Source organism: Pseudomonas sp. GW821-FHT09E04, from assembly GCF_059416185.1.
In genome coordinates this window covers 230,686-287,908 of sequence record NZ_JBWKOR010000003.1, presented here as the reverse complement: position 1 = coordinate 287,908, position 57,223 = coordinate 230,686, and the positions used below count along the sequence as shown (strand labels likewise).

The window sequence follows — 57,223 nt, the reverse complement described above, 5'->3', positions numbered from 1 at the left end:
CACAAGGTCGAGGTGCTGGAGGGCGGCTACTACGACCGTTTTCGTATGAACCCCAATCTCGACGAAGTGGCCCGGGACAAGGCTGCCGGCAATATCGACTTCTTCCGGCGCATTCCCAAGCAGCAGGTCGCTTCGAGAGTCGGCCCGACCTGGGCGCCGAACTTCTATTACCGTTCCGGCAGCGTGCAGTTGCTGTTCCTGGCGCCGCTGGACCGTCTGCGCGCTACCTTGCCTGCGCCGCTTGAACCGCTGCGGGCATTTCCCGGTTATGGGCTGGTGGCGCTGACATTTTTCTCCTACTCGGTTTGCGACAACGATCCGTACGACGAAGTCTCCGTGGCGATTGTCGTGCGCCGCCCCGGCGCCCGTGGCTCCCACGCGCTGGAACTGATGGACGCCATGCGCCGGCGTAGCTTCACTGCCCATGTGCTGGCGCTGCCGGTGAACACCGAAATCGCCCGGGTGCGCGGCGTGCACGGCTATCAATTGCCCAAGTGGCGCGCCGACATCAACGTGAACATCGGCACCAGCGTCAGCGCCCGTATTGACGGGCCCAAGGGCCTGCCGGACCTGATCCTGAAAGCGCCGCTGCCGACCCTGAAAAACGTTACGCCGCAATCGCGCATGAGCACCGCCACCATGATTCATCAGGTCGATGGCCTGTGGCATCAGAGCGTGGTGCAGAGCAACACACTATCCTTTGCCCAACGCCTGTTTCCGCGCGATGTGCAGCTGGATCGCAACGGCGGCCCCCTGAGCCAGTTGCTCGATGGCCTCGGAGCTACGCGGATCCTGCGCCTGGACGTGATCAAGGACGCCCAGATCGTGCTCAACCTGCCCGTGCCGCTGACGGCGTTCGGTCAGGCCGGTGTCACCCCAAGAGAAGCTGCCAAATGACTCGTCGAATCCTGCACGTCGTGACCAATGTCGCCCACTATGCCGACCCGACCGAACCCACCGGGTTATGGCTCGGGGAGTTGACCCATGCCTGGCAGGTGTTCGCGGAAAAAGGCTTCGAGCAGCGACTGGTCAGCCCCAGGGGCGGGCGGAGTCCACTGGAGCCTCGGGCATTGAAGTGGCCGATGCTCGACCGCTCGGCCAAGGCCTGGCTGAACGATCCGGCGAGCATGGCGCTGCTGGCGAACACCGCCAGCCCGGAGCAGATCGACAGCGCGGATTTCGATGCAATCTACTTCACCGGCGGGCACGCGGTGATGTGGGACTTTCCCGACGACCCCGGCCTGCAACGGCTGACCCGGGAGATCTTCGAGCGCGGCGGGATCGTTTCGTCGGTCTGTCATGGTTATTGCGGGTTGCTCAATACGCGGTTGTCGGACGGCAGCCTGCTGGTGGCGGGGCGCAAGGTCACCGGTTACTCGTGGATGGAAGAAGTGCTGGCCGGTGTCGCGAAAAAAGTACCGTACGACTCGGAGCAACAGATGAAGGATCGCGGGGCGCGCTACGAAAAGGCGTTTCTGCCATTCACCTCGAATGTGGTGACCGACGGCAAACTGGTGACCGGACAGAACCCGCAATCGGCCAAAGCCACGGCGCAACAAGTAGCCGCGATGCTGTAGATCCATGACCGGTGGTCGCGGCGGCTGGTCGTCGGGGCAAAATGCGCTTAGCTGAAAGGGATAAGCCGAGGCGTGCACGGCATCGAATGCTGTCGCAACGCCCCTTCAGAACACCGTGAGTCTGAGGAAATCCCCGATGCTGACCTTGAACATCAATGGCAAGGATCAGGAGCTCGATGTCCCCGCGGACATGCCGTTGCTCTGGGTTCTGCGCGACGTCGCGCACCTGACAGGCACCAAGTTCGGTTGCGGCATGGCCCAGTGCGGGGCCTGCACCGTGCATGTCGATGGCGCTCCGCTGCGATCCTGCATCACGCCGGCCACCGCCGTGGCCCATGGGCAGAAGATCCTCACCATCGAGGGTCTTTCGACTGATGGTTCGCACCCGGTGCAACAGGCCTGGGCCGAGCTGGATGTGGTGCAATGCGGCTACTGTCAGTCCGGGCAGATCATGTCCGCCGCCGCGTTGCTGGCGAAAATCCCCAAACCCACCGACAGCGACATCGATCAGGCGCTCTCCGGCAACATCTGCCGCTGCGGCACGTATCCAAGAATCCGCGCAGCGGTCAAACGTGCCGCCGACATTGGCTGAGCGAGGGGAGGTGAGTGATGAACAGTCCTGTATCCCGTCGCGGATTTCTCAAGGGCAGTGCCGTGCTTGGCGGTGGTCTCGTCGTGGCTTTCGTGGTGCCCGGTGGCAACCGGTTTGCCACAGCGGCGGAAAATGAAGGCAAGGCATTTGCGCCGAACGCGTTCCTGCGGATTGCGCCGGACAACAGCGTCACCGTGCTGCTCGGCCATTCGGAAATGGGCCAGGGCATCTGGACCGGCCTGACCATGCTGATCGCCGAAGAGTTGGACGCCGACTGGTCGAAGATCCGCGTCGAGCACTCGCCGGCCTCGGCTGCCGATTACGGCATGCCGGCGTTTGGCGGGATGCAGATCACTGGCGGTTCGACCTCGACCTGGATGGAATTCGACCGTTACCGACTCGCAGGCGCTACGGCGCGGCAGATGCTGATCGAGGCGGCGGCCAAGCGTTTCAACGTGGCACCGTCGACGATCCGCACCGAGTCCGGCGTGGTGATTGCCGGTGACAAGCGCGCCACCTACGGCGAGCTGGCGGACGCCGCCGGGCAACTGCCGGTGCCGGATCCGAAGTCGATTACCTTCAAGGAAGCCAAGGACTGGAAAGTCATCGGTAAACCCACCAAACGCCTCGACACCCCGGAGAAAATCACCGGCCGCGCCAAGTTCGGCATGGACGTGCAGTTCGACGGATTGATGACTGCCATGGTTGCCCGGCCTCCGGTGTTCGGCGCCAGCGTCAAATCCTTCGAAGGCGCGCAGGCGCTGGCCGTTCCCGGCGTGCACAAAGTGGTGCAGGTGCCGACCGGCGTGGCGGTGATCGCGGATCATTACTGGGCGGCGAAACTGGGGCGCGATGCGCTGAAGGTTGATTGGGATCTGGGGCCGCACGCGGATCTCAGCAGCGAAAAACTGCTGGAGAGTTTCCGCAAACTGGCCGCCACACCGGGCATTTCCGCCAGCCAGGCCGGTGATGCCAAGGGCAGCTTTGGCAAAGCAGCGAAGAAAATCGATGTCGAGTACAGCGTGCCTTATCTGGCTCATGCGCCGATGGAACCGCTGAACTGTACGGTGAAGATCAGCGCCGACAAGTGCGAGATCTGGACCGGCACCCAGTTTCAGACGCTGGACCAAATGGTCGCCGGCAAGATCACCGGGCTGAAACCGGAGCAGGTGGAAATTCATACCGAATTCCTTGGCGGTGGTTTCGGTCGGCGGGCCAATCCGACTTCGGATTTTGTCGCCGAAGCGGTGCAGGTGGCGAAGGCCGCCGCGATGCCGGTGAAAACCGTGTGGTCGCGGGAGGACGATATCCGGGGCGGTTATTACCGTTCGGCGTTTTTGCATCGGGCCAGGATTGGGCTGGGAGCCGATGGCATGCCGCTGGCGTGGCAGCATGTGCTGGTCGGGCAGTCGATCATGGCCGGCACCATGCTGGAAAAAACCATGGTCAAGAACGGCGTCGATCAGACGTCGGTCGAGGGTGTGTCTGACAGTCCATACATTACAGGCCTCGCCAATCATCAGGTCGATCTGCATTCGCCAACCACCGGGATCAACGTGTTGTGGCTGCGCTCCGTGGGTCATAGCCACACGGCGTTTGTCATGGAATCGCTGATCGATGAAATGGCCGCGGCGGCGGGCAAGGACCCGGTGGAGTACCGGCGAACCTTGCTCAAGGATCACGCCCGGCATCTCGGCGTGTTGAATCTGGCGGTGGAAAAGGCCAACTGGAAAGCGCCGCTGCCCGACGGCCATGCGCTGGGCGTGGCGGTGCACGAGTCGTTCGGCAGCTACGTCGCGCAAGTTGCCGAGGTGTCCCAGGACAACCTGAAGATCCGCGTGCACCGGGTGGTGTGTGCGGTGGATTGCGGGATTGCGGTCAACCCGCAGAGCATCGCGGCGCAGATGGAATCGTGCATCACCTTCGGCCTGGGCATGGCGTTGCACAGCAAGCTGACGCTCAAGGACGGACACGTCGTGCAGTCGAACTATCACGACTATCAAGTGCTGCGCCTGAACGAGATGCCGGTGGTCGAAGTGCACATCGTGCCGAGCACGGACAAGCCCGGCGGCATCGGCGAGGCCGGTGTGCCGCCGACTGCACCAGCGGTGGCCAACGCGGTGTTCGCCCTGACCGGGCAGCGCCTGCGGGAACTGCCGCTGCAACTGTCGGGGGTGTGAGATGAAACGACATCTGTTGTTGGGCGCTGTGATGCTGGTCGGGCTGGGTGGCTATGCCTCGGACCTGTTCGCCGACGATCAGGAGGCCTTGAAAGCCTTCGGCACGGTGCAGAAAGTCTTCCAGAGCCCGCGCTGCCAGAACTGCCACATTCCTGGCGATTCGCCGTTGCAGTTCGACGCCGGCACGCCCCACGCGATGAACGTGGTGCGCGGCATGGACGGCAAGGGCGCCGCTGGTTTGCCGTGTGCCACCTGCCACGCCGAAGCCAATCCGCCGGCCAGTTATGGCCCCCACGCGCCACCGGGTGCCCCGCACTGGAGCCTGCCGCCGGCCTCGCACAAGATGGCCTGGATCGGCCTGCCGCCGGATCGCTTGTGCGCGATGATCAAGGACCGCAGCAGCAACGGCGACCGGGACTTCGCCGCGCTGATCAAGCACGTCAGCGAGGACAAACTGGTGCTCTGGGGCTGGAATCCCGGGCCGGGGCGGCAACCGGTGCCGGTGCCCCACGACATCTTCGTCAGTCAGTTCAAGCTCTGGGCGGACGCGGGTGGGCCGTGTCCGGTGGCCGGCGGATGAGCATTTGAGTCATCGCCAATCAGGGCTACGCTGAAGGTCACTGATAACAAGGGAGTGTGTGATGCTGGTGCCAGGCAAACCCGTCAATGAAGCGGCTCGAGTGCAAGCGCTGTATGGATTGAACCTGCTCGATTCCGCCCCCGAAGAACGCTTCGACCGTCTGACTCGACTGGCCAGGCGATTGTTCAACGTACCGATCGCGCTGGTGACGCTGGTGGACAAGGATCGGCAGTGGTTCAAGTCCTGCGTGGGCCTGGACGCGACCGAAACCCCACGGGACGTTTCGTTCTGCGGCCATGCGATTCTCAAGGATGAATTGCTGCTGGTGCCGGATGCCCGTCAGGACGTGCGTTTTCACGACAATCCTTTGGTGATCGGCGACCCGAATATCCGCTTCTACGCCGGTTATCCGCTGACCGTGCCCAACGGCAACAAGATGGGCACCTTGTGCCTGATCGACACCCGACCCCGCGAACTCGATGACGAAGAACGCGCCTTGCTGCGCGATCTGGCCGGCATGGCGGAGCAGGAGCTGATGGCCGTGCAGATGGCGAGCATGGACGAGCTGACGCTGTTGTCCAACCGACGCGGGTTCATGATGCTGGCCCAGCATGCGCTGGATGCCTGTGCACGGATGGGCAAGCCGGCGACGCTGCTGTTTTTCGACCTCAACGACTTCAAGCAGATCAACGACCTCTATGGCCATGCCGAGGGCGACAGTGCGCTCAAGACCTTCGCCGATGTGTTGCGCATTGCCTTTCGCGAAAGCGACGTGGTCGGGCGGTTGGGCGGCGATGAGTTCGTGGCGTTGCTGACCGGTTCCAGCCACATCGAAACCACGGCGATCATGGCGCGCCTCAAGGAAATCCTCGAAGAGCGCAATGCCACGTTGCATAGGGGTTATGCGATTCGCTTCAGTGTCGGGCAGATCGAGTACGACCCACGACGGCATGACACCGTGGATAAGCTGCTGGCGGATGCGGATGGGGCGATGTATGCCCACAAGCAAGCCCTGAAGCGAATCTGACGCTTATTTGGCAAACAACTGCCCGATGTCCTTGAACGCCTTGAACTCCAGGGCGTTCCCGCAGGGGTCGAACAAAAACATCGTGGCCTGTTCGCCCACCAATCCCTGAAAGCGAATCCCCTGCTCGATCACAGCCGCGTGTTATTTCAAGTAGAAGAGGCTATTAGTTGCCTGCTATTAGAATTACTTTTTTATGGCAAACGCTGCACTCAGTAGCTATTCCGTGAATCCTGTCTTGCGTTGTTATTATTTCTGTAGGTATGAACCCTTCCTCGTCAATGGTGGGTTCTTTTGTTATTCGCGCAAACAAATCAAAAACTTTGGAGGCTATTGATAAGATTTGATCCTCCGTCAAGATGGCGTGGAGTTCGTCGGTCTCAATGTGTTCCAGTGTTCTTTCTAGTTCTATGGCGAGCAAGCTTTTAGTGATGGGTTTCATGGTGTTTACTCACAGTAGCTTTAGCCATTCGGAAATGACTGTGCTTGAGTTTAGTAAATCTTCATATTTTTTCAGTAACGCCGGAGCTCTGGGTTCTCCTGATACGACTTTTGCCCTCAGTGTGTTAACCGCACTTTCAAGTGAAGCCATGAATTTTTTGATGGGCATATGAAGCCCCAATGTTTTAACCATGGCGTTGTTTATTATTCCTTTTTGGGTGCCGAATGTGGCAATGCCATCAATCCAGTTTCTGAAATATTCAACGTTTGTGAAACCCGCTGCATTGGTGTTCATGGGGTTGTTCAACGTCACTAGCGCTGAGCGCATTCTCGCAAAATCTACTTGATATTGTTTCCAGAACTCGACTGTGAGCCTGTTAGCCTCTAGCGTTTTCGCATGTTTGTATTGTTGGTATGCGATGACACAGGCGACAACGGCGATACCCCATGCAGCTATGCCAATTAGTGCGGCCAGCAATGAAATTGTGTCGGTTGTCGACATGCCAAATAGTGAAAAAACAGACGGATGATCACGTGTGGGCGAATCACAGTTTGCTATGACTTTGTTTTTGTAAAATAACTGCCCTATTGTAACGGTCGTAGGGTCGCTGTCTTTTAGTGTCTCACTGTCAGGTTTTATATGAAAATGTTGATTGGAGGAAGTTGGTTTTTTGAAGGCGTTGACAGGGCAGGTTTCAGCGACGGCTGTCGTAGAGGATTGCGCGAGCAGGAGAGCGATCAATAAAGTTGCGCGTAAATAAGTGGTCATTTTTAGGCGTGCTCATTCAGTGATAGGCGCAGACCTTGGAAGCTATCTCGAAATAATAGTCGATGATTTGCGCGATGCGTGATGCGAAATACGGAATAACCTTTATGAAGAAGTGGTATTTGATCTGAAGGATAAACATTTATCGTATCTGCCAGTTTTTTGAATTGTGCAGATCGACATTCATGAGGGCTGACTCTCGTTATCGCTGGAGAAAAGTGCAGCGTTGCCTGGAATCGCAGGCATGAAAAAGCCCGCCAATTGGCGGGCTTTTTATCGGCAGCGCGAAGATTACTCTTCGATGTTGCCCATGGCGGTGGTGTTGAAGCCGCCGTCCACGTACATGATTTCACCGCTGATGCCCGACGCCAGGTCGGAGCACAGGAAGGCGCCGGCGTTGCCGACTTCTTCGATGGTGACGTTGCGACGCAGCGGGGTTTGCGCTTCGTTGGCGGCCAGCATCTTGCGGAAGTTCTTGATGCCCGAAGCTGCCAGGGTGCGGATCGGGCCGGCCGATACGCAGTTGACGCGGGTGCCGTCCGGGCCCAGGGAGCCGGCCAGGTAACGGACGCCGGCTTCCAGCGAAGCCTTGGCCATGCCCATCACGTTGTAGTTAGGCATGGTGCGCTCGGCGCCCAGGTACGACAGGGTCAGCAGGCTGCCGTTGCGGCCTTTCATCATTTCGCGACCAGCCTTGGCCAGGGCCACGAAGCTGTAGGCGCTGATGTCGTGAGCGATGCGGAAACCTTCGCGGGTGGTGGCTTCGGTGAAGTCGCCATCCAGTTGGTCGCCCGGTGCGAAGCCGACGGAGTGCACGATGCAGTCCAGGCCGTCCCACTTCTTGCTCAGTTCTTCGAAGACCTTGGCGATTTCTTCATCGCTGGCCACGTCGCACGGGAAGCACAGCTCAGGGCTCGAGCCCCAGCCCTGTGCGAATTCTTCGACACGACCTTTCAGTTTGTCGTTCTGATAAGTGAAGGCAAGCTCAGCGCCCTCGCGATGCATGGCGGCAGCGATGCCGGATGCGATGGACAGCTTGCTGGCGACACCGACGATCAGTACGCGCTTACCGGCGAGAAAACCCATGTGTTGCTCCTCTTTCAGGTTATTGCGCAGTGGCTGGTGCCAGAAAAGCGGCTTCCAGCAACTGCTGTGTATACGGATGTTGGGGGGCGGCAAAGATTGCTTGCGCGTCTCCCTGTTCGACCACTTGGCCATGCTTGACCACCATCAGCTGGTGGCTCAGCGCTTTCACAACAGCCAGATCATGGCTGATGAACAAATATGTCAGGTTGTACTTGGCTTGCAGTGAACGCAACAGCTCCACCACTTGCCGCTGCACCGTCCGGTCGAGCGCCGAAGTCGGCTCGTCCAGCAGGATCAGCGCCGGTTTGAGCACCAGGGCCCGGGCAATGGCGATACGCTGCCGCTGCCCACCGGAAAATTCATGGGGGTAGCGGTGCCGGGTTTCCGGATCCAGACCTACCTCCTTCAATGCCGCAATAATCGCCGCTTCCTGCTCGGCGGCGGTACCCATCTTGTGGATCCGCAAGCCTTCGCCAACGATGTCGCTCACGCACATCCGCGGGCTCAGGCTGCCAAACGGGTCCTGAAACACCACCTGCATCTCCCGACGCAACGGGCGAACCTCGTTCTGCGTCAGGCAGTCTAGCTGCTTGCCTTCAAAACGGATCGCGCCTTTGCTGCCGATGAGCCGCAAAATCGCCAGGCCCAGAGTGGATTTGCCGGAACCGCTTTCTCCCACGATCCCCAGGGTCTGACCCTGAGGCAGGCTGAAATTGATGCCGTCCACTGCCTTGACGTGATCCACCGTGCGCTTGAGCAGGCCTTTCTTGATCGGGAACCAGACTTTCAAGTCCTCGACCTGCAACAGCGGCGCCCCGATTTTATTGCTCGCCGGGCCTCCGCTGGGCTCCGCCGCCAGCAGCTCCCGAGTGTACGGATGCTGCGGAGAACGGAACAGTTCTTCGCACGATGCCTGTTCGACGATGCAACCGCGCTGCATGACACATACGCGATGCGCAATTCTTCGCACCAGGTTCAAATCGTGACTGATCAGTAGCAGCGCCATGCCCAATCGAGCTTGCAATTCCTTGAGCAGGTCGAGGATTTTCAGCTGAACGGTCACGTCCAGCGCGGTGGTCGGCTCGTCGGCGATCAGCAGTTCCGGCTCGTTGGCCAGGGCCATGGCGATCATCACCCGCTGGCGCTGACCGCCGGACAATTCGTGGGGCAGGGCCTTGAGGCGCTTGTGCGGCTCGGGGATGCCGACCATCTCCAGCAACTCCAGCGTACGCTTGGTCGCGACTTTGCCGGTCAGGCCCTTGTGGATACCGAGCACTTCGTTGATCTGCTTTTCGATCGAGTGCAGCGGGTTGAGCGAGGTCATTGGCTCCTGGAAAATCATCGCGATCCGGTTGCCGCGGATGTGGCGGATGGTCTTTTCGCTCAGTTCCAGCAGGTTTTGCCCGGAATAGGTGATGCTGCCGGCCGGATGCCGCGCCAGCGGGTAGGGCAGCAGGCGCAGGATCGAGTGCGCCGTCACCGACTTGCCCGAGCCGGACTCGCCGACCAAGGCCAGGGTTTCGCCACGCTTGATGTCGAAGCTGACGCCTTCGACCACCCGGTGCGAGCGTTCGCCCGTGCCGAATTCGACGGCGAGGTCGCGCACTTCGATCAGATTGTCCTGATTCATTTCACTTCCTCGGGTCGAAGGCATCGCGAGCGGACTCGCCGATAAACACCAGCAGGCTCAACATCAGCGCCAGCACCGCAAACGCGCTCATGCCCAGCCACGGCGCCTGCAGGTTGGATTTGCCCTGGGCTACCAGCTCACCCAGCGACGGACTGCCGGCCGGCAAGCCGAAACCGAGGAAGTCCAGCGCGGTGAGGGTGCCGATGGCGCCGGTCAGGATGAACGGCATGAAGGTCATGGTCGAGACCATGGCGTTGGGCAGGATGTGGCGGAACATGATCGCGCCGTTCTGCATCCCCAGCGCCCGGGCCGCACGCACGTATTCGAGGTTGCGCCCGCGCAGGAACTCGGCGCGCACAACGTCCACCAGGCTCATCCACGAGAACAGCAGCATGATCCCCAGCAGCCACCAGAAATTCGGCTGGACGAAACTGGCGAGGATGATCAGCAGGTACAGCACCGGCAAGCCCGACCAGATCTCCAGGAAGCGCTGGCCGGCCAGATCGACCCAGCCGCCATAGAAACCCTGCAAGGCCCCGGCGATCACACCGATGATCGAACTGAGCACGGTCAGTGTCAGGGCGAACAGCACCGAAATCCGGAAACCGTAGATCACCCGCGCCAACACGTCGCGGCCTTGATCGTCGGTGCCCAGCAGGTTGTCCGCTGACGGCGGGGCAGGGGCCGGGACTTTCAGGTCGTAGTTGATGCTCTGGTAGCTGAACGGAATCGGTGCCCACAGCACCCACGCGTCCTTGGCCTTGAGCAGTTCGCGGATGTACGGGCTCTTGTAGTTGGCCTCCAGCGGGAATTCGCCGCCGAAGGTGGTTTCCGGGTAACGCTTGACCGCCGGGAAGTACCAGTTGTTGTCGTAGTGCACCACCAGCGGCTTGTCGTTGGCGATCAGTTCGGCGCCGAGGCTCAGGCCGAACAGGATCAAAAACAGCCACAGCGACCACCAGCCACGCTTGTTGGCCTTGAACAGTTCGAAGCGCCGGCGATTGAGAGGGGACAGGTTCATCTCAATGCTCCCGGCTGGCGAAGTCGATGCGCGGATCGACCAGGGTGTAGGTGAGGTCGCCGATCAGTTTCACCACCAGCCCCAGCAGGGTGAAGATGAACAGGGTGCCGAACACCACCGGGTAATCGCGGTTGATCGCCGCTTCGAAACTCATCAGGCCGAGGCCGTCGAGGGAGAAGATCACCTCCACCAGCAGGGAGCCTGTGAAGAAGATGCCGATGAAGGCAGACGGGAATCCGGCAATCACCAGCAGCATCGCATTGCGGAATACATGACCGTAGAGCACGCGATGGCGGGTCAGGCCCTTGGCTTTGGCGGTGACCACGTATTGTTTGTTGATCTCGTCGAGGAAGCTGTTCTTGGTCAGCAGGGTCATGGTTGCGAAGTTGCCGATTACCAGCGCGGTCACCGGCAGCGCCAGGTGCCAGAAGTAATCGAGGACCTTGCCGCCCAGGCTCAACTCGTCGAAGTTGTTCGAGGTCAGGCCTCTTAGCGGGAACCAGTCCAGATAGCTGCCGCCGGCAAACACCACGATCAACAGGATCGCAAACAGAAACGCCGGAATCGCATAACCGACGATGATCGCCGAACTGGTCCAGACGTCGAAATGGCTGCCGTGTCGCGTGGCCTTGGCGATCCCCAGCGGGATCGACACCAGGTACATGATCAGCGTGCTCCACAGCCCGAGGGAGATCGATACCGGCATCTTCTCCTTGATCAGATCGATGACCTTGGCGTCGCGGAAGAAGCTGTCGCCGAAATCCAGGGACGCATAGTTCTTGACCATGATCCACAGACGTTCCGGCGCCGACTTGTCGAAACCGTACATGTGCTCGATTTCCTTGATCAGCGCTGGGTCCAGGCCTTGCGCGCCGCGATAGGCGGAGCCGGCCACCGACACTTCGGCGCCGCCGCCAGCGATGCGGCTGGTGGCGCCTTCGAAGCCTTCGAGCTTGGCGATCATCTGCTCCACCGGCCCGCCGGGCGCGGCCTGGATGATCACGAAGTTGATCAGCAGAATGCCGAACAGGGTCGGGATGATCAGCAACAGTCGCCGAAAAATATACGCCAGCATCTGATTACTCCGTGCCCACAGGGTCGGCTTGCAGTTGGGTTTGCACTTCTACCGCAGGTTTCGTGTCGGGTTTGACCCACCAGGTGTTAATGCCGATGTCGTACTTGGGGGAGACTTTCGGGTGGCCGATGTGGTTCCAGTACGCCACGCGCCAGCTCTTTATGTGCCAGTTGGGGATCACGTAGTAACCCCATTGCAGCACGCGGTCGAGAGCGCGGGCGTGGGCCACCAGGCTTTTGCGCGAATCGGCGTTGATCAGGTTCTCCACCAGATGATCGACCACCGGGTCCTTCAGGCCCATCGAGTTGCGACTGCTCGGCTTGTCGGCGGCGGCGCTCATCCAGAATTCGCGTTGCTCGTTGCCGGGTGAGTTGGACTGCGGAAAGCTGCCGACAATCATGTCGAAGTCCCGCGAACGCACACGGTTGACGTACTGCGAGACGTCGACACGGCGAATCACCAGATCGATGCCCAGGTCAGCGAGGTTGCGCTTGAACGGCAGCAGCACCCGCTCGAATTCGGTCTGGGCCAACAGGAATTCGATGACCACCGGTTTGCCGGTGGCGTCGACCATTTTGTCGTCGACGATCTTCCAGCCGGCCTCTTGCAGCAACTGATAGGCCTCGCGTTGCTGCAGGCGAATCATGCCGCTGGCGTCGGTCTTCGGGTTCTCGAAGGCTTCGCTGAACACCTGCGCCGGGAGCTGGCGGCGGAACGGGTCGAGGATCGCCAGTTGATCGGCGTCCGGCAGGCCGGTGGCGGCCATTTCCGAGTTCTCGAAGTAGCTGCGGGTGCGCACGTAGGCGCTGTTGAACAGTTGCTTGTTGGTCCATTCGAAGTCGAGCAACAGACCCAGCGCCTGACGCACGCGAACGTCCTGGAACACCGGGCGACGCAGGTTGAAGACGAAGCCTTGCATGCCGGTCGGGTTGCCGTTGGGGATCAGTTCCTTGACCAGTCGGCCCTCGGTGACGGCCGGGATGTTGTAGGCGTTGGCCCAGTTTTTCGCGGTCATTTCCAGCCAGTAGTCGAACTGCCCGGCCTTCAGCGCTTCCAGCGCGACGGTGTTGTCGCGGTAATAGTCGGTGGTCAGCACGTCGAAGTTGTAGAACCCGCGATTGACCGGCAGGTCCTTGCCCCAGTAATCCTTGACCCGCTCGTAACGTACCGAGCGCCCGGCCTTCACTTCGGCGACCTTGTACGGGCCGCTGCCCAGCGGGATTTCCAGGTTGCCCTTGTTGAAGTCGCGACTGGCCCACCAGTGTTTCGGCAGCACCGGCAACTGGCCAAGGATCAGCGGCAGCTCCCGATTGTTGTTGTGCTTGAACTTGAACAGCACCGTGAGCGGGTCTTCGGCGACGGCTTCTTCGACGTCGCTGTAGTAGCCGCGAAACATCGGCGAGCCTTCCTTGGTCAGGGTCTCGAAGCTGAACACCACGTCTTCGGCGCGCACCGGGTGACCGTCATGGAAGCGCGCTTCGGGGCGCAGGTAGAAACGCACCCAGCTGTTGTCCGGGGCCTTTTCGATCTTGCTGGCGATCAGGCCGTATTCGGTGAACGGCTCGTCGAGGCTGTGCTTGGTCAGGGTGTCGTAGATCTGCCCGACATCGTCCGCCGGCACGCCTTTGCTGATGAACGGGTTGAGGCTGTCGAAGCCGCCAAAACCGGCCTGACGGAAGATCCCGCCCTTGGGCGCGTCGGCGTTCACGTAATCGAAGTGCTTGAAGTCGGCGGGGTATTTCGGCGGCTCGTTGTACAGCGTCACGGCGTGTTGCGGGGCGGCACAGGCCAGCCCGGCGAACAACAGGCCGCAAGCCTGCACGAGCAGGGTGCGAACGGCGTTCATTGACCTTTCTCCGAAGATTTCAGCCACCACGCGCTCAGGCCCAGGGTGTAGGGCGGCGTGCTGACGAAGGCGAACCGGTTGCGGTACGCCAGACGGTGATAATTGAGGTACCAGTTGGGAATGCTGTAGTGCTGCCAGAGCAGCACGCGGTCCAGCGCCTTGCCGGCGGCGACCTGTTCGTCGCGGGTGCGGGCGGCGAGCAATTGCTCGAGCAGATGATCGACCACCGGGTTGGCGATGCCCGCGTAATTCTTGCTGCCCTTGACCCCGACCTGGCTGGAATGGAAGTACTGCCACTGTTCCAGACCCGGGCTGAGGGTCTGGTTGAGGGTCATCAGGATCATGTCGAAATCGAACTGATCCAGGCGTTGTTTGTACTGGGCGCGGTCCACCGTGCGCAGGCGCGCGTCGATGCCGATGCTGTTGAGGTTTTCAATGTACGGCTGGAGGATCCGCTCCAGGTTCGGATTGACCAGCAGCAGTTCGAAACTCAGCGGTTGGCCGGCAGCGTTCTGCAAGCGCTGGCCGTTGAGCTTCCAGCCAGCCTCGGCCAGCAATGCGAGGGCCTTGCGCATGGTTTCACGGGGAATGCCGCGCCCGTCGGTCTGCGGCAGCGTGAACGGCTCGGTGAACAGCCGGGCCGGCAATTGATCCTTGTACGGTTTGAGCATCAGCCATTCGTGACCAACCGGCAGACCGCTGGCGCTGAATTCGCTGTTGGGGTAGTAACTGGTGGTGCGCTTGTAGGCGTCGCTGAACAGCGCGCGGTTGGTCCATTCGAAGTCGAACATCAGGCCCAGGGCTTCGCGGGTCTTGACGTCCGAGAAGGTGGCTCGCCGGGTGTTCATGAACAGACCCTGGCTCTGGGTCGGGATCTGGTGCGGGATCTGCGCCTTGATCACATCGCCCCGTCGGATCGCCGGGAAGTTGTAGCCGTTGGCCCAGTTCTTCGCCTGATGCTCGATGTAGATGTCGAACTCACCGGCCTTGAAGGCTTCGAAGGCCACGTCGCTGTCGCGGTAGAACTCGACTTCCATGCGATCGAAGTTGTACTTGCCGCGATTGACCGGCAAGTCCTTGCCCCAGTAATCCTTGACCCGTTCGAACACCAGTTGCCGCCCCGGCGTCACCGAGGTGATGCGGTACGGCCCGCTGCCCAGCGGCGGTTCGAACGTGGTGGCCTTGAAGTCGCGGCCCTTCCAGTAATGCTGGGGCAGCACCGGCAACTCGCCCAGACGCAGGATCAGCAGCGGGTTGCCCGAGCGTTTCATCACGAAACGAATGCGCTGCGGGTTGAGGATGTCGACCCGCAACACTTCCTGAAGGGCGGTGCGATACAGCGGATGACCTTCCTTGAGCAATAGGCGATAGGAGAACGCCACGTCGTAGGCGGTGATCGGCGTGCCGTCGTGGAAACGCGCTTCCGGGCGCAGGTTGAACACCACCCAGCTGCGGTCTTCGCTGTACTCCACCGACTGGGCGATCAGCCCATAACTGGAGGCCGGCTCATCGCCGGACGGCGAATACTGGCCGGTGCCGACCATCAGCGGCTCGTTCAGCTCGTTGATGCCGTATTGCAGGAAATTCGGGGTGGTAACCGGGCTGGTGCCCTTGAAGGTGTAGGGATTCAGCGTATCGAAGGTGCCAAACGCCATCACCCGCAAGGTGCCGCCCTTGGGCGCTTGCGGGTTGACCCAGTCGAAGTGGGTAAATCTGGCCGGGTACTTGAGCGTGCCGAACTGCGCATAACCGTGACTTTCGGTGATCGTCGCGCTGACGGGGGAGCTCAAGGCCAGGCTGATCAGGAGCAGGAGGAGGGGACGCTTCAAGTCAGATCCGATCCAGGCGGCTTGGGCTTTGTGGGCCGTACAGTAACAGCTTGTATGGACAGGAAAAAGACAGGGGGTTAATGCGCGCTTAATTGTGGGAGTCGCTGGCGGCGAAGGCAAAAAATGACAGACAAAAAAAGCCCCTGAAATTCAGGGGCTCTTTATCAGTGCGGCTGGTAGACCGTGAGCATCTGCCCAGGCTTGAGCGCCTTGCCGGCGCCCGGGTTCCAGCGCTTGAGATGCTGCATCTCGACGTTGAAACGCTTGGCCACCACGTACAGCGTGTCGCCTTGCTTGACCTTGTATTGGGTCTGTTTCTGGTTGTCGGTCTTGCTGCTGGTCTTGCTGTTGGCGGCCAGCACCGTGTTGATGCGTCCGCCGCTGGTGTTGCGGGCCGGCGTGCGCTTGGTGGTGTCCTGCATGACCAGGGTCTGGCCGACCTTGAGGTTTTTGCCGGTCATCTTGTTCCAGCGTTGCAGGTCCTTGACGTCGACCTTGTTGGCCTTGGCGATGGACGCGAGGTTGTCACCACGCTTGACCCGGTAGGCACGCTTGAGCTTGGCGACTTCGGTCGGATCGGCACCTTCGAAGACCGGTTTCAGCGATCGAGGGCTGATCAGTTCTTCAGGACGCATGGTCTGCAGGCTGGCGGTCAGCAGCTGCGCCTTCGAGGTCGGCACCAGCAGGTGCTGCGGGCCGTCGATGGTGGTGCGCTGCTTGAAGGCCGGGTTGAGCTGGAACAGCTCGTCTTCGTCGATGTTGGCCACCGCTGCAACCTTGGACAGGTCCATGCGCTGGTTGATTTCGACGACCTGGAAATACGGTTCGTTGGCGATCGGGTTGAGGTTCACCCCGTAGGCTTCCGGCGACAGTACCACTTGCGACAGCGCCAGCAGTTTTGGCACATACGCCTGGGTTTCCGCCGGCAACGGCAGGTTCCAGTAGTCGGTCGGAAGGCCCAGTCGCTCGTTGCGTTCGATGGCGCGGCTGACCGTGCCTTCGCCGGCGTTGTAGGCCGCCAGGGCCAGCAGCCAGTCACCGTTGAACATGTCGTGCAGACGGGTCAGGTAATCCATCGCTGCCGTGGTCGAGGCAGTGATGTCGCGACGGCCGTCGTAGAAACGGGTCTGGCGCAGGTTGTAGTAACGCCCGGTGGAAGGGATGAATTGCCAGAGACCCACCGCGTCGGCCCGGGAATAGGCCATCGGGTTGTAGGCGCTTTCAATCACTGGCAGCAGCGCCAGTTCCAGCGGCATGTTGCGTTCTTCGAGGCGCTCGACGATGTAATGAATGTAGAGGCTGCCGCGTTCCCCGGCGTTCTCGAGAAAGGAAGGGTTACTGGCGAACCACAGGCGCTGTTGCTCGATGCGCGGGTTCACGCCCAGGCCTTCCTGGAGCTGGAAACCACCGCGCATGCGTTCCCAGATGTCCTGGGGCACCTGCGGGCTGGGCTTCTCGGACAACCAGATGGGCTTCTGCTTGGCTCGCGCAGCAATGTTCGGCGTATGGGTCGCTTCAGTCTGCGGAGCATGGCTGGAACAGCCCGCCAGCGTGGCGGACACAGCCACCGCGATGGCTTGCGCCAGGCGGGTCAATGCGTCTGAATTGACGGACTTACGTATGGATGACGACATTGGCTGGAAGTAAGTTCCGGGCAAAAATGTCGGGGGATTCTAGAAAGCGCACCCCCTGCGGTCAACCATTCAGAGTTTTTGTACCAAGTGGTGAACGGCTTAGAACTTATCTTTCCAAGCCCGCAGAGCCGCAAAAACCTCACTCGGCGCCCGGTTTTGAGCGCCATTCCGTTCGTCCACTTTTTGTGTAACTAATGTTTCACCGGTACGTAAAAACGGGTTTGTGAGCTTTTCCAGGGCCAGGGTCGAGGGCAGGGTCATGACGCCGTTCTGCCGTTGCTGGGTGACTTTTTCCAGACGGGCGGCAATGTTCGGGTTGCCCGGTTCCACGGCGGCGGCAAATTTCAGGTTGCTCAGGGTGTATTCGTGAGTGCAGTAGACCAGCGTGTCTTCCGGCAGCGATGCCAGACGTCCCAGCGAGTGGTGCATCTGCTCCGGTGTGCCTTCGAACAACCGGCCGCAACCGGCGGCGAACAGGGTGTCGCCGCAGAACAGCAGGCCGTGGTGGTAATAGGCGATGTGCCCCAGGGTATGGCCGGGAACGGCGTAGACATCGAAGTCCCAGCCGAGCACACGCACCTTGTCGTTGTCCTTGAGGGCTACGTCTCGCCCGGGAATGCTTTCGCTGGCCGGCCCGTAGACCGTGGCATCGGTTGCCTTCTTCAGCGTTTCGACGCCGCCGACATGATCATGGTGATGATGAGTGATCAGAATATCGGCGAGCACCCAGCCCGGATGCGCAGCGAGCCATGCCTGCACAGGGGCGGCATCCCCCGGATCGACCACCGCGCAACGCTGGGTAGCATGATCCTGTAACAACCAGATGTAGTTGTCGGTGAAGGCGGGCAGGGCACTGATCTGTATCATCTTCGGATTCGCCAAGCAGGTAACATTGGCGCATCTTAGAGGTTCCTGGCGTGTTGGAGAATGCAATGATCGATAAAGCGTTCGCTCAGGCCGATCCTGACTGGCTCGCCCTGATCGGTGCGGCCCGTGAGTGGCTGTCCGGCCCCCTCGGGCAATTTCTGCTGGACGAAGAGCGCCGCATGCTCGAAGACGAGCTCGGCCGGTTCTTCGGCGGCTATCTGGTGCATTACGGCCCGTCCGCCGAAACGCCGCCGTCGGCGCCGCAGGTGCAGCGCAACGTGCGGCTTGGCGCGCCATTGCCCGGTGTCGAGATCGTCTGCGAGGAACAGGCCTGGCCGTTGAGCGAGCACGCCGCCGACGTGGTGGTGTTGCAGCATGGCCTGGATTTCTGCCTGTCGCCCCACGGTTTGTTACGTGAAGCTGCCAGCAGCGTGCGCCCCGGCGGGCATCTGCTGATCGTCGGCATCAACCCCTGGAGCACCTGGGGTCTGCGCCATGTGTTCGCTCATGACGCCTTGCATCAGGCGCGCTGCATCTCGCCGTCACGGGTCGCCGACTGGCTCAACCTGCTGGGCTTCGCGCTGGAGAAACGTCGCTTCGGGTGCTATCGTCCGCCGCTCGCGTCACCCAAGTGGCAGGCCCGTCTGGCCGGCTGGGAACGCAAGGCTGGCGACTGGCAATTGTCGGGCGGCGGCTTCTATCTGCTGGTTGCGCGCAAGATCGTGGTCGGCCTGCGTCCGGTGCGCCAGGAGCGCCGCGAGCCGATGGGCAAGCTGATTCCGCTGCCGATGGCCAAGGTCAATCGCCGCCGTATCGAACCGTAAACCTTCTTTTATTTGTGGCCGGGCTTGTCCCGGCCTCGGCCATCGTCGATCCGTGATCGACGGGGCAACGCATTTTTTCTGGATAGATTGGCATGAGCGAAAGCGTCGATAGCGTAGAACTGTTCACTGACGGCGCCTGCAAGGGCAATCCCGGCCCCGGCGGCTGGGGCGCCTTGCTGGTGTGCAAGGGCGTCGAAAAGGAACTGTGGGGCGGCGAAGCCAACACCACCAACAACCGCATGGAACTGCTCGGTGCGATTCGCGGCCTGGAAGCCCTCAAGCGTCCGTGCGAAGTACTGCTGGTGACCGACTCGCAATACGTGATGAAAGGCATCAACGAGTGGATGGCCAACTGGAAGAAGCGCGGCTGGAAAACCGCCGCCAAAGAGCCGGTGAAAAACGCCGACCTGTGGAAAGAGCTGGACGAGCAGGTCAACCGCCACAAAGTCACCTGGAAATGGGTGCGCGGCCACATCGGCCACCACGGCAACGAACGCGCCGACCAGTTGGCCAACCGTGGTGTGGATGAGATTCGCGGCTACAAGCAGGACTGATCAGAGCATCAAAATGGCGCCGGCCAGTTGCAGGTCGGTGGCGGGCAGTTCCGGCAACAGGCTGCGAATCCGCTGGAACGCCGCTTCCATTTGCGCGCCGCGAATGTCCCCGTTGCTGGCAACAAACGCGGCTGCGTCATCCTTGGCGGCCAGCACGATTTTGTCGTCCTTGAACGAACCGCTGGTGCCTTTGCTGGAGCTGAGCGTAAGGCTCAGGGTGATGTCGGTGCTGATGACGAAGCTTGTGGCCTGGGCGTCGGCCATCAGCAAACAGCCGCCAAGCAGTAAAATCCGTGCAGTCTTCATGAAGTGCCTGAGTCCGTGAGAAACAAGCCGCGCACGCTAACAAGCCGGTTTGCCCCAGACTTTATGAACATTGCTAATGATTGTTAAAAACTGCATGAGCGCCGATCACCAGCCCGTGGGCGACGCGCGCCACGGGCGTGTTAACATCGCCGTTTTTGCACGATTGACCCGTTGAGAGCTGAACACTGATGGCCACCAGATCCGTTGTACTCGATACCGAAACCACCGGCATGCCGGTGACCGATGGTCACCGGATCATTGAAATCGGTTGCGTCGAGCTGATCGGTCGGCGCCTGACGGGCCGGCACTTTCACGTTTACCTGCAACCGGACCGCGAGAGTGACGAAGGCGCGATCGGCGTCCATGGCATCACCAACGAATTTCTGGTCGGCAAGCCGCGTTTTGCCGAAGTGGCCGATGAGTTCTTCGAGTTCATCAACGGCGCGCAACTGATCATCCATAACGCGGCGTTCGACGTTGGCTTCATCAACAACGAATTCGCGCTGATGGGTCAGCAGGATCGCGCTGACATCACGCAGCATTGCTCGATCCTCGACACCCTGATGATGGCCCGGGAACGTCACCCGGGTCAGCGCAACAGCCTCGATGCCTTGTGCAAACGTTACGGCGTCGACAACTCCGGCCGTGAGCTGCACGGCGCATTGCTCGACTCGGAGATTCTCGCCGACGTCTACCTGACCATGACCGGTGGCCAGACCAGTCTGTCGCTGGCCGGCAATGCCTCCGACGGCAACGGAACCGGTAACGGTGCGGATAACTCCGCCACCGAAATCCGCCGTTTGCCGGCGGATCGCCAGCCGGGGCGGATCATTCGCGCCACCGAAGCCGAGCTGGCCGAACACCAGGTGCGCCTGGAAATCATCGCCAAGTCGGCCGGCGCCCCGGCGCTGTGGACTCAGCTGCTGGAAGCCGAAGCCCAGGCGTAAAGCACAAAGGATCGTCCGAGCGCTCTGGCCGCGTTCGGACGATCCTTTGTTTTTGGCAGTACTGACAACTGGCCACCCTCGCCACATCCGCTCCGACCCTCTACCCTGAGGACATTGGCAGATCACTCTCCGCCGCCTCAGGACACTGAGCCCCATGTACAAAGATCTGAAGTTCCCGGTGTTGATCGTCCACCGCGACATCAAGGCCGATACGGTTGCCGGCGAACGCATTCGCGGCATCGCCCATGAACTGGAGCAGGAAGGTTTCAGCATCGTTTCGGCCACGGATTACACCGAGGGCCGGCTGGTGGCATCGACTCATCATGGTCTGGCGTGCATGTTGATCGCCGCCGAAGACGCGAGCACCAATTCCCATTTGTTGCAGAACATGGCCGAACTGATCGGTCTGGCCCGGGTGCGGGCGCCGGACTTGCCGATCTTCGCGCTCGGTGAGCAGGTCACTTTGGAGAACGCCCCGGCCGATGCCATGGCCGAGCTCAATCAGTTGCGCGGCATTCTCTATCTGTTCGAAGACACGGTGCCGTTTCTCGCCCGCCAGGTGGCGCGGGCAGCGCGCAAGTATCTGGATGGATTGCTGCCACCGTTCTTCAAGGCGTTGGTGCAGCACACCGCCGATTCCAACTATTCCTGGCACACCCCCGGCCATGGCGGCGGCGTTGCGTATCACAAAAGCCCGGTAGGGCAGGCGTTTCACCAGTTCTTCGGTGAAAACACCCTGCGTTCGGATTTGTCGGTGTCGGTGCCGGAGCTGGGTTCGCTGCTCGATCACACCGGGCCGTTGGCCGAGGCAGAAGCAAGGGCTGCGCGCAATTTCGGCGCCGATCACACCTTTTTCGTGATCAATGGCACCTCGACCGCCAACAAGATCGTCTGGCATTCGATGGTCGGGCGCGACGATCTGGTGCTGGTGGATCGCAACTGCCACAAGTCGGTGTTGCACGCGATCATCATGACCGGGGCGATTCCGCTGTACCTGTGCCCGGAGCGCAACGAGCTGGGGATCATCGGCCCGATTCCGCTGAGCGAATTCAGCCGCGAATCGATCCAGGCCAAGATCGACGCAAGCCCGCTGACCAAGGGCCGCGAGCCGAAAGTCAAACTGGCGGTGGTCACCAACTCCACCTATGACGGCCTCTGTTACAACGCCGAACTGATCAAACAGAGCCTGGGCAACAGCGTCGAAGTCCTGCACTTCGACGAAGCCTGGTACGCCTACGCGGCATTTCACGAATTCTTTGCCGGACGCTACGGCATGGCCACGTCGCGCAGCGCCGACAGTCCGCTGGTGTTCACCACCCATTCCACACACAAATTGTTGGCGGCGTTTAGCCAGGCTTCGATGATTCATGTGCAGGACGGTGGTGCGCGGCAACTGGACCGTGACCGGTTCAACGAGGCGTTCATGATGCACATCTCGACGTCGCCGCAGTACAGCATCATCGCCTCGCTGGACGTGGCCTCGGCCATGATGGAAGGCCCGGCCGGGCGTTCGCTATTGCAGGAGACCTTCGATGAAGCCCTGAGCTTTCGCCGGGCGCTGGCCAATCTGCGTGGGCACATTGACGCCAATGACTGGTGGTTCTCGATCTGGCAGCCGCAGGGTGTCGAGGGCATCGATCGGGTGCAGACCGAAGACTGGCTGCTGAAACCCGAAGCGGACTGGCACGGCTTCGGCGAGGTCAGCGACGACTACGTCCTGCTCGACCCGATCAAGGTCACTCTGGTGATGCCAGGCCTGACCGCTGGCGGCGCGCTGAGCGACAAGGGGATTCCGGCGGCGGTGGTCAGCCGTTTTCTCTGGGAGCGCGGGCTGGTGGTGGAGAAAACCGGTCTGTATTCGTTCCTCGTGCTGTTCTCGATGGGTATCACCAAGGGCAAGTGGAGCACGCTGTTGACCGAACTGCTGGAGTTCAAGCGCAGCTACGACGCCAACGTCAGTCTCGACACCTGCCTGAAGTGTGTCGCCCAGGAAGCCCCTGCGCGCTATCGCGGCATGGGCCTGCGCGATCTGTGCGATCAGCTCCACGCCTGTTACCGCAGCAATGCCACCGCCAAACACCTCAAGCGCATGTACACCGTGCTGCCGGAAATCGCCATGAAACCGGCCCATGCCTACGATCAACTGGTGCGCGGCGAAGTCGAGGCGGTGCCGATCGATGAGCTGGATGGCCGGGTTGCGGCGGTGATGCTGGTGCCGTATCCGCCGGGAATTCCGTTGATCATGCCCGGCGAACGTTTTACCGAATCCACTCGGTCGATCATCGATTACCTGAAATTTGCCCGCACGTTCGATGCGAGTTTTCCGGGATTCGTGGTCGATGTGCACGGACTGCAACACGAAGATGAGGGCAATGGACGGCACTACACCGTCGATTGCGTCAAGGAATGAGGGCGTTTCCCAGTATGCAACCGGTCATGAATCCAAAATACCCAGGGCTGTCGGTGCGCGTCGCCGACGATGGCTTTGCCGCTTATATCTGGGGCAGCGATTTCAGCTTCGAGGTCGCGGCCTATGGCGCGGCCGAAATCGGCAAACCCGTCGCGCAGTGGGGCGTGACGCCCATCGTGCCGTACCGCAAATGCTACGGCATCGATCCCGAGGAGTTCAGCAGTTTTCGCGATGCCGCCGACAGTGCGATTTTCATGGCGTATCTGGAAGATCAGCCAGTGGGGCATCTGGTGATCAGCACCAACTGGAACGGTTTTGCTCACATCGATGAACTGGCGGTGCATGCGCCGGCTCGGCGTCACGGTGTGGCCAAGGCATTGCTGGATGTGGCGCAGTTCTGGAGCCGCAAGAAAAAACTGCCGGGGATCATGCTTGAAACCCAGAACAACAACCTTGGTGCCTGTCGTTTATATGAGCGTTGCGGTTATGTGGTCGGTGGCATCGACCATTTGCGTTATCGCGGGATCGACCCGAACACCGCCGAAGTGGCGTTGTTCTGGTATCGAATATTCGATAATCCGCTGGAAAACCTGGTCAGCTCGCCAGCATCGCCGCGGCTTGTTCCGTGACAATGCCGAGCAGGGTCTGGACGGATGTTGGCGGCGTTGCGTGTTTGAAGGTCAGCGCGTAGAGGCTGATCGGCACTGCGGGTGACAGCGGGCAGACATCGAGGCCACCAGCGCGGGCACCCAGTGCGGTGAACGGGTCGACGATGGCCAGGCCTTCACCGGCCTCGACCATGCTGCGCATCATCTGATGGGTCTGCACCCGGGTCTGGATGCTCGGCGCCGGGCGCAAGGCCTGAAGCTTGTGCTCCAGCGCCGGGCTCAACGGGTCCTGGCCTTCGAGGCCGACCATCGCCTGGCCTGCCAGGTCCTGCAGCGAAATGTACTTTTGCTTCGGTTGCAGCCAGCCGTGGGGGGCGAGCAATTGCAGCTTGCCTTGCGCCAGCACCTGGCAATCGATATCGGGGTGTTCAGGGTCGTGGAGGCTCAGGCCCAGATCGCTCTCGCGCAGCAACAGGCTGCGAACGATGTGGCGGGTGGGCTCGCTGAGCAGGGTGCAGGGTACGTCCGGAAGTCGTCGGCGCAATGCGGCGAGGCTTTGCGGCAACAGCTGCTGGGCCAGCGGCGGGGTGCCGATGATTCGCAGAGGCGGGGCGAGGTATTGCTTGAGGCTGCTGGCCAGCCGTTGCACCGGCTCCAGCGCGTCATAGATGTGGGCGATTTCGACTTGCAGCGCACGGGCTTCGGCCGTGGCCTGAAGCCGTCCGCGGACGCTGGCGAACAGCATGAACCCCAGCTGACTCTCGGCTTCGCGCAACCGCTCCTCGACATCGCCCGTCGGCAATTGCAGCCATTCGGCGGCGGTGCCCACGTGACCCGTCTGTAAAAGCGCCTGAATCACCTCGATATGACGTAAACGCATGCGTGAAGTCCATGTCCGGCCGTTGGGGTCAGTGGCTGAATCCTACCCCAACTCGGCGCGGATGACTTCTGCTCATAACAATCGGTTATGAAGCGACAGTCGGCTCTGGTTCGCGAATCAACGTGATGCCCGACTGAACCAGCAGGAACTCGTTGTCATCGACTTTGTTGACGCGATCGCCAATCGCCAGTTTGTAGGTTGTAACGGGCTCCATGCCGGTGAAACCGTCTGCCGACGGGTTGGATTCCTGGAACTCATGCACGGAATAAACGCGGCCTTCCGCATCTCTTGCATGGAACTGACCGACGAGTACTGCTGCCATCTGCTTAGAACCTCTGGAGATAAAACGCTTGATTTGCGGCTTGGTAGACCGTCATCGAGCTCGGTAAGTTTTCCTACAGGAAAAAAATAATCCGGACGCGGGAAATATCCCTCGTCGTCTGGTGGAATCGTCGCCGGATCATCTATAACTACAGGCTCCTCCCACGGACAGTCGAGAGTCTTCACATGAGCAATGTCTATAACGTCGCTGTAGTCGTCGGCAGCCTGCGCAAAGCCTCGATCAATCGCAAGGTCGCCCTGGCGCTGGCGGAACTGGCGCCGGCCAACCTCAAGCTGAACATTGTCGAAATTGGCGATCTGCCACTCTATAACGAAGACATCGACGGCGATTCACCGCCGGCAGCCTACAGCACTTTCCGTCAAAAAGTGGGTTCATCCGACGCGGTGCTGTTTGTCACACCGGAGTACAACCGTTCGGTGCCGGCACCGTTGAAGAACGCGATTGACGTCGGCTCGCGGCCTTATGGCAAGAGTGTCTGGGGCGGCAAGCCGGGCGCAGTGATCAGTGTTTCGCCGGGTGCCATCGGCGGTTTTGGCGCCAACCAGCATTTGCGCCAGTCCTTCGTTTTCCTCAACGTGCCGTGCATGCAGCAGCCGGAAGCCTATCTGGGCGGTGCCGGCACCGCGTTCGATGAGGCGGGCAAGTTGAACGAGTCGGTCAAACCGTTCCTGCAAAGTTTCATCAACGCCTATGGGCAGTTTGTGGAACAGCACAAGAAAGTCTGAAGCGTTCAATTCCGCCCCAGGCCATGATCGGTCACGCCTCGATGGTGTTTGCATCGGGGCGCATGGCCCGTGACGTTTGCGCCCCCGCCACTCTACGCAGCAGGAATCCGAGCGATGCAAAGTCCGATCACTGTCACGCGACTGGTGACCCGTAAAAGTGCACTCGACCAGAGCCGAATCGAGCAGGAACAGCGCAGTTCAGTGGCGGCGGACGGCGAGGTGATCCTGAAAGTCGACCGTTGCGCCCTGACCACCAACAATATTTCCTACGCTGCATATGGCGATTCGATGCACTACTGGGCGTTCTTTCCGACAGGACTGGCTGAATGGGGCCACATTCCAGCCTGGGGTTTCGCCGATGTGATTGCTTCCAGCGTCGAAGGCGTGGCGGTCGGCGAGCGTTTTTATGGTTACTTGCCGCTGGCCAGTCATCTGTGGGTGCGCCCCGAGCGGGTCACCGGGCGTGGTTTCCATGACGGCACGGAGCACCGGCAGACGCTGAGCTCGGTTTACAACCAATACACCCGCTGCAGCAAAGATACGTATTACCGTCCGGCAACGGAAAACCTGCAGATTCTGCTCAAGCCGCTGTTTTTGACGTCGTTGATGTTGGCGGATTTCCTTCAGGACAATCGGTTCTTCGGCGCAAGCCGTGTGGTGTTTTCCAGTGCTTCGAGCAAAACCGCCTACGGCACGGCGGTGTGTCTGGCCGGCCATCCGACGCTCGAGTGTGTGGCGTTGACGTCGGCCGGCAACAAGGCCTTTGTCGAAAGTCTGGGCTGCTATGGCCGGACGGTGCCTTACGCAGAGTTGTCGGAGCTGGCCAATGATCGACCGACGCTTTATGTGGATTTTTCCGGCGACCCGGGTTTGCGCGAGCGGGTGCATCAGCATTTCACCGGTCACCTCGTCTACAGCTGTTTTGTTGGCTCATCGCACACCACCGATGAAGCAGAACTGGGCGCCGTCGAAGGGCTGCGACCGGTGTTTTTCTTTGCCCCGATCCAGATTCGCAAGCGCAGCGTCGAATGGGGCGCGGAGCGCGTGAACCGGTACGTCGGCGAAGGTTTGCAGCGGTTTTATCGCCAGGTCAGCGCACCGACTGACCCTCTGTTGCAGGTCGTGGAGAGTTACGGCCTTGAGGCAGCACAGAGCGTGATTTCTCGTCTGTTTCATGGTCATATCGCACCGGTGGAGGGGCACGTGATTCGACTGTGAGTTGACGGACGGGCAGGGTGCGCTTCCTCGATACCCATTCTGCCCCTGATCGAAGGTCGCTCTGCATGCTCACGGCTTCACTGATTTTCCTGCTGACCATCACCCTGGTGATCTGGCAACCCAAAGGCCTCGGGGTCGGCTGGAGTGCTACGTTCGGCGCGATTCTGGCGCTGATCTTCGGTGTAGTGCACCTGAGCGATATTCCGTTGGTGTGGCAAATCATCTGGAACGCCACCGGCACTTTCGTGGCGCTGATCATCATCAGCCTGCTGCTCGACGAAGCGGGGTTCTTTGCCTGGGCTGCGTTGCACGTGGCGCGGTGGGGGCGGGGCAGCGGGCGCAAGCTGTTTGCCTTCATGGTGTTGCTCGGTGCGCTGGTATCGGCACTGTTCGCCAATGACGGCGCGGCGCTGATCCTCACGCCCATCGTGATTTCCATGCTGCTGGCGCTGCGGTTTTCCCCGGCGGCGACCCTGGCGTTCGTCATGGGCGCCGGTTTTATCGCCGACACCGCGAGCCTGCCGCTGGTGGTGTCGAACCTGGTCAACATCGTCTCGGCGGACTTTTTTCACATCGGTTTCAATCGCTATGCGGCGGTGATGGTGCCGGTGAACTTCGTCAGCGTCGCGGCCACGCTGGCGGTGTTGTTGTGGTTTTTCCGCCGCGACATTCCGGCAGCCTACGATCCCGAACAGCTTGAGCACCCGGAGACGGCCATTCACGACAAGGCCACGTTCTACGCCGGTTGGGCGGTGTTGCTGATTCTGCTGGTGGGCTGTTTTGCCCTGGAGCCGCTGGGCATTCCGATCAGTGCGATTTCGGCCGTGTGCGCGGCATTGCTGCTGGGCATCGCCGCTCGCGGGCACAAGATTTCCACGCGCAAGGTGATGAAAGAGGCACCGTGGCAGATCGTGATTTTCTCGCTGGGCATGTATTTGGTGGTCTACGGACTGCGCAACGCCGGGCTCACGGATCATCTGGCCGGCTGGCTGGATGTCTTTGCCGGGTACGGCGTGTGGGGCGCAGCCATGGGCACTGGTGTGCTGACGGCGTTGTTGTCGTCGATCATGAACAACCTGCCGACGGTGCTGATCGGGCTGTTGTCGATTGATGCCAGCCAGGCGACCGGTGTCGTGAAAGAGGCGATGATCTACGCCAACGTGATCGGCAGCGACCTGGGGCCGAAGATCACCCCGATCGGCAGTCTGGCGACCTTGCTCTGGCTGCATGTGCTGGAGCGCAAGGACATCCGGATCGGCTGGGGGTATTACTTCAGGGTCGGGATTGTGCTGACGGTGCCGGTGTTGCTGGTGACGCTGGCCGCGCTGGCGCTGCGACTGAGCGTCTAACTCTGCCCGGGCACGTTCGGCCACAGATCCGAAACCAGGAACAGCCGTTCGGCCTCTTCCCAGTCACCCCGGGCATTTTCGGTCAAGCGCACCATTAACTGCGCCGGGGCCAGCGGTTCGAGTTCATCGAGCCAGGTCTGTAAATGCTCGTGGCTCCAGGTCTGATCCGCCGGGTAATGCGCCGGCGCCAGCCACGCATGGCGGGGCAGGGGTTGCCAGCGTCCGGCCGGGCGCTGGGCGACAAATGCCGGCCAATCCTTTTGATGCAACCAGCTGCCGCGCAGGTGCTGCGGATGGGCGCCGCTCGGTGGTTCGGATTGCCCGGGCCATGGATACAGCAGATAACCGCCCAGCCACAACTGCGCACTGAACGTTCCGACATCCAGCGCCGCCAGGGCTTCGCGGCTTTCCGGGCGGGCGGAAATCGGCAACTGATGTTCGCTCAGGTGGGCCAGTTTGCGGTCCAGTCGATCATGGCAACCCGGGCCGAGCCACTGCGCCGGATCACGGCCGTCGCCGTTCTGCGGGCCGAGGTAGAGTTTTATCGCCAGCTCCAGGTGATGCACGCCGTCGCGGTCGCGCAGCAGCATGTCGAGTTCGCCGAGGGTGTGCCCCTCGCGGCGGATCGGCAGGTTGGCGGCGATCAGTTCGATCCCCGGCGCATGCTCGACGGCGAACTGCCAGAGGCGTTCGTAATACAGGCCCAGACGCCGGGTGCGGGCCTGGGACAGCCAGTGGAGCAGGCCGTAGCTGTCGCGGTCGAGCTCATGCAGCCAATGCGCCAGCCGTTCGGGATCGCGCACCCAATCGCTGCCGGCCAATGGATGGCGTTGTGGCCACGGCGTGGCGGCGAGCATCGGCGGGGCGAGGATCACCCACGCCAGATCGCGCACCTCAGGGTGACGCAATTGGTGGGGCAACTGGAGCAAATCGGGAAATAGGATCATCTTGCGAGCATAGCCTCAAACACGGTCGCCCCCTCGGGGCTGAAAGGATTTTGTCTATCCGGCGCTTTCGCCCATAATCGTCGTTTTCGCCGTTGCAGCCCCCCCGCAGGAGTCCCATGGAGCAATTTCGTAATATCGGCATCATCGGTCGCCTGGGCAGTTCCCAGGTGCTGGATACCGTCCGCCGACTGAAACGGTTTCTGCTCGATCGTCACCTGCATGTGATCCTCGAAGACACGATCGCCGAAGTCCTGCCCGGTCATGGCCTGCAAACTTCCTCGCGCAAGATGCTCGGCGAAGTCTGTGACATGGTCATCGTCGTCGGCGGTGACGGCAGCCTGCTCGGCGCCGCCCGGGCACTGGCCAAACACAATATTCCGGTACTGGGCATCAACCGTGGCAGCCTGGGCTTTCTGACCGATATACGTCCCGATGAGCTGGAAGTCGAAGTCGCCAAGGTGCTCGACGGCCATTATCTGGTGGAAAACCGCTTCCTGCTGCAAGCCGAAGTCCGCCGCCACGGCGAAGCGATCGGCCAGGGCGACGCGTTGAACGACGTGGTGCTGCACCCCGGCAAGTCGACGCGAATGATCGAATTCGAGCTGTACATCGACGGGCAGTTCGTCTGCAGCCAGAAAGCCGACGGCCTGATCGTCGCCACACCGACCGGTTCCACGGCGTATGCGCTGTCGGCCGGTGGCCCGATCATGCATCCCAAGCTCGACGCCATTGTGATCGTGCCGATGTATCCCCATATGTTGTCCAGCAGGCCGATTGTGGTCGATGGCAACAGTGAGCTGAAAATCGTCGTGTCCAAAGATATGCAGATTTACCCGCAAGTTTCCTGTGACGGGCAGAACCACTTCACCTGCGCGCCGGGCGACACCATCACTGTCAGCAAGAAAGCGCAGAAGCTGCGGCTGATCCATCCGCTCGACCACAACTATTACGAAGTGTGCCGTACCAAGCTCGGCTGGGGCAGCCGCTTGGGGGGTGGAGGCGAGTGATGCTCGATCCCGCGCGTGGTTACGATCTGATCGGTGACGTGCACGGTTGCGCTCTGACCCTTGAGCACCTGCTCGACCGGCTCGGCTATCACAAACAGGCAGGCGTCTGGCGGCACCCCTCGCGTATGGCGGTGTTCGTCGGCGACATCATCGACCGCGGCCCGCGGATTCGCGAGGCGCTGCACATCGTCCACGACATGGTCGAGGCCGGTCAGGCGCTGTGCATCATGGGCAACCACGAGTTCAACGCGCTGGGCTGGAGCACGCCGGCGCCTCCGGGCAGTGGCAAGCAGTTCGTGCGTGAACACACGCCGCGCCATGCTCGTCTGCTGCACGAAACTCTGACCCAGTTCGAAGACCATCCTGGCGACTGGCACGACTTCCAGCAGTGGTTCTACAAACTGCCGCTGTTCGTCGACGCCGGACGCTTCCGGGTCGTGCATGCCTGCTGGGATGCCGGCCTGATCGAGCCGTTGCGCGCGCTGTTCCCCGATGGCTGCATCGATGAACACTTCCTCCAGGCGTCGGCCGTGCCGGGCAGTTTCGCCTGCACCGTGTTCGATCGCCTGCTGCGCGGCACCGACATGCGCCTGCCCGATGGCCTGACCATGACCAGCGGCGACGGCCTGGTGCGTTCGTTCTTCCGCACCAAGTTCTGGGAAGACGACCCGCAAACCTACGGCGACATCGTGTTCCAGCCCGACGCCTTGCCGGAACCGGTGGCGCAGAAGCCGTTGACGTCCAGCGAAAAGAATTCCCTGTTGCGCTACGGCGTCGATGAGCCTTTGCTGTTTGTCGGCCACTACTGGCGCAGCGGCAAACCGGCGCCGATCCGCCCGAACCTCGCGTGCCTGGATTACAGCGCCGTGCTCTACGGCAAACTGGTGGCTTACCGTCTGGATCAGGAAACCCGCCTTGATCCGCATAAATTTGTCTGGGTCGATGTCGAGCGGCCGGAGGTGCTGCGATGAGCGCGGTAGCGGTATTGCGTCTGCCATTGGCGGCGGACCTGAGCGGTTTCGTCAAACTGCTGCAACGGATGCAGGTGCCTCACCGCGTCAGCGAGGAGTCGGGCGAGCAAGTGCTGTGGGTGCCGTCGGAAATCAGCGATGACGTGCGCTCGCTGTACGAGCGCTTCCCGGCAGGTGACCCGGAGCAGCAACTGGATATTCCGGTAGCGCCGACGTTCAAGCGTCCGAGCTTCGCCGAACAACTGAAACACGCCAAGGCCACCGGGTTCATTCTGTTGTTGAGCCTGCTGGTCGGCGGGCTGACGTATCTGGGCGACAACCTCGACACGATGCGCTGGCTGACCTTCCTCGATTTTCGCGTAATCGGCGACTACATCCACTTCACGCCATTGGCCGACAGCCTGGCGGCGGGGCAGTGGTGGCGTCTGTTCACGCCGATGCTGATCCACTTCGGCATCCTGCACCTGGCCATGAACGGCATGTGGTACTGGGAACTGGGGCGGCGCATCGAGTCGCGTCAGGGCAGCGTCAACCTGATCGGCCTGACGTTGCTGTTCAGCCTGGTGTCGAACTATGCGCAGTTTGCGTGGAGCGGCCCGAGCCTGTTCGGCGGTCTGTCCGGCGTACTTTACGGGTTGCTCGGTCACTGCTGGATCTTCCAGTTGCTGGCGCCGAACCCGGCCTATCGCCTGCCGCGCGGCGTGCTGGTGATGATGCTGGTGTGGTTGCTGGTGTGCATGTCCGGGCTGATCTCGATGATCGGCTTCGGCGAAATCGCCAACGCCGCCCACGTCGGCGGGTTACTCATCGGATGCTTCACCGGTTTGTTGGGCGGTTTGTATAACCGCCGTAAACTGGCCGCCTGAATTTTTTGGATAAAGAGCACGGAGACCCTGATGTCCTCTTTTAACGACCTGATCAAGAACATCACCCCGGATATCTACCAGAGCCTGAAACTGGCCGTAGAGATCGGCAAATGGTCCGACGGCGGCAAACTCACCGCCGAGCAGCGTGAACTGTCGTTGCAGGCGATGATCGCCTGGGAAATGCAGAACCTGCCCGAGGAAGAACGCACCGGTTACATGGGCCCGCAGGAGTGCGCGTCGAAGTCGATCGAAGTGCCGAACATCCTGTTCAAGTCGGACGCCATCCATTGATCGAGATTGGCCGCGGTGCAATCAGCAAAATGTCGGCGCGCCTGGACGGGCCGAACGTGCAATACGCGTTTCGTCTGGATGACGTCGAGGTGCCGGTCAACCCGTTGATCGGCACGACGGTGCGTCTGGAATATCTGGGGGCGATTCACTGCACCCATTGCGGGCGCAAGACCAAGACCAGTTTCAGTCAGGGTTATTGCTACCCGTGCATGACCAGACTGGCCCAGTGCGATGTGTGCATCATGAGTCCGGAGCGCTGCCACTTTGACGCCGGCACCTGCCGGGAACCGGAGTGGGGCGAGAAGTTCTGCATGACCGACCACGTTGTCTACCTGGCCAATTCGTCGGGGATCAAGGTCGGCATCACCCGCGCCACCCAGCTGCCGACCCGCTGGCTCGATCAGGGTGCCAGTCAGGCGCTGCCGATCATGCGCGTCGCCACGCGGCAGCAGTCCGGTTTCGTCGAAGACCTGTTCCGCAGTCAGGTGGCCGACAAGACCAACTGGCGCGCCTTGCTCAAGGGCGACGCAGCGGCGGTGGATCTGGCGCAGGTGCGCGATCAACTGTTCGACAGCTGCGCCGAAGGTCTGCAAGGCTTGCAGGAGCGTTTCGGTCTGCAGGCGATTCAGCCGGTGACCGACGTCGAGCCGCTGGAAATCCGTTACCCGGTCGAGCAGTACCCGGCCAAGATCGTCAGCTTCAACCTGGACAAGAACCCGATTGCCGAAGGCACGCTGTTGGGGATCAAGGGTCAGTACCTGATCTTCGACACCGGCGTGATCAACATTCGCAAGTACACGGCCTATCAGCTCGCCGTGCATCAATAAGGACTTCAGCATGCGCACCGAACAACCGAAGATGATTTACCTGAAGGACTATCAGGCGCCCGAGTACCTGATCGATGAAACACACCTGACCTTCGAGTTGTTCGAGGACCACAGTCTGGTCCACGCGCAACTGGTGATGCGCCGCAACCCGGCCCGTGGCCCGGGCCTGCCGCCGCTGGTGCTCGATGGCCAGCAGCTGGAGTTGCTCTCGGTGACCCTGGCAGACCAGGAACTGAGCGCTGACGATTACCAACTGACCGAGAACCACCTGACCCTGCAGCCGGCCAGCGAAACCTTCACGGTCGACACCAGCGTCAGGATCCACCCGGAAACCAACACCGCACTGGAAGGCCTGTACAAGTCCGGCACGATGTTCTGCACCCAGTGCGAGGCCGAAGGTTTCCGCAAGATCACCTATTACCTCGACCGCCCGGACGTGATGAGCAAGTTCACTACCACCGTGGTCGCCGAGCAGCACAGCTATCCGGTGCTGCTGTCCAACGGCAACCCGATCGCCAGCGGTCCCGGCGAAGACGGCCGGCACTGGGCGACCTGGGAAGACCCGTTCATGAAACCGGCGTACCTGTTCGCGCTGGTGGCCGGTGACTTGTGGTGCGTTGAAGACAGCTTCACCACCATGACCGAGCGCAACGTGGCGCTGCGCATCTATGTCGAGCCGGAAAACATCGACAAGTGCCAGCACGCCATGAACAGCCTGAAGAAGTCGATGCGCTGGGACGAAGAGGTCTACGGTCGCGAGTACGATCTGGACATCTTCATGATCGTCGCCGTGAACGACTTCAACATGGGCGCGATGGAGAACAAAGGCCTCAACATCTTCAACTCCAGCGCCGTGCTGGCTCGCGCCGAAACCGCCACCGACGCCGCGCACCAGCGGGTCGAGGCAATCGTCGCCCACGAATACTTCCACAACTGGTCGGGCAACCGCGTGACCTGCCGCGACTGGTTCCAGCTGTCGCTCAAGGAAGGCTTCACGGTGTTCCGCGACGCCGGTTTCTCCTCCGACATGAACTCGGCCACGGTCAAGCGCATTCAGGACGTGGCGTACCTGCGTACCCACCAGTTCGCCGAAGATGCCGGCCCGATGGCCCACGCCGTACGCCCGGACAGCTTCATCGAGATTTCCAACTTCTACACCCTGACCGTGTACGAAAAAGGCTCGGAAGTGGTCGGCATGATCCACACCCTGCTGGGCGCCGAAGGCTTCCGCAAGGGCAGCGATCTGTACTTTGAACGCCACGACGGCCAGGCCGTGACCTGCGACGACTTCATCAAGGCCATGGAAGATGCCAACGGCGTCGACCTGACCCAGTTCAAGCGCTGGTACAGCCAGGCCGGTACGCCGCGTCTGGCGGTGAGCGAGTCGTACGATGCCGCCGCGAAAACCTACAGCCTGACCTTCCGTCAGAGCTGCCCGGAAACCCCGGACAAGGTTGAAAAGCTGCCGTTCGTGATCCCGGTGGAACTGGGTCTGCTCGACAGCAAGGGCAATGAAATCGCCCTGCGTCTGGCTGGTGAAGCCTCGGCCCAAGGCACTACCCGAGTGATCTCGGTAACCGAAGCCGAGCAGACTTTCACCTTCGTCGACATCGCCGAACAGCCGCTGCCGTCCTTGCTGCGTGGTTTCTCGGCGCCGGTGAAACTGAGCTTCCCGTACAACCGCGACCAATTGATGTTCCTGATGCAGCACGACAGCGACGGTTTCAACCGCTGGGATGCCGGTCAGCAACTGTCGGTGCAGGTGCTGCAAGAGTTGATCGGCCAACAGCAGAAGGGCGAAAGCCTGGTGCTCGATCCACGTCTGATTTCCGCTCTGCGCACTGTGCTGGCTGACCAGACGCTGGATCAGGCGATGGTCGCGGAAATGCTCTCGCTGCCAAGCGAAGCGTACCTGACTGAAATCAGCGAAACCGCCGATGTCGAGGCGATCCACACCGCTCGCGAATTTGCCCGTCAGCAACTGGCGAACAACCTGTTCGAAGCCCTGTGGCAGCGTTATCAGGCCAACCGCGAGCTGTCGAAAAAGACCCCGTACGTGGCCGAAGCCGAGCATTTCGCCCGTCGCGCGCTGCAGAACATCGCGCTGTCGTACCTGATGCTCAGCGGGAAGCCAGAAGTGCTGGCGGCAACACTGGAGCAGTTCGACGCCTGTGACAACATGACCGAGCGCCTCACCGCGCTGGCGGTGCTGGTCAACTCGCCGTTCGAAGACGAGAAGGCCAAGGCGCTGGCCAGTTTCGCCGAGCACTTCAAGGACAACCCGCTGGTCATGGATCAATGGTTCAGCGTGCAGGCCGGCAGCACCTTGCCGGGCGCTCTGGCACGGGTCAAAGCCCTGATGCAGCACCCGGCGTTCAACATCAAGAACCCGAACAAAGTGCGTGCACTGGTCGGTGCCTTCGCCGGGCAGAACCTGATCAACTTCCACGCGGCGGATGGTTCGGGCTATCGCTTCCTCGCGGATCTGGTGATCGAGCTGAACGGCTTCAACCCGCAGATCGCTTCGCGCCAATTGGCGCCGTTGACTCGCTGGCGCAAGTACGACAGCGCTCGTCAGGCGTTGATGAAAGCGGAGCTGGAGCGGATTCTGGCGTCGGGGCAGTTGTCCAGCGATGTGTACGAGGTGGTCAGCAAAAGCCTTGCCTGAAGTCTTTTCAGGGCAATAAAAAACGCCGCTCAATGAGCGGCGTTTTTGTGGGTGGGTAAAAAGCCCTTATGGGCGCAGATCAAACCGATCCAGGTCCATCACTTTCGCCCACGCGGCAACGAAGTCGTTGACGAACTGTTCCTTCGCATCGGAACTGGCATACACCTCCGCCAGTGCCCGCAGTACCGCGTTGGAACCGAACACCAGATCGACCCGGGTTGCCGTCCATTTCACGCCGCCGGTCTTGCGATCGCGACCTTCGAACTCATCCGCCGCTTTGGACGTTGGTTTCCACTCCACGCCCATGTCCAGCAGGTTACTGAAGAAGTCGTTGGTCAGGGTGCCGGGTTTGTCGGTGAACACCCCGTGCTTCGTCTTGCCGACGTTGGTGTCCAGCACGCGCAGGCCACCGACCAGTACCGTCAGTTCCGGCGCCGAAAGCGTCAGCAGTTGTGCCCTGTCGATCAGCAACGCTTCGGCCGGTACGCGGTAAGTGTTGGCGGCGTAGTTGCGGAAGCCGTCGGTGTGCGGTTCAAGGAAGCCGAACGACTCGACGTCGGTTTGCTCCTGAGTCGCATCGGTACGGCCGGGCGAGAAGGGCACCGTGACCGAATGGCCGGCGTTTTTCGCCGCCTGTTCGACCCCGGCATTGCCGGCCAGCACGATCAGGTCCGCCAGCGAGACTTTCTTGCCCGACGCCCCGGTGTTGAACTCGTTCTGAATGCTTTCGAGGGCTTTGAGCACCTTGTCCAGTTGTTCGGGTTGGTTGGCCTGCCAGAAGCGTTGCGGTGCCAGACGCAGACGTCCGCCGTTGGCGCCGCCGCGTTTGTCCGAACCACGGAAGGTGGACGCGGACGCCCAGGCGGTGGAGACCAGTTCCGAAACGGACAGCCCCGACGCCAGCACTTTGCCTTTCAGTGCCCTGATATCGCTGTCGTCGACCAGTGGATGGTTGGCCTCGGGGATCGGGTCTTGCCACAGCAACTCTTCCTGCGGCATTTCCGGGCCGAGATAGCGTGACAGCGGGCCCATATCGCGGTGGATCAGCTTGTACCAGGCGCGGGCGAAGGCGTCGGCCAGTTGATCGGGATTGGCCAGGAAGCGCCGTGAGATCTTCTCGTAGGCCGGGTCGAAGCGCAGGGCCAGGTCGGAGGTGAGCATGGTCGGGTCGATGCGCTTGTTCGGGTCATGAGCATGGGGAATGGTGCCGGCCCCGGCGCCGTTTTTCGGTTTCCACTGGTGGGCGCCGGCCGGGCTCTTGGTCAGTTCCCACTCGAAGCCGAACAGGTTTTCCAGGTAGTTGTTGCTCCATTGGGTCGGGGTGGTGGTCCAGGTCACTTCCAGGCCGCTGGTGATGGTGTCGCCACCCTTGCCGGTGCCGAAGGTGCTTTTCCAGCCCAGGCCTTGTTCTTCCAGGCCGGCGGCTTCCGGTTCCGGCCCGACGTTATCGGCAGGGCCGGCACCGTGGGTCTTGCCGAAGGCGTGACCGCCGGCGATCAGGGCGACGGTTTCTTCGTCGTTCATGGCCATGCGGGCGAAGGTTTCGCGGATGTCTCGGGCCGAGGCCACCGGATCGGGATTGCCCTCGGGGCCTTCCGGGTTCACGTAGATCAGGCCCATCTGCACGGCGGCGAGCGGGTTTTCCAGATTGCGTTCGCCCTGGTTGGTGCGGCTCTGTTCATGGCCGTGCTCGGCGGGTTCGGCGACGAGGGTGCCGTCGCCCGGATCCTGCATGGCTTCGGGGTGTTTGCCGTAACGGGTGTCACCGCCCAGCCATTTGTTTTCCGAACCCCAGTAGACGTCTTCGTCCGGCTCCCACACATCGGGCCGGCCGCCGGAGAAACCGAAGGTCTTGAAGCCCATGGATTCCAGCGCGACGTTACCGGTGAGGACGATCAGGTCGGCCCAGGAAATGTTGCGGCCATATTTCTGTTTGATCGGCCACAGCAGGCGCCGGGCCTTGTCGAGGCTGACGTTGTCCGGCCAGCTGTTGAGCGGGGCGAAGCGTTGCTGGCCGGAGCCGGCGCCGCCACGGCCGTCAGCGGTACGATAGGTGCCGGCGCTGTGCCAGGCCATGCGGATGAAGAGCGGGCCGTAGTGGCCGAAGTCGGCAGGCCACCAGTCCTGGGAGTCGGTCATCAGCGCCGTCAGGTCGCGTTTCAGGGCCTGGAAATCCAGGCTTTTGAAAGCCTTGGCGTAGTCGAAGTCCTGGCCCAGCGGATCGGAGGCGGGCGAGTGCTGACTCAGGATTTTCAGGTTCAGTTGATTCGGCCACCAATCGCGGTTCGTCGTGCCACCGCCGGCGGCGTGATTGAACGGGCATTTCGATTCATTTGCCATGTTCGGGTCCTTATCAGGTCTTCTGCGGCCGGCTCGTGCCGACTTCGGATTAGTAAGGCTAGACCCGACTGGGAATGTCAGCTAATAGGCCGACTATTGGTGCCTGATAGGCAAAGTCTTTTAACGGTTGCTTCGAGGGATTTGCTACTACGCTGATATCAGCAAGACGCAGCGCGGTTCGGGACACCCGACGTGATGACCAGGAGGTTCGCATGATGCTCTCTGCCCGTCCTTTGATTGGCCCACCGGGGATATTCCGGGTCTGGGTGGGTGCCTTTGGCGTAATCAATCCGCCGGTTCCCCGATTCACCATCGACGGTACGCCGGCTGCGACGGTGGGCCCGGCGGTTTTCTTCGAGGTGCGCGACAAACAGCGCCAGGCCGGTTCCGGCAACAGTCCAGCCAATCATCAGGGTGTCTTCGAGCTGCAATCGCCGGGGCCCGGGGATCATGTGGTGGTTGTCAGCCTGGCGGGAGAAACGTCGTCCGTTCGCTTGCGGGAGATGCCCGCCCAGGTGACTGAACCGTTTGCCGGCGGTTTCACAATGCTGCTGGCCTCCTGTTATTACCAGAAGAACGACAAAGGCGCGCTCGCCAGCCTGCAATCGCGCCTCAAATCGCGCCCGGACATGGTGTTGCTGGCCGGCGATCAGGTGTACCTGGATTTGCCGCTTCACGAAGACCTTCCGGGAAACGAACCGGCGCTCTCGCGGATGCTGGGCGACAAGTACGCTAAGCACTGGCTCTCGAGGGAAAAGCAGATCAACGGGCTGGACCCGCTGTTGCAACTGGCGCCCACGGCCTGCATTCCCGACGATCACGAATACTGGAACAACGCGCCGCATTTCTCGCCCTGGCTGCCTTGCACCTATACCGCGCAGAGCCGGCAGATGCTCGCCAGTGCCGGGCGCAATCTGTATGAGGACTTTCAACTGGGCGGTGACCCCGCATCCCATCAGGGCGCGCAGCGAATCGAGGTCGATCCGCTGCGCATGATTCTGCTCGACACCCGTTCGGATCGCGATCCGGGCGGGGCTTACGATGGCCGGTACGGTTTGATGAGCAAGGCCACCGAAGACGATCTGGTGCAGTGGCAAAACGACCTGCTGAACGATCACCGCGCCGGCAAACTGACCATTGGCGTACTGGCCGCCGGACAGACGCTGTTTTCCAAGGCGCCGCCCTGGTACTCCGAGTGGGCGGATTCGGATCTGCAGAGCTACGCGCAGTTCGGCATCATCCTTCGGGTGCTGCGCACGGTCTGCGAGGCGGGCATCCCGGTGGTGTTTCTCAGTGGCGATGTGCATTACAGCACCATCTCCAGGGCAACCTGGACCAAGACCGGACAGGAATGCCTGTTTGAAGTGGTCAGCTCGCCGGTTTGCCAGATCGATGGACCGCCGACCAAGGCCGACCCACCGGTTACGGATCTGGACGCCAAACGCTTCCAGACGAAATGGGTCGACCATTACTCAGGCAACGTCGTCCTGACGATCAACTTTTTGCGGGGAGGTGGCAGTGTCGACATGAACATCACCTTGTACCCGCTGGATGGCGGCCACCTGTCGCCTTGCGCTCTGGAGACGATTCGTCTCACCCCTCGGCATTGACCACGTTTTGCACAGGTTCGACTCAAGAGGTAAAAACCATGTTGAAAAATCGCAGTGGAAGCGGACGCAACCCGGAGATCGTCGAGCAGGAGCGCCGCCGGAGTGAGAGTAACGATGGATGGCTGGAGCGTGCGTTCAAGGACCTCGGCCAGCCGGATCTGAAGAAAACCACCTTGCTCGTGCTGGCCGGGGGCAAGGATCAACTGGCCACGCGGGTGCGCATTGCCCAGTCGGCCCTGCGTAATGACCGGTTGCCGTCTTATTGGTCCGACTGCTTTCTGCTCAAGATCAAGGATGACGGCTTGTCAGGCGCCAAGGTCTTTCACGTGCCTTTGATCCAGCCGGCCAGACCGTTCGCGACCGAGCGCAACGGTGTGGTGGAGGAGGATCTGGCGTTTCTGTCGAACAAGGACGAATGGCCGAATCTGGCGTTGCTGGCGTTTCCGGTCGATCAGCGCGACGTGGTGTCGAAGCTGAAAAGGTTCATGATCGATCGCAACAGCCTCGATGCCCTGGAGCACATTCTCAAATGGCTGGCGTATGCCTGGGGTGTTTCGCGAACCCCCAATCCGGTGCACGAAGACATGGGTTTCCCCTCGGCGTGCATGCTGGAGGTAGCGTTTTCCGCCGCTCAACTTGACCTGACGCCGGGCCTGGCTTCAAAGGTTTCCTGCCCCGAAGCGATCTGGAGCACGGCCTGTTACTGGCAGAAATACTACGAGCAGAGTCGCGGCGCGGTGCCCTTGGGACGGTACGTGATCGGGCACACCTACGACATCGATGACGGCAGACCGAAACGGGGGAAATGACCGGGCGCTCCTTTGGAAGACCCGTGCTTGAGCGGTTGTTGTAAGCATTGAGGCAAGAATCGTGATGGTCATTGGAAATGTTATTGTATAACATAAAAATGATTTCATCTGATCGATGTCACTGACCTGTCCGTGTGGCAGTGGCATCGATCCTTACTTTTCTGCCTTACGGAATTTAGAAATGCCTTCCCGTTTTCCCTCTTTCCAGCCAAGCCTGTTGGCGTCTGCGTTGCTGATCGCATTGCCCGCATTCGCCGCCGAACCCCTCGAACTGCAACCGCAAGTCATCACCGGCAATCCGCTGGGCAGCCAGAGCCTGGCTTCGCCCTCGACGGTGTTGAGCGGCGATGAGCTGACGCTGCAGCAGAAGGGCAGCCTGGGCGAAACCCTGAACAAACAGCCGGGCGTGTCGTCGTCCTACTTCGGGCCGGGCGCCAGTCGCCCGATCATTCGCGGGCAGGACGGCGACCGCATTCGCATTCTGCGCAACGGCGTCGGCGCGCTCGACGCCTCGTCGCTGTCCTACGACCACGCCGTGCCGCTGGACCCGGTCAACGTCGAACGCATCGAAATCGTCCGTGGCCCGGCCGCGTTGCTCTACGGCGGTAGCGCGATTGGCGGGGTGGTCAACACCTTCGACAACCGCATCCCGACCGAAGCCATCGACGGCATCCACGGCGCCGGCGAGCTGCGCTACGGCGGCGCCGACACCACCCGCAGCAGTGCGGGGAAACTCGAGGCCGGCAACGGCCAGTTCGCCTTGCACCTGGACGCCAGCGCCCGCGAGTTCAATGACCTGAAAATCCCCGGCTACGCCAAAAGCAGCCGCGAACGGGCGGGCGACGATGGCGATTCCAGCAAACATCGCCTGGCCAACAGCGACGGTCGTCAGGACGGCGGCGCGGTGGGCGGGTCTTACACTTGGGACGACGGTTATGCGGGGCTGTCGTACAGCAATTACGACTCCAATTACGGCTCACCGGCCGAAGACGACGTGCGGATTCGCATGCAGCAGGAGCACTACGCGTTCGCCTCGGAAATCCGCAACCTCGACGGCCCGTTCAGCTCGGTCAAGTTCGACGCCGGTTACACCGATTACCAGCACCGTGAAATTGAAGGCGGCGAGGTCGGCACCACGTTCAAGAACAAGGGCTACGAAGCGCGGGTCGAAGCCCGGCATCAGCCGTTGGGGCCGTTCAACGGGGTGATCGGCGCGCAGGTCAGTCGCAATGAATTCTCGGCGCTGGGCGAAGAAGCCTTCGTGCCGCAGACCGACACCAACGCCGGTGCACTGTTCGTTCTGGAAGAGCTGCAAGCCACGGATCGTCTGCTGTTCACCCTCGGCGGACGCCTGGAGCACACCACGGTCGACCCGGACGCCAAAGGCAACGAGCGTTTCGTCAATGCCGACCGCTCCAGCAGTTTCACCGCCGGCAGCCTGTCGTCCGGCGCGGTGTACACACTGACGCCGATCTGGTCGGTCGCCGCCACGCTGGGCTACACCGAACGGGCGCCGACGTTCTACGAGCTGTACGCCAACGGCGCCCACGTCGCGACCGGTACGTATGAAGTCGGGGATGCGGGCCTGTCGAAGGAAAAAGCCGTCTCCAGCGATCTGGCGCTGCGTTTTGACAATGGCACGCACAAGGGCAGCGTGGGCGTGTTCTACAGCCACTTCTCCAATTACATCGGCTTGCTCGGCACCGGCCGCACGCTCAATGACGAAGGGGAAGAGGACGCGGGCGGAATTCCCGAATACGCCTATTCCGGTGTCCGTGCGCGCTTCAGCGGTATCGAGGCCCAGGATCGCTGGCAGCTCGGCGAGAGCGCCTACGGCAAGTTCGCGCTGGAATTGTCGGGCGACTACACCCGCGCCAAGAACCTCGACAACGGTCAGGATCTGCCGCGCATTGCGCCGCTGCGGTTGAACACCGGTCTGCTCTGGGAGCTGGATCGCTGGCAGGCGCGGATCGATGTGGAGCACGCCAGCGCTCAGCATCGGGTGCCGGACAATGAAAGCAGCACCGATGGCTACACCACGCTGGGTGCGAATGTGGGGTATCACTTTGATGTCGGCCAGAGCAAATGGCTGGCCTTCGTCAATGCCGAGAACCTGACCAACCAGACTGTGCGCTACGCCAGCTCGATCCTGCGCGACATTGCGCCGGCAGAAGGGCGAAGCATTCAGGTCGGCCTGCGCACCACGTTCTGATCGTTCCCCGCGATCTTGCGCCAGCGTCCCGCGAATCGCGCGACGCTGGCGTCGACATCAGCTCGACTGAGCGGTGTCGTCTTCCGGGAGTTCCTCCCGCAGATCCTGTTGCCCCGGCAGCTCGGTGATCACGCTGAAGTCCGTGACCTCCACCGCCCCCAGCCCATAACCCAGCAAATGGAACGAGAAGGCCTTGCGCGGTTGCGGGTTGTCGAAGCTGAAATCCATTTCCAGCGGCTGCTCCGCCGTTGCGACCATTTCCGAAGGCAGGCCGAGTTGCACGTCCTGTTCGAACTCCTTGGCCTTGAGCTGGATGTACGCCGCCTGCTGCGGATCCATCGAGCGCACGGTCAGACGCACGCGGGTGTGCGAGCCCTTGGGCATTTCCAGGTATTGCGCGCCGATCAGGTTGTCGGCCCAGTCATCCTTGATCTGCGCTTGCAGCGGGATGATGTTGTCGCTGCCAAACTGATAGCGCTGGTTCAGCGGGGTGCGCAGCAGCGACAGGTCCAGCGCATCGGCGCGGGCCGCAATCTGACGGGCATTCTGGCCGCTGGCATTGCCCTTGAATGTCGCGCTTTCGGCGATGAAACCTTCGCTGGCGTAAGCGCGGCAACGTCGCGGCATGTCGCATTCGGTCAGGATGCCGTGGCCGTCGTGGTAGCGCAGCTTGCCGTTGGTGAACGACATGATTTCGCGACCGGTGTCGTAGTCGCGAAACAGCGAGCGGCCACTGAGTGCTGCCGGGACCGGCAGATCAAAGTAATCGAGGATCGATGCGCTCAAATCGACATGCCCGTAGACCCCGGCGTTCAGGTGCGGCAACTGGGCCTGCTCCGGTGCCAGGGTCAGGTTGAATCCCCAGGACGACGCCAGGCGCACGCCATCGATGCCATGGGATTCGTCCGACGTGATCACCACCAGCGTGTCTTTCAGCACGCCCTGACGTTCGAGGCCGCTGAGGAACTGGTCCAGGGCGTCGTCCAGATAGCCGACGGCTGCCTGCTTCTGCGTGTCGTAGCGTTGCAGGTATTCATCCGGCGCGGAGTAGGGCTGATGGGTGCCGACGGTCAGCAGGGTCAGCATCCATGGTTTTTTCTGTTTCTTCAGTTGGCCGACGTAACCCAGCGCGCCCTCGAAGAAGGCCTTGTCGTCCTTGCCCCAGGGGAATTCCAGGTAGTTGGCGTTGGTGAACCACTCAAGGCCATGGGTCGCATCGAAGCCGATGTGCGGCATGATCTTGTCTTTGGCCATGAAGCGCAGGCCGGCGCCTTGCAGGTAGTGAGTGCTGAAGCCGTTCTGGCGCAACTGAGCCGGCAGGCAGGCCTGGTTGCGTTCGTTCTGGGTCAGCATTTCCACGCCTTTGGGCGTGCCGTTGTTCAGCTTGTCGTAATCGCCGCAGAGCATGGCGTACAAGCCGCGAATGGTCTGGTGCGTGTGCAGCACGTAGTCCGGCGTGTTCATGCCGCGCTCGGCCCAGCGGCTGAGCTTGGGCATCAGGTCTTCCTGATAATGGCTGCCGATGGCCTCGCGATTGGCGCGGATGTAGGCGCCGGGAATGCCCTCGACGGTGACGATCAGGACATTGCGCGCCTGACCTTTGGCTGCCAGTAACGAGTGACCATTCAGGTCGAGGTCGGTGAGTCCGGCCATCGAGGGCGCTGGTGCTTCGCTGCCACCTTCCAGCCATTCCTCGGCCTGCATTTGTGCGTCGGCGACCTGCGCGGCGAGCAACTGATGCGGCAGGTTGTACAGGCGCCATGGGTCGGCGTCGCTCGGCGAAAGGTTTTGTGCGCCCCAATGGGCGGCGAACAGCAACACCGGTGCCGTCCACGCCGCGCGGGGCAGGGCCGGGGCGGGAGTCGCGCGGTTTGCCCACTGCGTCGCCAGCCACAGCAGCAGGGCCAGCAGCAATGTGCCGGCCACCGCCGGATGGGCAAAACCGCCGCCGGTGGAGTTCTCCACGAATTGCGGGTCGATCAGGTAATGCAGGTCCTGGGGATTGGGCAGGCGCCCGACCGCGCTGACCAGTTCAGCTGTCGCCACCGCCAGCAAGCCCCAGAACACCAGCACCGGCAACCCCAGCCACCACGGCCGGCGATGCAGCAGGACCACCAGCAGGCTGCCGATGGCCAGGTCGGAAAGATAGCCGAACAGGCTCGACCAGCCGAGTGCCGCACGCAGGCACACCGGTACGATCAGTACCAGAAAAACCAGAGAGAGAAGACGGGCGTCGGGGTGCCGAAGCCGTTGAAAAAGAGCGCTCACAAAAAAGACCTTCCAGCCATCAAACCGTCATAAAAGTGTGCGCGATGATACCAAGGGTGGGCTGTCTGATCGCCCTTTTAAACGCGAAGCTGATCCGCTGTCGAACGGCTGTGCGATCACGGCGAAATGCCTGAGGCCCAGACCTGCGTTCATGTCAGGGGTGGCGGAAGGCTTTTTCCGGCGTACCGGAGCAGGGGATTAATTGTTTCAGGCTGTTTATTACGCCTTTGATCCCTTTCAGCTGCATTTGCGAAACGTTGCGATTTACAATGCCCGACCTCTGATGGAGACCAGCCTCCGTGGATGTCCTCACGCAACTCAACGCTTATCTGCACCGACTGCTGATTGAACCGGTCGCCGAGCAGTTCTTCAGCCTGTTCGATCTGAACGGTCGCATTGGCGTGGCGTTTATCTTCACGTCCTATTGCGTGGCCTATGGTCTGTTCCGCTACAGAAAATCCCGAGGCCTGACCGAGGCCCCCACCTTCTGGCAGTTCCTTGGCGGCGGTCGCGTGCATGGGCATCGCTCGGCGTGGCTGGATTATCGCTACTACTTCATCAAGGGCATTCTGCGGGTCGCGCTGGTGTTGCCGGTCGTGGCGCTGGTCGATCCGCATATCCTGCGCTCAGGCGACTACGTGCAGTTTTTCACCCGACTCTGGGGCGCCCGCGAGCAGGTCTCGGATCATCCGTCGATCGCGTTGTTGTACGGCCTCGGCGTATTTGTGTTCAGGGACTTCCTGCACTACTGGATTCACCGCGCCTTTCATTCCCGTTTTCTGTGGGAATTTCATAAGGTCCATCATTCGGCACCGGTGCTGGTGCCGGCCACCGCCAGCCGCATTCACATCGTCGAATCGATCTTCGAACGAGTCGTCATCACCGCCGGCCTTGGCGCTTTTGCCGGCGTGGTCTGGTATGCCTGTGGCGGGGAGGTCAGCCGCTACACGCTATTCGGCGTAACGTGGCTGGCACTGATCATCAACAGCCTGGGGGCCAATCTGCGGCACAGCCATGTCTGGCTGTCGTTCGGGCCGAAGGTCGAACACGTGCTCAACAGCCCAGCCCAGCACCAGATCCACCACAGCGACGCACCGCGACATTTCAACAAGAACTTCGCGATCAACCTGTCGCTGTGGGACTGGATGTTCGGCACGTTGTACGTCACCACTTCAAAACCCGAAGTCTTGCGCTTCGGCACGGGCGAGCAAGACCGCACACGTTATCTGACGGTGTACAGCCTGATCGTCACGCCGTTTGTGGACACCGCGAAACGCTTGTCGTCGAACGCCGACGGGCTCAGAACCTGGTTCAACCAGCGTACGCCATGAGGGCTTCGCCGAAGGCCTGCGGGGTCGGGCTTTGCGGCCAGCTTGGCAGCCCCTCGGGCAGCGTCAGCCAAGGTTGTTTGTGACTGACCCAGATGTGTGCCATCGGTTGCAGTGAGCGGCTTTCATCGAGCGTGCCGGCGCGCAGAACGCTCATCCCCGGTGCGGCCGTGGTGGTGTTGCACAGACGCGTATGGCAGACACTGCACAGCTGATGTTCGGCGTGTTGCCCATTGAGATCGTAGGCATAAGTGGCCAACGGTCCGGTCAGCGTCAGGGCGTCGGTGGGCAGCAGGGCATGCAGTGCAAAGGCACTGCCGCTCCAGGTCTGGCAATCCGTGCAATGGCAGGCGTAGATGGCCGGCGGCACTTCGGTGTTCAACTGATAACGGACGGCACTGCAGCGACATTGGCCGGTGAGTGTCATGGGCAAGGCTCCTTCAACTGCGGGTTCGATGCCGGGCGCAAGGCCCGTGCGGTATGCTCGCGCAGCATGCCGCAGACCCCGGTGAATGAACATCGGCCAAAACTGCCCAACCGCTCACAGGAAATGTATGAACGCTCCACAACTTCATTGGGAAACCCAGCGCGCCTTTCTCGCGGTACTGCGCACCGGCAGTCTGTCGGGCGCCGCGCGCTTGCTGGGCATTGCCCAGGCCACGGCACGCCGGCGGATCGAGGCGCTGGAGCAGAGTGTCGGCGTCAGCCTGTTCATTCGATCACCCTTGGGGCTGTTGCCGACCGAGACTGCCAGGGAGTTGATCGGTCACGTCGAAGCCATGGCCCTGGCCGCCAATGCTTTCAACCGGGCCGCTTCCGCTGACGTGGCGCAAACCAGCGGCACCGTGCGCCTGACCTCCGGCAAGCTGTTGGGCGTCGAGATCCTGCCGCCGATGTTGCGCCGCCTGCGTCAGCAACACCCGCAATTGGCGCTGGAATTGAACGTGTCGAATCGTCTGCAAACCCTCTCACAGCAGGAGGCCGACGTAGCCGTGCGCATCCGCCGTCCGACCGAAGCTTCGGTGGTGGCGCGCAAGGTCGGCGATCTGCACGTGGGCCTCTACGCCACACCCGAATTGCTGGCGGAGCAGGGCGTGCCTGAAACGGTTGAGGACTTGCGCCGGTTTCCGCTGATCGGCCCGGATCGTCATGGGGGCGAGATCGAGTTTCTATGTGCGCGCGGCTTCGATTGCTCGGCAGAGCACACGGCCATCCGCACCGATGATCATCTGGCGCAATGGGCGGCGTTGCGCGCGGGTCTGGGGATTGGCGTGAGTTTTCGGCAACTGGCCCAGCGACATGGACTGGTGCGAGTCCTGCCCGGTCAGGTGGACTTTTCGGTGGATGTGTGGATTGCAATGCATCAGGACATGCGCCGGGTGCAACGGGTTTCAGCGGTGTTCGATGGCTTGGGAGCGGACTTGCAGGCTTTTCTGGAGGCCTGATTTTCAGATGATATCAATATGCGATAACGGTATTTAAATTTCGTTTTTTATAGCGATACAGTCCCGCCTCACAGATTTCCCAGAAAATCACTGCGAGGTTGTCATGGCCCTACCGTTCAAACGTTCTGCACTGACGCTGCTGACGGCTTCGTTGGCTGGCGCTCTGCTCGGCAACACTGCTCAAGCCGAAGGCAAGATCAGCATCGCCCAGCAATTCGGTATCGGTTATCTGATTCTGGATGTGGTGCGCGATCAGCACCTGATCGAGAAGCACGGCAAGGCTCAGGGGCTGGACATCAAGGTCGACTGGAACAGCATTTCCGGCGCTACCGCCATGAACGAAGCGCTGCTGACCGGATCGCTGGACGTGGTCTCGGCCGGCGTGCCACCGATGCTCACTGTGTGGGATCGCACCAAGGGTAAACAGAACGTCAAGGCCATCGCTTCGCTGGGCTCGATGCCCAACTACCTGCTGACCAATAACCCGAACGTGAAAACCCTCAAGGACTTCAGCGACAAGGATCGCATCGCCGTGCCGGCGGCGGGCGTGGGTTTCCAGTCCCGCACGCTGCAGATCGAAACGGCCAAAGAATTCGGTAATGACCAATACAAGAAATTCGACGACATCTCCGTCAGCCTGCCGCACCCGGATGCCACGGCCGCGTTGATCGCCGGCGGCTCGGAAATCAACGCACATTTCTCCAGTCCGCCATTCCAGTACCAGGCGTTGCAGAATCCCAACGTGCATAAAGTGCTGAGTTCCTACGATGTGCTCGGCGGCCAGGCCACCTTCAACGTGCTGTACACCACGGAAAAATTCCACGACGAAAACCCGAAAACCTACAGGGCGTTCTACGACGCACTGGTCGAGGCCGAGCAGATCATCAAGGCCGACAAGCCTGCGGCCGCACAAGCTTACATTCGTGTTGAACAGTCGAAGTTGCCGTTGGCGCTGGTGGAGAAAATCGTTACCGATCCGGAAATCGATTTCACCGTGGTACCGCAACGCACCTACATATATGCAGAGAAATTGCAGGAGCTGGGTGTGCTGAAAAACAAGGCGGACAGCTGGAAGGATTATTTCTTTGAAGAGGCGCATGGCGGGGCGGGGAGTTGAACAGTCGTCATTTGTGAACAGTCCGCCCGGCAGCCTGTGCTGACGGGCGGACTTTTCGTATCAACTCACCGAGTCATCAAAGATGCTCTCAATCGGCATCTCGAACGCCCGGGCAATCTGGAACGCCAAAGGCAGGCTCGGGTCGTAGCGTTCGTTTTCAATCGCATTGATGGTCTGGCGCGAAACGTTCAGACGTTCGGCCAGATCCACCTGTGACCATTTGCGCTCGGCGCGCAGTTCCTTGAGGCGGTTCTTCATTGGTAGCGGCGCCGGGCGATGCGCAGGCCGATCATCCACATCGCGCCCATCACCGGCCAGACCCACAACCACGGGATATGCGGGGCGCCCACCGTTTCCAGAAAACCGTAAGTGAAGGTCAGTAGGGCCGATGCGGCGAATGCAAAGCCGAGGGCTTCGAACTGGATACGCAGGTACATTTCGTCGAGACGTCGCATGTCGCGTACGACCGTCCAGCAGAACAAGCCGACCGGAATCATGGGTATCAGCACAATGACGCCGCGCAGGTAAGCGTTGGCATGCGCCAGATAAATCAGCGCGGATTGCGATGCCAGCAGCACCACTGCGTACAGGACCATTGCAGCGGTCATCTCTCGGTTGAATCGGTTCATGTCCAAACTCCTATGTAAAAGACGCTTTACATAGTCGCTTAAGATATTTCCGATGTAAAGCATGCTTTCCATAAGGGTCGTGCCCGATCACTTCTCTGCATTCATTGGCCGGATAACGAAGGCGGTTGCCCGCACGTCCGTTGCCCGGGTGAGCAATAAACCCGCGTCTATAGTGAGAGGGCTGTGTGAAACGGGTTGGCGCACCTCAAGGCTGCGACGGGAGGCGCCGAGTGAACAATCTGCTGTTATTCATTCAGGAGATCGCCATGAGCCAGATCGAAAAAGTCCTCTACACCGCAAAGACCCACACCACCGGCGGACGTGACGGAGCGTCGCGCAGTTCCGACGGGATTCTCGATGTCAAATTGTCGTCCCCCGGCACCAACGGCGGAGGGACCAATCCGGAACAACTGTTCGCTGCCGGCTGGTCGGCGTGCTTCATCGGCGCGATGAAAGCGGTGGCGGGGCAACAGAAAATCAGCCTGCCAGCGGACCTGGCGGTGGATGCCGAAGTAGACCTGGGCACCAACTCGGGAGGGTATCTGTTGCAGGCACGTCTCAATGTGAGCCTGCCGGGCATGGAACGCGGCGCGGCGCAGCAACTGGTGGATGCGGCGCATCAGGTGTGCCCGTACTCCAAGGCCACGCGCAACAATATCGAAGTCGAGTTGAAACTGGTCTGACATCCAGATGCAAACGGGGCGGCATGATCGTCGATCATGCCGCCCCGTTTGTTTTTGAAGCCGTAAAACTGTCAGTCAGCGATCAATGCATCTTGCTGTGATCGTGGCCTTCCATGTTGGTCAGCGAGCGCACCGGCGCCTGGACTTCGATGGCTTGTTTCTCGCCCTTGGCGTTTTCGACGGTCAGGGTCAGCGGCACGTTGTCGCCTTCCTTCAGTTGACCGTTCAGGCCCATCAGCATCACGTGGTAGCCGTTCGGATCGAACTTCACAGCCTTGCCGGCCGGCAGGTCGACCGAGTTGACCGGGCCCATGCTCATCACGTCGTTCTTCATGGTCATTTCGTGAATCTGCACATCCTTGGCCACCGGCGATGCAACGCTGAGCAGCTTGCTGTCGCTGTCGGCGGTGACGGTCATGAACGCGCCGCTGGCCGACTGGTTTGGCACGGTTGCACGGACCCAGGCGTCATCGACCTTGGTCTGCGCCGAAACCTGGAAAGCCAGGCCCAGCAGGGACAGGCCCAGTGCGGCACGTTTGATGTTGTTCAGAAAAGGGTTCATCAGCAGACCTCCATGACGGTAAGCAAGTCTTCCGTACACTCTTGTGCAGAAAGCGATTGGGACAGACCCACGCGCAGGTTGCCGCGGGTGTCGTAGACATAACTGGTAGACGTGTGCGACAGGGTGTAGGTGTCGCCGGCAGGGACTTTTTCGTAGAAGACGTCGAATTCCTTGGCGGTGGCCTTGGTTTCCTCAAGGGTGCCGTACAGGGCGACGAAGCTCGGGTCGAAGGTCTTGACGTAGGCGTCGAGGATTTGCGGTGTGTCGCGTTCCGGATCGAGGGTGATGAACACCACTTGCAGGATGTCGCCATCCTTGCCCATCAGCTTCTTGATTTTTGCCGCGCGGGCCAGGGTCGTCGGGCAGACGGCCGGGCACTGGGTGAAGCCGAAGAAGATCATCGGCATCAGGCCGCGAAAGCTCGACAGCGATACGGTGTTGCCTTCGGTGTCCTTGAGCTTGAAGGTGCGTCCGAGGATCTTGTCGCTCAGATCCTTGCCGTACTTGTACGACAGTTGGCCGCGGGTGTCGCAGCCGGCGAGCAGGCCCAGACCGAGCACGCCCATTCCCGCAAGCACCTTGCGGCGAGTCAACAAAGCCGTCATCTAATACCGCCTTTTGCAGCCCGCCGGTCAGCAAGACAGGCGGGGGGTTAACCGTAAAAGCGGCGCATGATACCAAAATGAACCGCCCGGTCGGTTTTTGATCACCAACCAATGTCGGATCGGGCGACAAAAGGTGTAAGAAAACATGACCTGCGGTTATTGCGGCGACGGCTCAACCGGGCTCCAGCCACCGCCCAGCGCGGTGTACAGGTTCACTTGCGCCACCAGTTGCGCCAATCGGTCAGTGATCAGGCCCTGCTGGGAGCTGAACAGCGAACGCTGGGCGTCGAGGAATGTCAGGCTGCTGTCGACGCCGGTCTGATAGCGGTGCTGCGCCATGTCGTAATAGTCCTGGGTCGCCTGCACCAGATCACGCTGGGCCTGGAGTTGTTGCTGGTAGGTCTGGCGCGCCGCCAGTCCGTCGGACACTTCCTGGAAGGCGGTCTGAATGGTCTTTTCGTACTCGGCGACGCTGATGTCCTTCTGCAATTTCGCGTAATCCAGACTGGCGCGCAGGCTGCCGGCATTGAAGATCGGCAGGTTGATCTGCGGCTGGAACGTCCAGGCGCCGGAACCGCCCTTGAACAGCCCCGACAGGTCGCGACTGGAAGTGCCGGCGTTGGCGGTCAGGCTGACACTGGGAAAGAACGCCGCCCGGGCCGCGCCGATATTGGCATTGGCCGCCTTGAGCTTGTATTCGGCCTGGAGAATGTCCGGCCGGCGCTGCAGCAGATCCGACGGCAATCCGGCCGGCACTTGCGCCACCAGATCACTGTCCAGCGGACGTGCCGGCAGAGTTTCAGGAACCGGCGCGCCGACCAGCAGTGTCAGGCTGTTCAAGTCCTGGGCGACCTGGCGTTGATAGCGGGCGAGGCTGGCGCGGGTGCTGTCGACGCTGGTCTGCGCCTGGATCTGATCCAGCGCCGAGGACTTGCCGGCCTCGCGGTTGCGCGTGGTCAGACGCAGGCTTTTCTCGTCGGCAGCGAGGGTTTCTCGGGCCAGGGCCAGCAACTCCTGGTCGGCGCGCCAGGTCAGGTAGGCGTTGGCGACATTCGCCACCAGGCTCAGTTGCGCACTGCGCCGGGCTTCTTCGGTGGCCAGCCAGCTCATCAACGCCTGATCGCTGAGGCTGCGCACCCGGCCGAAGAAATCCAGTTCGTAGGCGCTGATGCCAAGGTTGGCGGAGTAGGTCGACGTGATCGCCGCTTTGGTTTTGGTCACGCTCGCCGGCACCCGCTGGCGCAGTTCGTTGGCATTGGCCGAGACCGCCGGCAGCAGATCGGCGCGCTGAATGCGGTACTTCGCCTGGAACGCCTCGACGTTCAGCGCGGCGACCCGCAAGTCGCGGTTATTGATCAGCGCGCTCTCAATCAACTGTTGCAACGCCGGGTCATTGAACAGTCCGCGCCAGTCCTCGACCGCGCTGGTGGCCTGGGTTGGCGCAGGGTAGGCGGGGCCTTTCGGATACTGCGCCGCACTGGGCGACGCGGGCTGCTGGTAGTCGGGAATCAGCGAGCAACCGCCCATCAGCAACGCCATGGACAGCAGGGAGATCGGCAACCTGGACATCAAACAGCCTCGTTCACGAATGAGAGCGGGCGCCGGGCGCCCATGATGAGAGAAACGCCGGATCAGGCCCCGGCCATCCATTTCGCCAGACCGTGACGACCACTGACCCCGAGCTTGGCGGCCGCGCGCTTGAGGTAGGTCTCGACCGAGCTGTTCTTGACCCGCAACCGCTCGGCCATCTGCGGCACGGTGCCGCCGGTCAGCAAGCCCAGGCAGACTTCCTTCTCGCGCACTGACAGGGTGATGTCGCCCAGCGCCAGGCGTTCGTCGAACACCTGTTGCAACGGTGTCTGCTCCTGATCGGCCTGGAGCGGGCGCGGTTGTCGGGCGACGATTTGCCGACGGATCTGCGCGTGACGCTCGATCAACGGCAGCAGGGTGTCGGACAGGCTTTTGAGAAACGACAGTTCCGGCAGGGAAAACACCCGGTGCGTGTGAGGGCGACAGAACGAGATGACACAGCGGCGGTTGGAGGTGCGTGACACCAGATTGCACTGATGGACGCTGCGGTGCGGGTGTCGTTGCTGCAGCGAAGCTTTGAGTTGAATCAGCAGCGAGTCATTCATCTCGATCATCTTCTGCAACAGCGGATGATCGTCCTGGCATTGCAGGGGATCCGGGGGCGGGAAGGTATCCGGCAAACCGGCGCTGCCCAATGCCTTGATCTCGACCACGCTGGCCTCGCGCTCGTCGAGTGTCCATTCGCTGAGATCCACCCGGTTGACCGGCACCAGGGTGTCGACCAACTGAAACATGTTCGTGGCGAAACGCTCGTTCCCCGTGCTGGCGATCAACTCGCCCAGCTGCCAATAGAAGTGCGGGTTGTCCATGTTGCGAAGACTGCCGGTCAGATTCATATCCTTGTCATCCTTGATTTAAAGCCATTGCCGAATCGTCTGCCGTGCATGCACCTGTGAAGCCGCCACCCAATCATTTCTCCTTGAAATCGATCTGGAGCGGGATTTAAGCCTATGCATTTGTCCTACGTCTGTAGGGGAAAACGGGGACACAAAGTGCCACTATTTCCGGATTAATGGCGCCACGTTTCTGTCAGTCCTAGGGTGACAAGCCTGTAGGACGTGACTGTACGGTCTAGTGGAAACCCCGAAAACCGGGGTTCAGAGCGCCGTTTCCCACCATTGCGAAGTCGTAGTCAGCGCAGGTGGATGGCGATTGTCCTACAGGATTTTCAGTCATTTCTTTCCGAACTTTTGGTGGGATGGCCGGCCAGTCGAGGCCTGTCAGCCCGCAGGGCAGGGCAAAGAGGGGGGAGTTGTCCGGGTTTCACGTGTCATGCGGGTTTCGGGGCCGATGCTTGAATACGCGCCAAATCACATGAGACGGATCTTATGAACCAATTTGCTGCCGATGCGGCGGACGGTCTGTCCGCGATTTCCGAGGCCTTCCCGCTGACTGCCGCCCAGAGCGACATCTGGCTCGATCAACTGCGTCAGGGGGATTCACCGCTGTACAACATCGGCGGCTACGTCGAGCTGACCGGCCCACTGGATCCGGCGCTGATGCAAGCGGCTCTGGAAGGTCTCGTGGCCCGGCACGACGCCATGCGCACGATTCTGTTGCCGGGCGCCGGCCAGCACGGCTTGCCCCTGCAGCGCTTTGCGCAGTCCTTGCCGGCCCCGATGCCGATCCATGACGTTTGCGCGCAGCCCGATCCACAGTCCGCGGCGCGCAGGCTGATTCAGGAACGCATCGAGCAGCCGTTCACGCTGGACGGCGGGCCGTTGTTCCGGTTTCTTCTGATCCGTCTCGATGCCGATCATCATTGGCTGTCGATCCTCGCCCATCACCTGATTGTCGACGGCTGGGGTTTCGGCGAGATGCTCAAGTCGCTGGACGAGATCTATAACGCGCTGGCGCTTGGGCAACAGCCGCCGGACTCGGCACCGTCCTATGTTGATTTCATCCATGACGATGCGCGTTATTACGAGTCGGCACGCTATACCCACGACCGGACGTACTGGCTGGACAAGTACCGCAACCTTCCCGAGCCGTTATTGCTGCCCCGATATCAGGAACGCTTTGCCGGTGCCCCGGCCCCGACCCGGATTTTCTCTCAGGCTTTTCCTGCACGGCTGCACGAACGCATGAAACACGTGGCCCGCGAATACGGCGGGTCGGCGTTCCATGTGTTGCTGGCAGCCTTGCACGTGTATTTCAGTCGCACCGCCCAACGTGACGAATGGGTGGTGGGGGTGCCGCTGCTCAACCGTTCCGGTGCCCGGTTCAAGTCCACGCTCGGGCTGTTCACTCAGGTCAGCGCAGTGCGGATGGGGTTTGGCCGGGCGTTGTCGTTCGGTCAGTTGATCACGGCGATCCGCGACGAACTGAAGCGCGATTTCCGCCATCAGCGTTTTCCGCTGAGCGAAATGAATCGTGCATTGGGCCTGCTGCGCGAGGATCGCTCCCAACTGTTCGAACTGACGGTGTCCTACGAGCAGGATGTTCACGAGTACCGCTACGGCGAGGCTCAGGCGCGGGTCATCAAGGTCTCGAACCATGAGGAGGGCACGCCGCTGGCGGTGCATTTGCTCAGCACCCTCAACAACGACAAAGACAGTTTGTACATGGTCTACAACGAAGCCTATTTTGGCGCCGATGAGATCGAAGCGCTGTCCGGGCGCCTGTTGCTGGTGCTTGAGCAGGGCCTGGAGAATGTTGACCTGGCGCTGGATGATTTCAATCTGAGCCTGCCAGTCGAATCGGCGTTGTTGCAGCAGTGGAATGACACGCGCGCGGATTACCCCAACGAGTTGACCATCCATCAGCGCATCGAAGCGCAAGCGGCGGCGCGGCCAGAGGCGGTGGCCGCAGAGTTTCAGGGACAACGGCTGACCTATGCCGAGCTGAACCGAAAGGCCAACGCCCTGGCCCATCACTTGATCGGGCTCGGTGTACGGCCCGATGACCGCGTGGCGCTGGTTGCCCGCCGAGGGCTGGACACGCTGGTCGCGCTGCTGGCGATCCTCAAATCCGGCGCCGGTTACGTGCCGGTTGATCCGGCCCATCCTGCGGAGCGCTTGAGCTATTTATTGCGCGACAGCGCTCCGGTCGTCGTCTTGACCCAGCGCGATCTGCGCGAACGGCTGCCGGTGCTGAATGTGCCAGTGATCGACATTGACCCGCGCATCTGGCCGGTCAACGATCTCAACCCCGAGGTCTCGGGCCTGACCACCGCGCATCTGGCCTATGTGATCTACACCTCCGGTTCCACGGGCCAGCCCAAAGGCGTGATGGTCGAACATCGCACGCTTTCAAATCTGGTCGACTGGCACTGCTCAGCCTTCGATCTGTGCACCGGTCGCCACACCTCGAGCCTCGCCGGCTTCGGTTTCGACGCCATGGCCTGGGAAGTCTGGCCCGCGCTGTGTGCCGGTGCGACCCTGCACCTGGCGCCGTCCCGCGACGGGGGTGAAGACATCGATGCGCTGCTCGACTGGTGGCGTGCGCAACCGCTGGACGTGAGCTTCCTGCCAACGCCGATTGCCGAGTACGCGTTCAGTCGCCACCTTGAACACCCGACCTTGCGCACGCTGCTGATCGGCGGTGATCGCTTGCGCCAGTTCAATCGCGAGCAGACGTTCGCGGTGATCAACAACTACGGCCCGACCGAGGCCACCGTGGTCGCCACCTCGGGCCGAATCGAACCGGGTCGGACGCTGCACATCGGCAAACCCGTGGGCAATGCCACGACCTATCTGCTGGATGAACGACAGCGTCCGGTACCGATTGGTGTGGCCGGTGAGCTGTACGTTGGTGGCGCCGGGGTGGCGCGGGGTTACTTCAACCGTCCGGAGCTGACCGCCGAACGCTTTCTCGACGATCCATTCAGCAACCAGCCAAACGCGCGGATGTACCGCACCGGCGACCTCGCACGCTGGCGCCCGGACGGCAACATCGAATACCTGGGCCGCAACGACGATCAGGTGAAAATCCGTGGCGTGCGCATCGAACTCGGCGAAATCGAAGCCGCGTTGAGCAGCCATGAATCCGTGCGCGATGCGGTGGTGCAGGTGCGCGACGGGCAGTTACTGGCCTGGTTCACCGAACGCCAGCCGCTGGACATCACGCAACTGCATGCCCATCTGCAAACCCGTCTGCCGAGTGCGATGCTGCCTTCGGCCTACGTGCGCCTGGCG

The 57,223-nt window shown here is 61.2% G+C and carries 50 protein-coding genes and 1 pseudogene (2 of these 51 running past the window's edge); 28 read left to right on the top strand and 23 right to left on the bottom strand.

Features of this window, described 5'->3' with window-relative positions; all coding sequences use genetic code 11:
* From AC07N4_RS12390 to AC07N4_RS12365, 6 genes are all read left to right on the top strand, one after another.
* Window positions 1–897: the 3' portion of an acetoacetate decarboxylase gene (locus AC07N4_RS12390; protein ID WP_493066132.1), read on the top strand. 36 nt of this gene lie to the left of the window's left edge; only the last 897 of its 933 coding nucleotides appear in the window; its start codon lies off the left edge, out of view; the stop codon is at window positions 895–897.
* Window positions 894–1,577, top strand: coding sequence for a type 1 glutamine amidotransferase domain-containing protein (locus AC07N4_RS12385; RefSeq protein WP_493066133.1), 684 nt, complete (start codon window positions 894–896; stop codon window positions 1,575–1,577). The genes AC07N4_RS12390 and AC07N4_RS12385 overlap by 4 nt, the downstream gene beginning before the upstream one ends.
* A 136-nt stretch (window positions 1,578–1,713) precedes the next feature.
* Window positions 1,714–2,169 carry a (2Fe-2S)-binding protein gene (locus AC07N4_RS12380; RefSeq protein WP_085708608.1) on the top strand — a complete coding sequence of 152 codons (456 nt, stop codon included), beginning with the start codon at window positions 1,714–1,716 and terminating at the stop codon, window positions 2,167–2,169.
* A gap of 17 nt (window positions 2,170–2,186) precedes the next feature.
* Window positions 2,187–4,349: a xanthine dehydrogenase family protein molybdopterin-binding subunit gene (locus tag AC07N4_RS12375; protein WP_493066134.1), complete on the top strand. Its 2,163-nt coding sequence runs from the start codon at window positions 2,187–2,189 to the stop codon at window positions 4,347–4,349.
* 1 nt (window position 4,350) lies between these two features.
* Entirely contained in the window at window positions 4,351–4,929 is a 579-nt protein-coding gene (locus tag AC07N4_RS12370; protein ID WP_493066135.1) for a hypothetical protein, read from the top strand.
* Window positions 4,930–4,990: 61 nt separating this feature from the next.
* Window positions 4,991–5,956, top strand: coding sequence for a GGDEF domain-containing protein (locus AC07N4_RS12365; protein WP_493066136.1), 966 nt, complete (start codon window positions 4,991–4,993; stop codon window positions 5,954–5,956).
* A gap of 3 nt (window positions 5,957–5,959) precedes the next feature.
* Here the strand turns inward: AC07N4_RS12365 and AC07N4_RS12360 are convergent.
* From AC07N4_RS12360 to gloB, 10 genes and pseudogenes are all read right to left on the bottom strand, one after another.
* Window positions 5,960–6,088: pseudogene (locus AC07N4_RS12360) on the bottom strand (VOC family protein); the annotation flags it as partial.
* Between the two features lie 316 nt (window positions 6,089–6,404).
* Window positions 6,405–7,163: a hypothetical protein gene (locus AC07N4_RS12355; RefSeq protein ID WP_493066137.1), complete on the bottom strand. Its 759-nt coding sequence runs from the start codon at window positions 7,161–7,163 to the stop codon at window positions 6,405–6,407.
* Between the two features lie 288 nt (window positions 7,164–7,451).
* Window positions 7,452–8,246, bottom strand: a complete 795-nt coding sequence (fabI, locus tag AC07N4_RS12350) for an enoyl-ACP reductase FabI (RefSeq protein WP_003202751.1) — start codon at window positions 8,244–8,246, stop codon at window positions 7,452–7,454.
* Between the two features lie 19 nt (window positions 8,247–8,265).
* Window positions 8,266–9,876, bottom strand: coding sequence for an ABC transporter ATP-binding protein (locus tag AC07N4_RS12345; RefSeq protein WP_192560463.1), 1,611 nt, complete (start codon window positions 9,874–9,876; stop codon window positions 8,266–8,268).
* A 1-nt stretch (window position 9,877) separates the two neighbouring features.
* A complete protein-coding gene (locus tag AC07N4_RS12340) occupies window positions 9,878–10,897 on the bottom strand; it encodes an ABC transporter permease (protein WP_102621892.1) in 1,020 nt (339 codons plus the stop codon).
* A 1-nt stretch (window position 10,898) separates the two neighbouring features.
* Complete coding sequence (locus AC07N4_RS12335; protein ID WP_273540970.1) at window positions 10,899–11,972, bottom strand: microcin C ABC transporter permease YejB; 1,074 nt, start codon at window positions 11,970–11,972, stop codon at window positions 10,899–10,901.
* Between the two features lie 4 nt (window positions 11,973–11,976).
* Window positions 11,977–13,818 (bottom strand): extracellular solute-binding protein, encoded by a 1,842-nt coding sequence (locus AC07N4_RS12330; RefSeq protein ID WP_493066138.1) that lies wholly within the window; start codon window positions 13,816–13,818, stop codon window positions 11,977–11,979.
* On the bottom strand, window positions 13,815–15,647 hold the full coding sequence (locus tag AC07N4_RS12325; RefSeq protein WP_493066139.1) for an extracellular solute-binding protein: 1,833 nt from the start codon (window positions 15,645–15,647) through the stop codon (window positions 13,815–13,817). The genes AC07N4_RS12330 and AC07N4_RS12325 overlap by 4 nt, the downstream gene beginning before the upstream one ends.
* Before the next feature lie 164 nt (window positions 15,648–15,811).
* Window positions 15,812–17,281 carry a transglycosylase SLT domain-containing protein gene (locus AC07N4_RS12320; protein ID WP_096820533.1) on the bottom strand — a complete coding sequence of 490 codons (1,470 nt, stop codon included), beginning with the start codon at window positions 17,279–17,281 and terminating at the stop codon, window positions 15,812–15,814.
* 99 nt (window positions 17,282–17,380) lie between these two features.
* A complete protein-coding gene (gene gloB, locus AC07N4_RS12315) occupies window positions 17,381–18,148 on the bottom strand; it encodes a hydroxyacylglutathione hydrolase (RefSeq protein ID WP_096820708.1) in 768 nt (255 codons plus the stop codon).
* Window positions 18,149–18,213: 65 nt separating this feature from the next.
* Between gloB and AC07N4_RS12310 the strand changes: the two genes are divergently transcribed.
* Both AC07N4_RS12310 and rnhA read left to right on the top strand, forming a co-directional pair.
* Window positions 18,214–18,972, top strand: a complete 759-nt coding sequence (locus tag AC07N4_RS12310) for a methyltransferase domain-containing protein (RefSeq protein WP_011333614.1) — start codon at window positions 18,214–18,216, stop codon at window positions 18,970–18,972.
* A gap of 92 nt (window positions 18,973–19,064) precedes the next feature.
* Window positions 19,065–19,526: a ribonuclease HI gene (gene rnhA / locus AC07N4_RS12305; RefSeq protein ID WP_096820534.1), complete on the top strand. Its 462-nt coding sequence runs from the start codon at window positions 19,065–19,067 to the stop codon at window positions 19,524–19,526.
* On the opposite strand, the gene AC07N4_RS12300 is transcribed toward rnhA, so the two are convergent.
* Window positions 19,527–19,832, bottom strand: coding sequence for a DUF2388 domain-containing protein (locus AC07N4_RS12300; RefSeq protein WP_493066140.1), 306 nt, complete (start codon window positions 19,830–19,832; stop codon window positions 19,527–19,529).
* A gap of 188 nt (window positions 19,833–20,020) precedes the next feature.
* On the opposite strand from AC07N4_RS12300, the gene dnaQ reads away from it, so the two are divergent.
* The 3 genes from dnaQ to AC07N4_RS12285 all read left to right on the top strand — a co-directional run bounded on the left by dnaQ (window position 20,021) and on the right by AC07N4_RS12285 (window position 23,818).
* Window positions 20,021–20,779 (top strand): DNA polymerase III subunit epsilon, encoded by a 759-nt coding sequence (gene dnaQ / locus AC07N4_RS12295; protein ID WP_096820536.1) that lies wholly within the window; start codon window positions 20,021–20,023, stop codon window positions 20,777–20,779.
* A gap of 154 nt (window positions 20,780–20,933) precedes the next feature.
* Window positions 20,934–23,189 carry an Orn/Lys/Arg family decarboxylase gene (locus AC07N4_RS12290; protein WP_273536025.1) on the top strand — a complete coding sequence of 752 codons (2,256 nt, stop codon included), beginning with the start codon at window positions 20,934–20,936 and terminating at the stop codon, window positions 23,187–23,189.
* A gap of 14 nt (window positions 23,190–23,203) precedes the next feature.
* Window positions 23,204–23,818 (top strand): GNAT family N-acetyltransferase, encoded by a 615-nt coding sequence (locus tag AC07N4_RS12285; protein ID WP_102621888.1) that lies wholly within the window; start codon window positions 23,204–23,206, stop codon window positions 23,816–23,818.
* Here the strand turns inward: AC07N4_RS12285 and AC07N4_RS12280 are convergent.
* A complete protein-coding gene (locus tag AC07N4_RS12280; protein WP_102621887.1) occupies window positions 23,784–24,677 on the bottom strand; it encodes a LysR substrate-binding domain-containing protein in 894 nt (297 codons plus the stop codon). The two genes, AC07N4_RS12285 and AC07N4_RS12280, sit on opposite strands and share 35 nt — an antisense overlap.
* Window positions 24,678–24,762: 85 nt before the next feature.
* Window positions 24,763–24,999, bottom strand: coding sequence for a hypothetical protein (locus AC07N4_RS12275; RefSeq protein ID WP_085733066.1), 237 nt, complete (start codon window positions 24,997–24,999; stop codon window positions 24,763–24,765).
* Window positions 25,000–25,184: 185 nt separating this feature from the next.
* Here AC07N4_RS12275 and AC07N4_RS12270 point away from each other — a divergent pair, with 185 nt between their 5' ends.
* From AC07N4_RS12270 to AC07N4_RS12260, 3 genes are all read left to right on the top strand, one after another.
* Entirely contained in the window at window positions 25,185–25,745 is a 561-nt protein-coding gene (locus AC07N4_RS12270) for an NADPH-dependent FMN reductase (RefSeq protein WP_096820540.1), read from the top strand.
* Window positions 25,746–25,859: 114 nt separating this feature from the next.
* A complete protein-coding gene (locus AC07N4_RS12265) occupies window positions 25,860–26,963 on the top strand; it encodes a DUF2855 family protein (RefSeq protein WP_493066141.1) in 1,104 nt (367 codons plus the stop codon).
* Window positions 26,964–27,028: 65 nt separating this feature from the next.
* On the top strand, window positions 27,029–28,312 hold the full coding sequence (locus AC07N4_RS12260) for an arsenic transporter (RefSeq protein ID WP_273536029.1): 1,284 nt from the start codon (window positions 27,029–27,031) through the stop codon (window positions 28,310–28,312).
* Here the strand turns inward: AC07N4_RS12260 and AC07N4_RS12255 are convergent.
* Window positions 28,309–29,259: a DUF1853 family protein gene (locus AC07N4_RS12255; protein WP_102621884.1), complete on the bottom strand. Its 951-nt coding sequence runs from the start codon at window positions 29,257–29,259 to the stop codon at window positions 28,309–28,311. The genes AC07N4_RS12260 and AC07N4_RS12255 overlap by 4 nt on opposite strands.
* A 116-nt stretch (window positions 29,260–29,375) precedes the next feature.
* On the opposite strand from AC07N4_RS12255, the gene AC07N4_RS12250 reads away from it, so the two are divergent.
* The 6 genes from AC07N4_RS12250 to pepN are packed head-to-tail and all read left to right on the top strand — an operon-like array spanning window position 29,376 to window position 35,889.
* The gene (locus tag AC07N4_RS12250; protein ID WP_085733063.1) at window positions 29,376–30,266 is read left to right on the top strand and encodes an NAD(+) kinase; all 891 of its coding nucleotides are present in this window, start codon (window positions 29,376–29,378) and stop codon (window positions 30,264–30,266) included.
* Entirely contained in the window at window positions 30,263–31,237 is a 975-nt protein-coding gene (locus AC07N4_RS12245; protein ID WP_371858325.1) for a metallophosphoesterase, read from the top strand. Before AC07N4_RS12250 ends, AC07N4_RS12245 begins: the two co-directional genes overlap by 4 nt.
* Entirely contained in the window at window positions 31,234–32,103 is an 870-nt protein-coding gene (locus AC07N4_RS12240; RefSeq protein ID WP_102621882.1) for a rhomboid family intramembrane serine protease, read from the top strand. The genes AC07N4_RS12245 and AC07N4_RS12240 overlap by 4 nt, the downstream gene beginning before the upstream one ends.
* Before the next feature lie 30 nt (window positions 32,104–32,133).
* Entirely contained in the window at window positions 32,134–32,394 is a 261-nt protein-coding gene (locus AC07N4_RS12235; protein ID WP_007956913.1) for a YeaC family protein, read from the top strand.
* Window positions 32,391–33,221: a DUF2797 domain-containing protein gene (locus AC07N4_RS12230; RefSeq protein ID WP_192560472.1), complete on the top strand. Its 831-nt coding sequence runs from the start codon at window positions 32,391–32,393 to the stop codon at window positions 33,219–33,221. The genes AC07N4_RS12235 and AC07N4_RS12230 overlap by 4 nt, the downstream gene beginning before the upstream one ends.
* Before the next feature lie 10 nt (window positions 33,222–33,231).
* Entirely contained in the window at window positions 33,232–35,889 is a 2,658-nt protein-coding gene (gene pepN / locus AC07N4_RS12225; protein WP_493066142.1) for an aminopeptidase N, read from the top strand.
* A 66-nt stretch (window positions 35,890–35,955) separates the two neighbouring features.
* Here the strand turns inward: pepN and katG are convergent, their stop codons facing one another.
* Window positions 35,956–38,229, bottom strand: a complete 2,274-nt coding sequence (gene katG, locus AC07N4_RS12220; protein WP_493066143.1) for a catalase/peroxidase HPI — start codon at window positions 38,227–38,229, stop codon at window positions 35,956–35,958.
* 212 nt (window positions 38,230–38,441) lie between these two features.
* Between katG and AC07N4_RS12215 the strand changes: the two genes are divergently transcribed.
* From AC07N4_RS12215 to AC07N4_RS12205, 3 genes are all read left to right on the top strand, one after another.
* Window positions 38,442–39,839 carry an alkaline phosphatase D family protein gene (locus AC07N4_RS12215; RefSeq protein WP_493066144.1) on the top strand — a complete coding sequence of 466 codons (1,398 nt, stop codon included), beginning with the start codon at window positions 38,442–38,444 and terminating at the stop codon, window positions 39,837–39,839.
* 38 nt (window positions 39,840–39,877) lie between these two features.
* Window positions 39,878–40,648, top strand: a complete 771-nt coding sequence (locus AC07N4_RS12210) for a hypothetical protein (protein ID WP_096820550.1) — start codon at window positions 39,878–39,880, stop codon at window positions 40,646–40,648.
* A gap of 181 nt (window positions 40,649–40,829) precedes the next feature.
* Entirely contained in the window at window positions 40,830–42,860 is a 2,031-nt protein-coding gene (locus tag AC07N4_RS12205) for a TonB-dependent receptor (protein ID WP_493066145.1), read from the top strand.
* 57 nt (window positions 42,861–42,917) lie between these two features.
* Here AC07N4_RS12205 and AC07N4_RS12200 read toward each other — a convergent pair whose 3' ends face one another.
* Complete coding sequence (locus AC07N4_RS12200; protein WP_493066146.1) at window positions 42,918–45,128, bottom strand: LTA synthase family protein; 2,211 nt, start codon at window positions 45,126–45,128, stop codon at window positions 42,918–42,920.
* 299 nt (window positions 45,129–45,427) lie between these two features.
* Here AC07N4_RS12200 and AC07N4_RS12195 point away from each other — a divergent pair, with 299 nt between their 5' ends.
* A complete protein-coding gene (locus AC07N4_RS12195; RefSeq protein ID WP_102621875.1) occupies window positions 45,428–46,459 on the top strand; it encodes a sterol desaturase family protein in 1,032 nt (343 codons plus the stop codon).
* Here AC07N4_RS12195 and AC07N4_RS12190 read toward each other — a convergent pair.
* The gene (locus AC07N4_RS12190; protein ID WP_102621874.1) at window positions 46,440–46,883 is read right to left on the bottom strand and encodes a GFA family protein; all 444 of its coding nucleotides are present in this window, start codon (window positions 46,881–46,883) and stop codon (window positions 46,440–46,442) included. The genes AC07N4_RS12195 and AC07N4_RS12190 overlap by 20 nt on opposite strands.
* A gap of 127 nt (window positions 46,884–47,010) precedes the next feature.
* Here AC07N4_RS12190 and AC07N4_RS12185 point away from each other — a divergent pair, with 127 nt between their 5' ends.
* Entirely contained in the window at window positions 47,011–47,901 is an 891-nt protein-coding gene (locus tag AC07N4_RS12185; RefSeq protein ID WP_493066147.1) for a LysR family transcriptional regulator, read from the top strand.
* Window positions 47,902–48,004: 103 nt separating this feature from the next.
* Window positions 48,005–49,018, top strand: coding sequence for an ABC transporter substrate-binding protein (locus AC07N4_RS12180; protein ID WP_493066148.1), 1,014 nt, complete (start codon window positions 48,005–48,007; stop codon window positions 49,016–49,018).
* 60 nt (window positions 49,019–49,078) lie between these two features.
* Here AC07N4_RS12180 and AC07N4_RS12175 read toward each other — a convergent pair whose 3' ends face one another.
* Both AC07N4_RS12175 and AC07N4_RS12170 read right to left on the bottom strand, forming a co-directional pair.
* Entirely contained in the window at window positions 49,079–49,276 is a 198-nt protein-coding gene (locus tag AC07N4_RS12175) for a helix-turn-helix transcriptional regulator (RefSeq protein WP_096820557.1), read from the bottom strand.
* Window positions 49,273–49,647, bottom strand: a complete 375-nt coding sequence (locus tag AC07N4_RS12170) for a hypothetical protein (protein ID WP_493066149.1) — start codon at window positions 49,645–49,647, stop codon at window positions 49,273–49,275. The genes AC07N4_RS12175 and AC07N4_RS12170 overlap by 4 nt, the downstream gene beginning before the upstream one ends.
* Before the next feature lie 266 nt (window positions 49,648–49,913).
* Between AC07N4_RS12170 and AC07N4_RS12165 the strand changes: the two genes are divergently transcribed.
* The gene (locus tag AC07N4_RS12165) at window positions 49,914–50,330 is read left to right on the top strand and encodes an organic hydroperoxide resistance protein (protein ID WP_085733053.1); all 417 of its coding nucleotides are present in this window, start codon (window positions 49,914–49,916) and stop codon (window positions 50,328–50,330) included.
* Window positions 50,331–50,412: 82 nt separating this feature from the next.
* Here AC07N4_RS12165 and AC07N4_RS12160 read toward each other — a convergent pair whose 3' ends face one another.
* The 4 genes from AC07N4_RS12160 to AC07N4_RS12145 form a co-directional block, all read right to left on the bottom strand.
* Window positions 50,413–50,892 (bottom strand): copper chaperone PCu(A)C, encoded by a 480-nt coding sequence (locus AC07N4_RS12160; RefSeq protein ID WP_096820559.1) that lies wholly within the window; start codon window positions 50,890–50,892, stop codon window positions 50,413–50,415.
* Window positions 50,892–51,497: an SCO family protein gene (locus tag AC07N4_RS12155; protein ID WP_096820560.1), complete on the bottom strand. Its 606-nt coding sequence runs from the start codon at window positions 51,495–51,497 to the stop codon at window positions 50,892–50,894. The genes AC07N4_RS12160 and AC07N4_RS12155 overlap by 1 nt, the downstream gene beginning before the upstream one ends.
* A 156-nt stretch (window positions 51,498–51,653) precedes the next feature.
* On the bottom strand, window positions 51,654–53,066 hold the full coding sequence (locus AC07N4_RS12150; RefSeq protein ID WP_493066150.1) for an efflux transporter outer membrane subunit: 1,413 nt from the start codon (window positions 53,064–53,066) through the stop codon (window positions 51,654–51,656).
* A 62-nt stretch (window positions 53,067–53,128) separates the two neighbouring features.
* Window positions 53,129–53,923, bottom strand: a complete 795-nt coding sequence (locus AC07N4_RS12145) for a helix-turn-helix transcriptional regulator (protein ID WP_096820562.1) — start codon at window positions 53,921–53,923, stop codon at window positions 53,129–53,131.
* 492 nt (window positions 53,924–54,415) lie between these two features.
* On the opposite strand from AC07N4_RS12145, the gene AC07N4_RS12140 reads away from it, so the two are divergent.
* Window positions 54,416–57,223, top strand: the 5' end (the start) of a protein-coding gene (locus AC07N4_RS12140; RefSeq protein ID WP_493066151.1) for an amino acid adenylation domain-containing protein. It continues 3,603 nt past the right edge of the window; 2,808 of the gene's 6,411 nt are visible here — the first part of the coding sequence; its start codon is at window positions 54,416–54,418; its stop codon lies off the right edge, out of view.

Bases quoted from the DNA above. Each gene is read 5' to 3' on its own strand.
- AC07N4_RS12150 (WP_493066150.1), bottom strand. From the start codon at position 53,066: ATGTCCAGGTTGCCGATCTCCCTGCTGTCCATGGCGTTGCTGATGGGC.
- AC07N4_RS12275 (WP_085733066.1), bottom strand. From the start codon at position 24,999: ATGGCAGCAGTACTCGTCGGTCAGTTCCATGCAAGAGATGCGGAAGGC.
- AC07N4_RS12205 (WP_493066145.1), top strand. From the start codon at position 40,830: ATGCCTTCCCGTTTTCCCTCTTTCCAGCCAAGCCTGTTGGCGTCTGCG.
- rnhA (WP_096820534.1), top strand. From the start codon at position 19,065: ATGAGCGAAAGCGTCGATAGCGTAGAACTGTTCACTGACGGCGCCTGC.
- AC07N4_RS12330 (WP_493066138.1), bottom strand. From the start codon at position 13,818: ATGAACGCCGTTCGCACCCTGCTCGTGCAGGCTTGCGGCCTGTTGTTC.
- AC07N4_RS12335 (WP_273540970.1), bottom strand. From the start codon at position 11,972: ATGCTGGCGTATATTTTTCGGCGACTGTTGCTGATCATCCCGACCCTG.
- AC07N4_RS12175 (WP_096820557.1), bottom strand. From the start codon at position 49,276: ATGAAGAACCGCCTCAAGGAACTGCGCGCCGAGCGCAAATGGTCACAG.
- gloB (WP_096820708.1), bottom strand. From the start codon at position 18,148: ATGATACAGATCAGTGCCCTGCCCGCCTTCACCGACAACTACATCTGG.
- AC07N4_RS12250 (WP_085733063.1), top strand. From the start codon at position 29,376: ATGGAGCAATTTCGTAATATCGGCATCATCGGTCGCCTGGGCAGTTCC.
- pepN (WP_493066142.1), top strand. From the start codon at position 33,232: ATGCGCACCGAACAACCGAAGATGATTTACCTGAAGGACTATCAGGCG.
- AC07N4_RS12255 (WP_102621884.1), bottom strand. From the start codon at position 29,259: ATGATCCTATTTCCCGATTTGCTCCAGTTGCCCCACCAATTGCGTCAC.
- AC07N4_RS12160 (WP_096820559.1), bottom strand. From the start codon at position 50,892: ATGAACCCTTTTCTGAACAACATCAAACGTGCCGCACTGGGCCTGTCC.
- dnaQ (WP_096820536.1), top strand. From the start codon at position 20,021: ATGGCCACCAGATCCGTTGTACTCGATACCGAAACCACCGGCATGCCG.
- AC07N4_RS12240 (WP_102621882.1), top strand. From the start codon at position 31,234: ATGAGCGCGGTAGCGGTATTGCGTCTGCCATTGGCGGCGGACCTGAGC.
- AC07N4_RS12190 (WP_102621874.1), bottom strand. From the start codon at position 46,883: ATGACACTCACCGGCCAATGTCGCTGCAGTGCCGTCCGTTATCAGTTG.
- AC07N4_RS12215 (WP_493066144.1), top strand. From the start codon at position 38,442: ATGATGCTCTCTGCCCGTCCTTTGATTGGCCCACCGGGGATATTCCGG.
- AC07N4_RS12235 (WP_007956913.1), top strand. From the start codon at position 32,134: ATGTCCTCTTTTAACGACCTGATCAAGAACATCACCCCGGATATCTAC.
- AC07N4_RS12310 (WP_011333614.1), top strand. From the start codon at position 18,214: ATGATCGATAAAGCGTTCGCTCAGGCCGATCCTGACTGGCTCGCCCTG.
- fabI (WP_003202751.1), bottom strand. From the start codon at position 8,246: ATGGGTTTTCTCGCCGGTAAGCGCGTACTGATCGTCGGTGTCGCCAGC.
- AC07N4_RS12185 (WP_493066147.1), top strand. From the start codon at position 47,011: ATGAACGCTCCACAACTTCATTGGGAAACCCAGCGCGCCTTTCTCGCG.
- AC07N4_RS12270 (WP_096820540.1), top strand. From the start codon at position 25,185: ATGAGCAATGTCTATAACGTCGCTGTAGTCGTCGGCAGCCTGCGCAAA.
- AC07N4_RS12345 (WP_192560463.1), bottom strand. From the start codon at position 9,876: ATGAATCAGGACAATCTGATCGAAGTGCGCGACCTCGCCGTCGAATTC.
- AC07N4_RS12375 (WP_493066134.1), top strand. From the start codon at position 2,187: ATGAACAGTCCTGTATCCCGTCGCGGATTTCTCAAGGGCAGTGCCGTG.
- AC07N4_RS12180 (WP_493066148.1), top strand. From the start codon at position 48,005: ATGGCCCTACCGTTCAAACGTTCTGCACTGACGCTGCTGACGGCTTCG.
- AC07N4_RS12145 (WP_096820562.1), bottom strand. From the start codon at position 53,923: ATGAATCTGACCGGCAGTCTTCGCAACATGGACAACCCGCACTTCTAT.
- AC07N4_RS12285 (WP_102621888.1), top strand. From the start codon at position 23,204: ATGCAACCGGTCATGAATCCAAAATACCCAGGGCTGTCGGTGCGCGTC.
- AC07N4_RS12300 (WP_493066140.1), bottom strand. From the start codon at position 19,832: ATGAAGACTGCACGGATTTTACTGCTTGGCGGCTGTTTGCTGATGGCC.
- AC07N4_RS12340 (WP_102621892.1), bottom strand. From the start codon at position 10,897: ATGAACCTGTCCCCTCTCAATCGCCGGCGCTTCGAACTGTTCAAGGCC.
- AC07N4_RS12365 (WP_493066136.1), top strand. From the start codon at position 4,991: ATGCTGGTGCCAGGCAAACCCGTCAATGAAGCGGCTCGAGTGCAAGCG.
- AC07N4_RS12155 (WP_096820560.1), bottom strand. From the start codon at position 51,497: ATGACGGCTTTGTTGACTCGCCGCAAGGTGCTTGCGGGAATGGGCGTG.
- AC07N4_RS12170 (WP_493066149.1), bottom strand. From the start codon at position 49,647: ATGAACCGATTCAACCGAGAGATGACCGCTGCAATGGTCCTGTACGCA.
- AC07N4_RS12385 (WP_493066133.1), top strand. From the start codon at position 894: ATGACTCGTCGAATCCTGCACGTCGTGACCAATGTCGCCCACTATGCC.
- AC07N4_RS12355 (WP_493066137.1), bottom strand. From the start codon at position 7,163: ATGACCACTTATTTACGCGCAACTTTATTGATCGCTCTCCTGCTCGCG.
- AC07N4_RS12165 (WP_085733053.1), top strand. From the start codon at position 49,914: ATGAGCCAGATCGAAAAAGTCCTCTACACCGCAAAGACCCACACCACC.
- AC07N4_RS12380 (WP_085708608.1), top strand. From the start codon at position 1,714: ATGCTGACCTTGAACATCAATGGCAAGGATCAGGAGCTCGATGTCCCC.
- AC07N4_RS12280 (WP_102621887.1), bottom strand. From the start codon at position 24,677: ATGCGTTTACGTCATATCGAGGTGATTCAGGCGCTTTTACAGACGGGT.
- AC07N4_RS12290 (WP_273536025.1), top strand. From the start codon at position 20,934: ATGTACAAAGATCTGAAGTTCCCGGTGTTGATCGTCCACCGCGACATC.
- AC07N4_RS12210 (WP_096820550.1), top strand. From the start codon at position 39,878: ATGTTGAAAAATCGCAGTGGAAGCGGACGCAACCCGGAGATCGTCGAG.
- AC07N4_RS12320 (WP_096820533.1), bottom strand. From the start codon at position 17,281: ATGTCGTCATCCATACGTAAGTCCGTCAATTCAGACGCATTGACCCGC.
- AC07N4_RS12370 (WP_493066135.1), top strand. From the start codon at position 4,351: ATGAAACGACATCTGTTGTTGGGCGCTGTGATGCTGGTCGGGCTGGGT.
- katG (WP_493066143.1), bottom strand. From the start codon at position 38,229: ATGGCAAATGAATCGAAATGCCCGTTCAATCACGCCGCCGGCGGTGGC.
- AC07N4_RS12260 (WP_273536029.1), top strand. From the start codon at position 27,029: ATGCTCACGGCTTCACTGATTTTCCTGCTGACCATCACCCTGGTGATC.
- AC07N4_RS12265 (WP_493066141.1), top strand. From the start codon at position 25,860: ATGCAAAGTCCGATCACTGTCACGCGACTGGTGACCCGTAAAAGTGCA.